The 55,216-nt window shown below is 70.9% G+C and carries 54 protein-coding genes, 2 tRNA genes and 1 other RNA gene (2 of these 57 running past the window's edge); 27 read left to right on the top strand and 30 right to left on the bottom strand.

Going from position 1 to position 55,216, the window contains the following annotated elements:
* On the bottom strand, positions 1-817 hold the 5' portion of the coding sequence (locus HNR13_RS14210; protein ID WP_179606768.1) for a nicotinate phosphoribosyltransferase. The gene continues 488 nt to the left of window position 1, outside the view; 817 of the gene's 1,305 nt are visible here — the first part of the coding sequence; the start codon lies at positions 815-817; the stop codon falls past the left edge of the window.
* A gap of 44 nt (positions 818-861) precedes the next feature.
* On the opposite strand from HNR13_RS14210, the gene murI reads away from it, so the two are divergent.
* The 4 genes from murI (at position 862) to HNR13_RS14190 (ending at position 4,065) form a co-directional block, all read left to right on the top strand.
* Positions 862-1,680 (top strand): glutamate racemase, encoded by an 819-nt coding sequence (gene murI / locus HNR13_RS14205; protein ID WP_179606766.1) that lies wholly within the window; start codon positions 862-864, stop codon positions 1,678-1,680.
* 50 nt (positions 1,681-1,730) lie between these two features.
* A complete protein-coding gene (gene rph, locus HNR13_RS14200; RefSeq protein ID WP_179606764.1) occupies positions 1,731-2,486 on the top strand; it encodes a ribonuclease PH in 756 nt (251 codons plus the stop codon).
* On the top strand, positions 2,486-3,085 hold the full coding sequence (gene rdgB, locus HNR13_RS14195; protein ID WP_179606762.1) for an RdgB/HAM1 family non-canonical purine NTP pyrophosphatase: 600 nt from the start codon (positions 2,486-2,488) through the stop codon (positions 3,083-3,085). The genes rph and rdgB overlap by 1 nt, the downstream gene beginning before the upstream one ends.
* A 77-nt stretch (positions 3,086-3,162) precedes the next feature.
* Entirely contained in the window at positions 3,163-4,065 is a 903-nt protein-coding gene (locus HNR13_RS14190; RefSeq protein ID WP_179606760.1) for a cation diffusion facilitator family transporter, read from the top strand.
* A 16-nt stretch (positions 4,066-4,081) separates the two neighbouring features.
* Here HNR13_RS14190 and HNR13_RS14185 read toward each other — a convergent pair whose 3' ends face one another.
* From HNR13_RS14185 to HNR13_RS14170, 4 genes are all read right to left on the bottom strand, one after another.
* On the bottom strand, positions 4,082-4,810 hold the full coding sequence (locus tag HNR13_RS14185) for a VTT domain-containing protein (RefSeq protein WP_179606758.1): 729 nt from the start codon (positions 4,808-4,810) through the stop codon (positions 4,082-4,084).
* A gap of 160 nt (positions 4,811-4,970) precedes the next feature.
* A tRNA-Leu gene (locus tag HNR13_RS14180) sits at positions 4,971-5,052 on the bottom strand.
* Positions 5,053-5,070: 18 nt separating this feature from the next.
* Positions 5,071-6,108, bottom strand: a complete 1,038-nt coding sequence (locus HNR13_RS14175; protein ID WP_179606756.1) for an LLM class flavin-dependent oxidoreductase — start codon at positions 6,106-6,108, stop codon at positions 5,071-5,073.
* 73 nt (positions 6,109-6,181) lie between these two features.
* Positions 6,182-7,468 (bottom strand): MFS transporter, encoded by a 1,287-nt coding sequence (locus tag HNR13_RS14170; RefSeq protein WP_179606754.1) that lies wholly within the window; start codon positions 7,466-7,468, stop codon positions 6,182-6,184.
* A gap of 70 nt (positions 7,469-7,538) precedes the next feature.
* On the opposite strand from HNR13_RS14170, the gene prfB reads away from it, so the two are divergent.
* The 6 genes from prfB (at position 7,539) to HNR13_RS14140 (ending at position 13,034) form a co-directional block, all read left to right on the top strand.
* Entirely contained in the window at positions 7,539-8,651 is a 1,113-nt protein-coding gene (prfB, locus tag HNR13_RS14165; RefSeq protein WP_179606752.1) for a peptide chain release factor 2, read from the top strand.
* Positions 8,652-8,772: 121 nt separating this feature from the next.
* Positions 8,773-9,897, top strand: coding sequence for a cell division ATP-binding protein FtsE (gene ftsE, locus HNR13_RS14160; protein ID WP_179606750.1), 1,125 nt, complete (start codon positions 8,773-8,775; stop codon positions 9,895-9,897).
* A complete protein-coding gene (ftsX, locus tag HNR13_RS14155) occupies positions 9,894-10,799 on the top strand; it encodes a permease-like cell division protein FtsX (protein WP_179606748.1) in 906 nt (301 codons plus the stop codon). Before ftsE ends, ftsX begins: the two co-directional genes overlap by 4 nt.
* An 84-nt stretch (positions 10,800-10,883) precedes the next feature.
* Positions 10,884-11,360: an SsrA-binding protein SmpB gene (gene smpB, locus HNR13_RS14150; protein WP_179606746.1), complete on the top strand. Its 477-nt coding sequence runs from the start codon at positions 10,884-10,886 to the stop codon at positions 11,358-11,360.
* A gap of 47 nt (positions 11,361-11,407) precedes the next feature.
* Entirely contained in the window at positions 11,408-12,184 is a 777-nt protein-coding gene (locus HNR13_RS14145) for a tyrosine-protein phosphatase (RefSeq protein WP_179606744.1), read from the top strand.
* 88 nt (positions 12,185-12,272) lie between these two features.
* On the top strand, positions 12,273-13,034 hold the full coding sequence (locus tag HNR13_RS14140; RefSeq protein WP_179606742.1) for a hypothetical protein: 762 nt from the start codon (positions 12,273-12,275) through the stop codon (positions 13,032-13,034).
* A 19-nt stretch (positions 13,035-13,053) separates the two neighbouring features.
* Here the strand turns inward: HNR13_RS14140 and HNR13_RS14135 are convergent, their stop codons facing one another.
* Positions 13,054-13,722, bottom strand: coding sequence for an SIMPL domain-containing protein (locus HNR13_RS14135; protein ID WP_179606740.1), 669 nt, complete (start codon positions 13,720-13,722; stop codon positions 13,054-13,056).
* A gap of 125 nt (positions 13,723-13,847) precedes the next feature.
* Here HNR13_RS14135 and ssrA point away from each other — a divergent pair.
* The 6 genes from ssrA to HNR13_RS14105 all read left to right on the top strand — a co-directional run bounded on the left by ssrA (position 13,848) and on the right by HNR13_RS14105 (position 20,087).
* Positions 13,848-14,243, top strand: a transfer-messenger RNA (tmRNA) gene (gene ssrA / locus HNR13_RS14130).
* Positions 14,244-14,501: 258 nt separating this feature from the next.
* On the top strand, positions 14,502-16,871 hold the full coding sequence (locus tag HNR13_RS14125; protein WP_179606738.1) for an arylsulfatase: 2,370 nt from the start codon (positions 14,502-14,504) through the stop codon (positions 16,869-16,871).
* Positions 16,872-17,015: 144 nt separating this feature from the next.
* On the top strand, positions 17,016-17,432 hold the full coding sequence (locus HNR13_RS14120) for a hypothetical protein (RefSeq protein WP_179606736.1): 417 nt from the start codon (positions 17,016-17,018) through the stop codon (positions 17,430-17,432).
* A gap of 51 nt (positions 17,433-17,483) precedes the next feature.
* On the top strand, positions 17,484-18,413 hold the full coding sequence (locus HNR13_RS21645; protein WP_179606734.1) for a heavy metal-binding domain-containing protein: 930 nt from the start codon (positions 17,484-17,486) through the stop codon (positions 18,411-18,413).
* Positions 18,414-18,441: 28 nt separating this feature from the next.
* Positions 18,442-19,266, top strand: a complete 825-nt coding sequence (locus HNR13_RS14110) for a heavy metal-binding domain-containing protein (RefSeq protein WP_179606732.1) — start codon at positions 18,442-18,444, stop codon at positions 19,264-19,266.
* Positions 19,263-20,087 carry a hypothetical protein gene (locus HNR13_RS14105; protein WP_179606731.1) on the top strand — a complete coding sequence of 275 codons (825 nt, stop codon included), beginning with the start codon at positions 19,263-19,265 and terminating at the stop codon, positions 20,085-20,087. Before HNR13_RS14110 ends, HNR13_RS14105 begins: the two co-directional genes overlap by 4 nt.
* A 14-nt stretch (positions 20,088-20,101) precedes the next feature.
* Here HNR13_RS14105 and HNR13_RS14100 read toward each other — a convergent pair whose 3' ends face one another.
* From HNR13_RS14100 to HNR13_RS14085, 4 genes are all read right to left on the bottom strand, one after another.
* On the bottom strand, positions 20,102-21,313 hold the full coding sequence (locus tag HNR13_RS14100; RefSeq protein WP_179606729.1) for a toxic anion resistance protein: 1,212 nt from the start codon (positions 21,311-21,313) through the stop codon (positions 20,102-20,104).
* Positions 21,314-21,451: 138 nt separating this feature from the next.
* Positions 21,452-22,867, bottom strand: a complete 1,416-nt coding sequence (locus tag HNR13_RS14095; RefSeq protein WP_179606727.1) for an APC family permease — start codon at positions 22,865-22,867, stop codon at positions 21,452-21,454.
* Positions 22,868-23,006: 139 nt separating this feature from the next.
* Positions 23,007-23,882 carry an alpha/beta fold hydrolase gene (locus HNR13_RS14090; RefSeq protein WP_343063560.1) on the bottom strand — a complete coding sequence of 292 codons (876 nt, stop codon included), beginning with the start codon at positions 23,880-23,882 and terminating at the stop codon, positions 23,007-23,009.
* Positions 23,870-24,883 (bottom strand): adenosine deaminase, encoded by a 1,014-nt coding sequence (locus tag HNR13_RS14085; RefSeq protein WP_179606725.1) that lies wholly within the window; start codon positions 24,881-24,883, stop codon positions 23,870-23,872. The genes HNR13_RS14090 and HNR13_RS14085 overlap by 13 nt, the downstream gene beginning before the upstream one ends.
* A gap of 82 nt (positions 24,884-24,965) precedes the next feature.
* Between HNR13_RS14085 and HNR13_RS14080 the strand changes: the two genes are divergently transcribed.
* Positions 24,966-25,439, top strand: coding sequence for a ribosomal maturation YjgA family protein (locus HNR13_RS14080; RefSeq protein WP_179606723.1), 474 nt, complete (start codon positions 24,966-24,968; stop codon positions 25,437-25,439).
* Here the strand turns inward: HNR13_RS14080 and HNR13_RS14075 are convergent.
* The 4 genes from HNR13_RS14075 to HNR13_RS14060 form a co-directional block, all read right to left on the bottom strand.
* Positions 25,342-26,328, bottom strand: a complete 987-nt coding sequence (locus tag HNR13_RS14075; protein ID WP_179606721.1) for an NAD(P)H-quinone oxidoreductase — start codon at positions 26,326-26,328, stop codon at positions 25,342-25,344. The genes HNR13_RS14080 and HNR13_RS14075 overlap by 98 nt on opposite strands.
* Positions 26,328-27,656: an ABC transporter permease gene (locus HNR13_RS14070; protein ID WP_179606719.1), complete on the bottom strand. Its 1,329-nt coding sequence runs from the start codon at positions 27,654-27,656 to the stop codon at positions 26,328-26,330. Before HNR13_RS14070 ends, HNR13_RS14075 begins: the two co-directional genes overlap by 1 nt.
* 2 nt (positions 27,657-27,658) lie before the next feature.
* A complete protein-coding gene (locus HNR13_RS14065) occupies positions 27,659-28,531 on the bottom strand; it encodes an ABC transporter ATP-binding protein (RefSeq protein WP_179609493.1) in 873 nt (290 codons plus the stop codon).
* 139 nt (positions 28,532-28,670) lie between these two features.
* Positions 28,671-29,474 (bottom strand): inositol monophosphatase family protein, encoded by an 804-nt coding sequence (locus HNR13_RS14060; RefSeq protein WP_179606717.1) that lies wholly within the window; start codon positions 29,472-29,474, stop codon positions 28,671-28,673.
* A 122-nt stretch (positions 29,475-29,596) separates the two neighbouring features.
* On the opposite strand from HNR13_RS14060, the gene HNR13_RS14055 reads away from it, so the two are divergent.
* Together HNR13_RS14055 and HNR13_RS14050 are read left to right on the top strand one after the other, a co-directional pair.
* Positions 29,597-29,669, top strand: a tRNA-Lys gene (locus HNR13_RS14055).
* A gap of 390 nt (positions 29,670-30,059) precedes the next feature.
* On the top strand, positions 30,060-30,620 hold the full coding sequence (locus HNR13_RS14050; protein ID WP_218881678.1) for a GNAT family N-acetyltransferase: 561 nt from the start codon (positions 30,060-30,062) through the stop codon (positions 30,618-30,620).
* Between the two features lie 302 nt (positions 30,621-30,922).
* Here the strand turns inward: HNR13_RS14050 and HNR13_RS14045 are convergent, their stop codons facing one another.
* Complete coding sequence (locus tag HNR13_RS14045) at positions 30,923-31,750, bottom strand: LysM peptidoglycan-binding domain-containing protein (RefSeq protein WP_246312776.1); 828 nt, start codon at positions 31,748-31,750, stop codon at positions 30,923-30,925.
* An 826-nt stretch (positions 31,751-32,576) separates the two neighbouring features.
* Positions 32,577-33,077 carry an AAA family ATPase gene (locus HNR13_RS14040; RefSeq protein ID WP_179606713.1) on the bottom strand — a complete coding sequence of 167 codons (501 nt, stop codon included), beginning with the start codon at positions 33,075-33,077 and terminating at the stop codon, positions 32,577-32,579.
* 194 nt (positions 33,078-33,271) lie between these two features.
* On the opposite strand from HNR13_RS14040, the gene HNR13_RS14035 reads away from it, so the two are divergent.
* Positions 33,272-34,486 carry a sensor histidine kinase gene (locus tag HNR13_RS14035; protein ID WP_179606711.1) on the top strand — a complete coding sequence of 405 codons (1,215 nt, stop codon included), beginning with the start codon at positions 33,272-33,274 and terminating at the stop codon, positions 34,484-34,486.
* Complete coding sequence (locus HNR13_RS14030) at positions 34,483-35,118, top strand: response regulator (protein WP_179606709.1); 636 nt, start codon at positions 34,483-34,485, stop codon at positions 35,116-35,118. The genes HNR13_RS14035 and HNR13_RS14030 overlap by 4 nt, the downstream gene beginning before the upstream one ends.
* A 76-nt stretch (positions 35,119-35,194) precedes the next feature.
* Here HNR13_RS14030 and HNR13_RS14025 read toward each other — a convergent pair whose 3' ends face one another.
* The gene (locus tag HNR13_RS14025; RefSeq protein ID WP_179606707.1) at positions 35,195-36,046 is read right to left on the bottom strand and encodes a hypothetical protein; all 852 of its coding nucleotides are present in this window, start codon (positions 36,044-36,046) and stop codon (positions 35,195-35,197) included.
* A gap of 141 nt (positions 36,047-36,187) precedes the next feature.
* Between HNR13_RS14025 and HNR13_RS14020 the strand changes: the two genes are divergently transcribed.
* Both HNR13_RS14020 and HNR13_RS14015 read left to right on the top strand, forming a co-directional pair.
* Entirely contained in the window at positions 36,188-36,655 is a 468-nt protein-coding gene (locus tag HNR13_RS14020; protein WP_179606705.1) for an SRPBCC family protein, read from the top strand.
* Complete coding sequence (locus HNR13_RS14015) at positions 36,652-37,347, top strand: methyltransferase domain-containing protein (protein ID WP_179606703.1); 696 nt, start codon at positions 36,652-36,654, stop codon at positions 37,345-37,347. The genes HNR13_RS14020 and HNR13_RS14015 overlap by 4 nt, the downstream gene beginning before the upstream one ends.
* A 34-nt stretch (positions 37,348-37,381) precedes the next feature.
* On the opposite strand, the gene HNR13_RS14010 is transcribed toward HNR13_RS14015, so the two are convergent.
* Positions 37,382-37,720 carry a metalloregulator ArsR/SmtB family transcription factor gene (locus HNR13_RS14010; RefSeq protein ID WP_179606701.1) on the bottom strand — a complete coding sequence of 113 codons (339 nt, stop codon included), beginning with the start codon at positions 37,718-37,720 and terminating at the stop codon, positions 37,382-37,384.
* 75 nt (positions 37,721-37,795) lie between these two features.
* Here HNR13_RS14010 and HNR13_RS14005 point away from each other — a divergent pair, with 75 nt between their 5' ends.
* Entirely contained in the window at positions 37,796-38,701 is a 906-nt protein-coding gene (locus HNR13_RS14005) for an NAD-dependent epimerase/dehydratase family protein (RefSeq protein WP_179606699.1), read from the top strand.
* 130 nt (positions 38,702-38,831) lie between these two features.
* Entirely contained in the window at positions 38,832-40,907 is a 2,076-nt protein-coding gene (locus HNR13_RS14000) for a cell wall-binding repeat-containing protein (protein WP_179606697.1), read from the top strand.
* A 195-nt stretch (positions 40,908-41,102) separates the two neighbouring features.
* Here the strand turns inward: HNR13_RS14000 and HNR13_RS13995 are convergent, their stop codons facing one another.
* Both HNR13_RS13995 and HNR13_RS13990 read right to left on the bottom strand, forming a co-directional pair.
* Positions 41,103-41,585, bottom strand: coding sequence for a hypothetical protein (locus HNR13_RS13995; RefSeq protein ID WP_179606695.1), 483 nt, complete (start codon positions 41,583-41,585; stop codon positions 41,103-41,105).
* Between the two features lie 56 nt (positions 41,586-41,641).
* Complete coding sequence (locus HNR13_RS13990; RefSeq protein WP_179606693.1) at positions 41,642-42,403, bottom strand: SDR family NAD(P)-dependent oxidoreductase; 762 nt, start codon at positions 42,401-42,403, stop codon at positions 41,642-41,644.
* 255 nt (positions 42,404-42,658) lie between these two features.
* Here HNR13_RS13990 and HNR13_RS13985 point away from each other — a divergent pair, with 255 nt between their 5' ends.
* The gene (locus HNR13_RS13985; RefSeq protein ID WP_179606692.1) at positions 42,659-43,810 is read left to right on the top strand and encodes an acyltransferase family protein; all 1,152 of its coding nucleotides are present in this window, start codon (positions 42,659-42,661) and stop codon (positions 43,808-43,810) included.
* Here the strand turns inward: HNR13_RS13985 and HNR13_RS13980 are convergent.
* The 10 genes from HNR13_RS13980 to HNR13_RS13935 all read right to left on the bottom strand — a co-directional run bounded on the left by HNR13_RS13980 (position 43,807) and on the right by HNR13_RS13935 (position 54,885).
* Positions 43,807-44,931 carry an AI-2E family transporter gene (locus tag HNR13_RS13980; protein ID WP_246312774.1) on the bottom strand — a complete coding sequence of 375 codons (1,125 nt, stop codon included), beginning with the start codon at positions 44,929-44,931 and terminating at the stop codon, positions 43,807-43,809. The two genes, HNR13_RS13985 and HNR13_RS13980, sit on opposite strands and share 4 nt — an antisense overlap.
* Before the next feature lie 85 nt (positions 44,932-45,016).
* A complete protein-coding gene (locus HNR13_RS13975) occupies positions 45,017-45,859 on the bottom strand; it encodes an NAD(P)-dependent oxidoreductase (RefSeq protein ID WP_179606690.1) in 843 nt (280 codons plus the stop codon).
* 132 nt (positions 45,860-45,991) lie between these two features.
* A complete protein-coding gene (locus HNR13_RS13970; RefSeq protein ID WP_179606688.1) occupies positions 45,992-46,330 on the bottom strand; it encodes a YciI family protein in 339 nt (112 codons plus the stop codon).
* 139 nt (positions 46,331-46,469) lie between these two features.
* Positions 46,470-47,486, bottom strand: coding sequence for a glycoside hydrolase family 130 protein (locus HNR13_RS13965; RefSeq protein ID WP_179609487.1), 1,017 nt, complete (start codon positions 47,484-47,486; stop codon positions 46,470-46,472).
* A gap of 41 nt (positions 47,487-47,527) precedes the next feature.
* Positions 47,528-48,538 (bottom strand): glycoside hydrolase family 130 protein, encoded by a 1,011-nt coding sequence (locus tag HNR13_RS13960; protein WP_179606686.1) that lies wholly within the window; start codon positions 48,536-48,538, stop codon positions 47,528-47,530.
* A gap of 40 nt (positions 48,539-48,578) precedes the next feature.
* Positions 48,579-49,508 (bottom strand): carbohydrate ABC transporter permease, encoded by a 930-nt coding sequence (locus HNR13_RS13955; RefSeq protein WP_179606684.1) that lies wholly within the window; start codon positions 49,506-49,508, stop codon positions 48,579-48,581.
* Positions 49,508-50,464, bottom strand: a complete 957-nt coding sequence (locus HNR13_RS13950) for a carbohydrate ABC transporter permease (protein WP_179606682.1) — start codon at positions 50,462-50,464, stop codon at positions 49,508-49,510. The genes HNR13_RS13955 and HNR13_RS13950 overlap by 1 nt, the downstream gene beginning before the upstream one ends.
* A gap of 2 nt (positions 50,465-50,466) precedes the next feature.
* Entirely contained in the window at positions 50,467-51,777 is a 1,311-nt protein-coding gene (locus HNR13_RS13945) for an ABC transporter substrate-binding protein (protein WP_179606680.1), read from the bottom strand.
* A gap of 22 nt (positions 51,778-51,799) precedes the next feature.
* On the bottom strand, positions 51,800-52,822 hold the full coding sequence (locus HNR13_RS13940) for a LacI family DNA-binding transcriptional regulator (RefSeq protein ID WP_179606678.1): 1,023 nt from the start codon (positions 52,820-52,822) through the stop codon (positions 51,800-51,802).
* Complete coding sequence (locus tag HNR13_RS13935; protein ID WP_179606676.1) at positions 52,819-54,885, bottom strand: hypothetical protein; 2,067 nt, start codon at positions 54,883-54,885, stop codon at positions 52,819-52,821. The genes HNR13_RS13940 and HNR13_RS13935 overlap by 4 nt, the downstream gene beginning before the upstream one ends.
* Before the next feature lie 214 nt (positions 54,886-55,099).
* Here HNR13_RS13935 and HNR13_RS13930 point away from each other — a divergent pair, with 214 nt between their 5' ends.
* A protein-coding gene (locus HNR13_RS13930) for a baeRF8 domain-containing protein (RefSeq protein WP_179606674.1) crosses the window boundary here: on the top strand, positions 55,100-55,216 show its beginning. It continues 1,005 nt past the right edge of the window; 117 of the gene's 1,122 nt are visible here — the first part of the coding sequence; it begins with the start codon at positions 55,100-55,102; its stop codon lies off the right edge, out of view.

Raw genomic sequence — 55,216 nt, 5'->3', positions numbered from 1 at the left:
CGCCGAGCCGGTCGAGCTGGGCGCGCACCTGCCGCACGAGCGTGGGGAGGTCTCCCGAGTCGAGCCGGACGGCGCCGAGCCCGGGCCCCGCCACGCGGACGGCCGTCTCGATCGCCCGCTCCACGTCGAAGGTGTCGACCAGCAGCGTCGTGCCGGGCCCCATCGCCGCGACCTGCGCGCGGAAGGCGTCCTCCTCGCTGTCGTGCAGGAGGGTGAACGCGTGGGCCGCCGTGCCCATCGTCGGCACGCCCCAGGTGCGGCCGGCCTCCAGGTTGGAGGTGGCGTCGAACCCGGCGATGTACGCCGCCCGTGCCGCCGCGACGGCGCTGCGCTCGTTGGCGCGGCGCGAGCCCATCTCGGCGAGCGGGCGGCCGGCGGCGGCGGCCACCATCCGCGCGGCGGCGGAGGCGACAGCGGAGTCGTAGTTGAAGACGCTGAGGATGAGCGTCTCCAGGACCACTCCCTCGGCGAACGGCGCGTCCACGATCAGGAACGGCGAGCCGGGGAAGTACACCTCGCCCTCCCGGTAGCCGCGGATGGTGCCGGAGAACCGGAAGTCCGCGAGCCAGTCGAGCGTCTCCGCACGCACCACGGCGTTGTCGCGGAGGTAGTCGAGCTCGGCGTCCCCGAACCGGAAGTCCTCGATGAGCTCCAGGAGCCGGCCGGTGCCGGCGATCACCCCGTACCGGCGCCCGGCGGGCAGGTGCCGGGTGAACGCCTCGAACACGCTCTCGCGATCGTGCGTGCCCTTCAACAGTGCGGCGTCGATCATCGTGAGCTCGTAGCGGTCGGTGAGCAGCGCGGAGGACTCGGTCACGGCTCCCACCTTAGCGACGGCGTGGACGGGTAGGCTGGACTGCTGTGACGGATGCGCCGATTGGGATCTTCGACTCCGGGGTCGGCGGGCTCACCGTGGCCCGCGCCATCCGCGACCAGCTCCCGAACGAGTCGCTGCTCTACGTGGGCGACACCGCGCACTCGCCGTACGGGCCGAAGTCGATCGCGGACGTGCGCCGCTACTCGCTGGAGGTCCTCGACTTCCTGGTCGAGCAGGGCGTGAAGCTCCTGGTGATCGCCTGCAACACGGCGTCGTCCGCGATGCTGCGCGACGCGCGCGAGCGCTACTCGGTGCCGGTGATCGAGGTCATCCAGCCCGCCGTGCGCCGGGCGGTCTCCGCGACCAGGACCGGGCGCGTCGGCGTCATCGGCACGGCCGGCACGATCTCCTCCCGCGCCTACGAGGACGCGTTCGCGGCCGCGCCGTCGCTGCAGCTGTTCACGCAGGCCTGCCCGCGGTTCGTGGAGTTCGTCGAGTCCGGCGTCACCAGCGGCGACGAAGTCCTCCGGGTGACCGCCGAGTACCTCCAGCCGCTGCGCGACGCCGACGTCGACACGCTCGTGCTCGGTTGCACCCACTACCCGTTCCTGAAGGGCGCGATCTCCTACGTCATGGGCGAGGGGGTCTCGCTGGTCTCCAGCGACACCGAGACCGCGAAGGACGTGTACCGCACGCTCGTGAGCGGCGGCCTGGAGCGCCGCGAGCCGACGCCGCCGACGATCCGCTACGAGGCGACGGGCCTCGACGCCGACTACTTCCTGCGCCTCGCCCACCGGTTCATCGGCCCGGAGATCAACCGGGTCGACCTGGTGCAGACCGGCGTCATCGACCTCCCGCTCTGAGCCCCGGCCCCCGCGCCTCCACCGTCCCCACCCCAACCGAGGAGAGAACCGTGACCGACATCACCCGTGCGGACGGCCGCACCCCCGACCGGCTGCGGCCCGTCACGATCGAGCGCGGCTGGAGCCGGCAGGCCGAGGGCTCCGCCCTCATCTCGTTCGGCAACACGCGCGTGCTGTGCACCGCGTCGTTCACGAACGGCGTGCCGCGCTGGATGACGGGCAAGGGCAAGGGGTGGGTCACCGCCGAGTACGCCATGCTGCCACGCTCCACGAACGAGCGCATGGACCGCGAGTCCGTGAAGGGCCGCATCGGCGGCCGCACGCACGAGATCAGCCGGCTGATCGGCCGCAGCCTGCGCGCCGTGGTCGACATGAAGGCGCTCGGCGAGAACACCATCGTGATCGACTGCGACGTGCTCCAGGCCGACGGCGGCACCCGCACCGCCGCGATCACCGGCGCCTACGTCGCCCTCGCCGACGCGCTGGAGTGGGGCCGCGACCACCGCTTCATCGGCCAGAAGGCCACCCCGCTGATCGACTCCGTGTCCGCCGTCTCGGTCGGCATCATCGACGGGGCGCCGATGCTCGACCTGGCCTACGTCGAGGACGTCCGCGCCGAGACCGACATGAACGTCGTCGTGACCGGCCGCGGGCTGTTCGTGGAGGTCCAGGGCACCGCGGAGGGCGCGCCGTTCGACCGCGCCGAGCTGAACTCGCTCCTCGATCTGGCGCTCGCCGGCACGACGGATCTCGCCGAGCTCCAGCGCGCGGCGCTCGCGTCGTCCGAGCTCGGCATCGAGGGCTGATGGCCCGCGTCGTCCTCGCCACGCACAACGCGCACAAGGCCAGGGAGTTCCAGCAGATCCTCGGCGACGCGGTCCCCGGGCTGGAGATCGTCGGCTACGACGGTCCGGAGCCGGTGGAGGACGGCGTGACCTTCACCGAGAACGCGCTGATCAAGGCGCGTGCGGCGGCCGCCCACACCGGTCTGCCCGCCCTCGCCGACGACTCCGGCATCTGCGTCGACGCGATGGGCGGCGCCCCCGGCATCTTCTCCGCGCGCTGGGCGGGCCGGCACGGCGACGCGCAGGCCAACCTGCAGCTGCTGCTCGACCAGCTCGCCGAGCTCCCCGACGGCTCGCGGGCGGCGCACTTCACCGCGACGCTGGCGCTCGTGACGCCGGACGGCGCGGAGACGGTGGTCGAGGGTATCTGGCCGGGGCGCATCGCGCACGAGGCGCGCGGCGAGCACGGCCACGGCTACGATCCGATCTTCGTGCCGGACGGCCACGACGCGACGGCGGCCGAGCTCGGACCGGAGGTGAAGAACGCCGAGAGCCACCGCTCCCGGGCGTTCTCGGCCATCGTCCCCGCCCTGCGGGAGCTGGTCGCCGCAGCGCGCTGAGAATGAGAACGGCACTCATTCCTATCTAGCCGGAACGCTGGCGTGGCCGCTCGAGTTCGACATACCGTAGAAGAACTATGAGTCACGACCACGGCCACTCCGCGAACCGCAACCGACTCCTGATCGCCATCGGGATCGTCGCGGTGGTGCTCGTCGTCCAGGTGATCGGCGCCTGGCTGAGCGGGTCGCTGGCGCTCCTCGCGGACGCCGGCCACATGCTGAGCGACCTGACCGGCCTCATCGTGGCTCTCATGGCCACGATCGTGGCTGCGCGCCCGGCCACCGACCGGCAGACGTTCGGCTACCGGCGCGCCGAGGTGTTCGGCGCGCTCATCAACGGGCTCATCCTCGTCGTGGTGGCGGTGTTCGTTACCATCGGTGCGATCGGCCGGCTGGTGACGGGGGAGACCGAGGTGCAGTCCGGGCCGATGCTCGTGGTCGCCGTGATCGGCCTGGTCGCCAACCTCGGCGCCCTCCTGCTGCTGCGCCCGGCCGCCGACCACTCGATCAACATGCGCGGGGCGTACCTGGAGGTGTTCGGCGACCTGATCGGCTCGCTGACGGTCATCGTCGCCGCCGTGGTCATCATGCTGACCGGGTTCGCCCCGGCCGACGCGATCGCGTCGCTGCTGATCGCTGCGTTCATCGTCCCGCGTGCGGTGCTGCTGCTGCGCGACGTGGTGCGGGTGCTCAGCGAGGCGGCCCCGGCGGACACCGACGTCGCCGAGATCCGCGACCACATCCTCGGCACCCCGGGCGTCGTCGCCGTGCACGACGTGCACGTCTGGGCGATCACCTCCGGCGCCCCGGTCTTCACGGCGCACGTCGTTGTCGACGCCGGGGTCTTCCGCTCCGGCGCGACCGGGGAACTGCTGGACGAGCTCTCCGGCTGCCTCGCGAAGCACTTCGACGTCGAGCACTCGACGTTCCAGCTGGAGCCGGCGGAGCACGCCGCCCACGAGGACGAGTTCCACCGCTGAGCGGTGGGCGCCCGCCTCAGATGTCGGGCGTCGGGTGCGGCTTGGGCGCCTCGGTGTCGCTGACGCGATCGGCCTCGGCCGCGGCGGCCTGGCGCTTCCGCTTGGCCTTGCGCAGCGACTGGAAATAGTGGAACAGCGTCGGGACGAGCGTGATGAGTACGGCGCCGATCAGGATCACGTCGATGTAGTTGGAGACGAAGTTCGCCACCGGCGGGATGTAGCCGATGACGTAGCCGAACAGGGTCAGTCCCGCGCCCCAGATCAGCGCGCCGATCGCGTTGTAGAGCGAGTACTTCTTGTAGTTCATGTGGCCGACGCCCGCGGCGACCGGGGCGAAGGTGCGCACGATCGGGACGAACCGCGCGAGGATGACCGCGAGCGCCCCGAACCGGTCGAAGAACGCATTGGTGCGCCGCACGTTCTCCATGCTGAACAGACCGGTCTCCTTGCGTTCGAACACGCGCGGGCCGGCCTTGTGGCCGATCAGGTAGCCGGCCTCGCCGCCGAGGAAGGCCGCGAACGCGATCGCGAGGCACACCCACCAGATGTCGACGCCGAAGACCAGCGAGGTGTGCGTCAGCAGGCCGGAGATGACCAGCAGGGTGTCGCCGGGCAGCAGGAAGCCGACCAGGAGGCCCGTCTCGGCGAACACGATGCCGCACACCACGAGCAGCGCCCAGGGGCCCGCCGCGGTGATGATCGTGTGCGGGTCGAGCCAGGGAATGAGGCCGGCGTGATGGATCACGTGTCTCCAGGGTTTTCGAGAGCGATGCGGGTGGCGGATTCAGGCCCGAGTTTAGTGGGCGCAACCTCCACGAACCGTGCGAATCCGGCAGGACGGCCCAAGATCACCCTGTGGGCCTACTGGGCGCCGTCGGTGATCATCCCGTGGGTGGTCGATGAGGTGCGGGAGAAGGGACTCGAACCCTCACGCCGTGAAGCACAGGAACCTAAATCCTGCGTGTCTGCCAGTTTCACCACTCCCGCGGCTCGCGCTGCGCGCGGCTACGACAATAGCTCATCCACGCGCGGCGCGACCTCGCGGCCGAGCAGGTCGATGGCGCGCAGGATGTGCTCGTGGGCGAGCGTGCCGTTGCTCACCTTGACGTCGAACCGGGTGAGGCCGAGGCCGCGGGCGGCGTACGCGATCTTCCGGGCGACCGTCTCCGGCGAGCCGACGACGAGGGCGCCGTCCTCGGCCGCCTCGTGCTCGAAGCGCGCCCGGGTGGCGGGCGGCCAGCCGCGCTCGCGGCCGATCCGGTTGGTCATCGCCTCCCAGTGCGGCCAGAGCAGGTCCTTGGCCTCCTGGTCGGTCTCGGCGACGAAGCCGGGGGAGTGCACGCCGATCGGGAGGTCGGTGTCCTGGCCGAACTGCTCCAGCGCCTTCCGGTAGAGCTCGGTCAGCGGCTGGAAGCGCATCGGGCCGCCGCCGATGATCGCGACCATGAGCGGGAGGCCGTAGCGCGCGGCGCGGACCACCGACTCCGGGCTGCCGCCGACGCCGATCCAGGTCTTCAGCAGGCCGTGCTCGACCGGGGGATAGACGGACTGCTCGGTCAGCGGGGGCCGCAGCGTGCCGCTCCAGGTCACCGGCTCCTGCTGCCGGATCGCGGCGAACAGGTCGAGCTTCTCGTCGAAGAGCTCCTCGTACTGGGCGAGGTCGAAGCCGAACAGCGGGAACGACTCGATGAAGGAGCCGCGGCCGAGAATGACCTCCGCCCGGCCGTTCGAGACGCCGTCGAGCGTGGCGAAGCGCTGGAAGACGCGCACCGGGTCGTCGGAGCTGAGCACGGTGACCGCCGAGCCCAGGTGGATGCGCTCGGTCTGGCCCGCGATCGCCGCGAGCACGACCTCCGGGGCGGCGACGGAGAAGTCCTTGCGGTGGTGCTCCCCGATGCCGATGAAGTCGAGCCCGGCCTGGTCGGCCGCCACGCCCTCCGCGACGACGTTGCGGAGCACCTGCGCGTGCGGCAGCGGCTTCCCGTCGGCGTCCAGCGTGATGTCGCCGAACGTGTCGATCCCGATCTCCAGCCGTGCGGCCATGTGCGTCCTCCTGCTCCTCGCGCGCACCGTTTCAATGCGTATGCATCGAAACGGAACCGCCGCGCTGCCGAGCCTATTCCGCGAGGCCGGCGGGCGGGGCGGGACGCGGCCGGCGCGGGATGTAGCGCGGGATGAACCGGGCGAGCAGGACGGCGCCGGCCAGCCCGAGCACGCCCATCACCGCGCTGGCGAACGCGATCGAGACCAGCCCGGTCAGCAGCGAGACCATCAGCGGCGCCGCCGCCTGTCCCGCGTCGCCGGTGAACCGCCACGCTCCGAGGAACGCGGCCGGGCTCTCCTTCGGCGCCAGATCGGCCCCGAGCGTCATGATGATGCCCGAGCCGATTCCGTTCGCCAACGCGAGGAACAGCGCGACGCCGATGTACCAGACCACCGCCCCCGGGAGGTCGTGACTGAGCGACAGCACGAGGAAGCCGATCCCCAGCCCGAGCATCGACGGCACGACGCTCCACATCCGGCCGAAGCGGTCCATGAGCTGGCCGCTGGAGTAGAAGAGTGCGAAGTCGACGGCCCCGGCGAGGCCGATGATGAGCGCGGTGTTCGCCTCGCTCAGGCCGATCGACACGGCCCAGAGCGGCAGCAGCACGGTGCGCGCGGAGCGCACGGCCGCGACCAGGGAGATGCCGGAGCCCATCCGGGCGAGCACGCCGCGGAAGGCCCAGATGGTCGCGAAGAGCCCGCGGGTGCGCTCCTCGGCGTCCTCCTCGCCCGCCGTCAGCCGCTCGCCGCCGTGCCCGGCGGTGGTGGGCGCCGGGCCGAACATCCGCTCGGGATCCGGCAGCACCAGCAGCACGACCACCGAGCCCAGGCAGCTCACGATGAAGATCCAGAACACCGACTGCGTCGACCCGGTCGCCGCGATCACCGCCGACGCGATCAGCGGCCCGATGAACCAGCCGGCCCGGAAGATCCCGCCGAGCGTGGACAGCGCCCGGGCCCGGTAGCGGACGGGCACGTAGGTCGTCATGAACGCGTGCCGGGCGAGCGCGAACACCGCTGTCGCGATCCCGACCACGAAGATGCCGACCATCAGCACCCAGTAGTTCGGAGCGACCAGGCAGACGACGACGCCGGCGACCGCGACGGCCGCTGCGCCGATCATGGCGGTGCGCTCGCCGATCCGCGAGACGAGCCAGCCGCTCGGGATGTCGCCCGCCAGCTCGCCGAGCATGAGCATCGACGCGATGAAGCCGGCCATCGCCAGCGTCGCCCCGAGGTTGCCCGCGGCGATCGGGATGATCGGGATGATCGCGCCCTCGCCGGTCGAGAAGAGCAGCGTCGGCAGGAAGGCGGCGAGTGCGACAGCGCGGAAGGAGAACGGGCGCTCGTCGGAAGTCATTTGCTTAACACAGTACAACTGTCAGCCGCACGTCCCGCCGCGAGGGGCAGCCGGTAGGCTGGAGGACGCCATGATCGAACTAGACCTCTCCCCGCAGATCGCGGACCTCCGCTCCACCCTCGCCGACATCGTCGCCGTCGTGAATGTGGACAAGCTCCGCGCCGACATCGCCGACCTCAGCGAGAAGGCCGGGGCGCCCGACCTCTGGGACGACACGGCGAACGCGCAGAAGGTCACCAGCGCGCTCAGCCACCGCCAGGCGGAGCTCGGCCGCATCACCTCGGTCGAGCAGCGCCTCGACGACCTCGAGGTCCTCGTCGAGCTCGCCAACGAAGGCGACGACGAGGAGTCCGCCGCCGAGGCGCGCGCCGAGCTGGAGGCCCTGCAGAAGACCCTCGGCGACCTCGAGGTGCAGACCCTGCTGAGCGGCGAGTACGACGAGCGCTCGGCGATCGTCACCATCCGCTCCGGAGCGGGCGGCGACGACGCCACCGACTTCGCCGAGATGCTCATGCGCATGTACCTGCGCTGGGCGGAGCAGCACAAGTACCCGGTGAAGGTCATGGACACCTCCTACGCGGAGGGCGCGGGCATCAAGTCGGCCACCTTCGAGGTCGAGGCCCCGTACGCGTTCGGCACGCTCTCGGTGGAGGCTGGCACGCACCGCCTCGCCCGGATCAGCCCGTTCGGGTCGGCCGACAAGCGCCAGACGTCCTTCGCCGCGGTGGAGGTCATCCCGCTGATGGAGGAGGCCACGGCGGTCGAGGTCCCCGAGGGTGACATCCGCGTCGACGTCTTCCGTTCCTCCGGCCCCGGCGGCCAGTCGGTCAACACGACCGACTCCGCGGTCCGCATCACCCACCTCCCGACCGGGATCGTGGTGTCGATGCAGAACGAGAAGTCGCAGATCCAGAACCGCGCCGCCGCCATGCGCGTGCTGCAGACCCGCCTGCTCCTTCTCCAGAAGGAGGAGGAGGCCGCCAAGAAGAAGGAGCTCGCCGGCACCATCACCGCGAGCTGGGGCGACCAGATGCGCTCCTACTTCCTCTACGGCCAGCAGCTGGTCAAGGACCTCCGCACCGGCTACGAGTCCGGCAACCCGGCGTCGGTGTTCGACGGCGACCTGGACGGCTTCATCGCCGCGGGCATCCGCTGGCGCGCCGGCGCGAAGGACGAGGACTAGCCTCCGCTCACCGTTCTCCCAACGCTCGCGCACAGCGCGTGTGCCGGGGACTGTCAGGGTTGCGGCGTGCGGGCATGTCGCTACTGTGGAACGCGGAAGTGTTGCTTAGTCTCTAACAGTCATGATCCGGTTCGAACACGTATCCAAGCAGTACGCGGGAACAGCGCGCCCTGCGCTCAACGGCATCAACCTCGAGGTGCTGCGCGGTGAGTTCGTCTTCCTGGTCGGCGCGTCCGGCTCGGGCAAGTCGAGCTGCCTCCGGCTGATCCTCAAGGAGGAGCGGCCCACCAAGGGGGCCATCCACGTCCTCGGCCAGGACCTCGGCACGATCTCGTCGCGCAAGGTCCCGTACTTCCGCCGCAACATCGGCGTGGTCTTCCAGGACTTCCGGCTCCTGCCCAACAAGACGGTCTTCCAGAACGTGGCCTTCACGCTCCAGGTGATCGGCAAGTCGCGCGGCTTCATCCAGGAGGCCGTGCCCGACGTGCTCGCGATGGTGGGCCTCGACGGCAAGGCGCAGCGCCTGCCGCACGAGCTCTCCGGCGGCGAGCAGCAGCGCGTCGCGATCGCGCGCGCCGTGGTCAACAAGCCCCAGATCCTCCTGGCCGACGAGCCGACCGGAAACCTCGACCCGGCCACCAGCGCCGGGATCATGTCGGTGCTCGCGCAGATCAACGCCGGCGGCACCACGGTGCTGATGGCCACGCACGAGGCCGCGATCGTCGACCAGATGAAGCAGCGCGTGATCGAGCTCGTCGGCGGCCAGATCGTCCGCGACGAGCGCCACGGCGGCTACGGTGTGACCTCGGCCATCCCGCTCCCGCGGCCGACCGCGGAGGGGCTCGAGGCGCAGGTCGCGCCCGTCCCGGTGCCCGCCGCAGCGGCGGCCCCGGCTCCGTCCGAGCCGATGACGCGCCCGCACGCGCCGGTCGGCAACCCCACGGGTCCGGTTCCGGTCGGTGCGACCGGTCCGGTGCAGCCGATCCCGGCTCCTGTGCAGCAGGCTCCCGTCTACCAGGCTCCGGTCCCGCCCGCGCCGGTCTATCAGGCTCCGGTCCCGCCCGCGCCCGTGCAGCAGCCCGCGCCGGTGCAGCAGCCCGCGCCGGTGCAGGCCGTCCCGGTGGCCGTGCCCTCCGGCGGCGAGGACCTCCCCGACCACCTGAACTTCACCGCCAACCTCGACCTGAGCGGGCTGCGCGACGCGTCCGACCGCGACGGCGAACAGAATGTGGGGCCCACGAAATGAGATTCGGGCTCATCTGGTCCGAGGTCGGCAACGGCCTGCGCCGCAACCTCTCGATGGTCGTCTCCGTCGTGCTCGTCACCTTCATCTCGCTGACCTTCGTCGGCACCGCCGCGCTGCTGCAGCTGCAGATCGCGCAGATGAAGACCTACTGGTACGACCGCGCCCAGGTCGCCGTCTACATGTGCACCGAGACCGACAACTGCCCGGGCGGCGCGGCCACCGCGCAGTCGGTGGAGGCAGTCAAGAAGCAGCTCGAGTCTCCCGAGATCGCGCCCTACATCCAGAAGTTCTACTTCCAGGACCAGAAGCAGGGCTACGAGCAGTTCAAGCAGCAGTTCAAGGGCAACCAGATCGCGGACTACGTCACGCCGGACATGATCCCGCAGACGTTCTGGGTCAACCTCAAGGACCCGAACCGCTCGGACGTCCTCACCGAGACGCTGTCCAGCTCGCCCGGCGTGCAGAGCGTCGTCGACCAGCGCAGCTACCTCGACCAGATCTTCAACATCCTCAACGCGGCCAGTCTCACGGCCATCGGCATCGCGATCCTCATGCTGGTCGCCGCCGTGCTGCTGATCGCAACGACCATCCGGCTGTCCGCCTTCTCGCGAAGGCGGGAGATCGGCATCATGCGGCTGGTCGGCGCGTCCAACCGATTCATCCAGACGCCGTTCATCATCGAGGGCGTGATCGCCGCGCTGATCGGATCGATCCTGAGCTGCGTGGTGATCTGGCTGCTCGTGCAGTACTTCGTGCGCGGCTTCCTCGGCCCGCGGATCCCGTCGATCAACTTCGTCGGGATGGAGCAGGGCTGGCTGGTGATCCCGCTGCTGATCGTCGTCGGCGTGGTGCTGGCGGCGGCGTCCGCGAACTTCGCGATCAAGCGCTACCTGCGCGTTTGATCCGCTGCGCGGGCCCGGCGCTGTAGACTGATCTGCTGCCCGGCGACGTGCCGGGCAGCACCATCTGCGACGTCAGGAGACGCTGTGCCCAGGGAACGTGGCCAGAAGGTCGTGGCCACCAATCGCCGAGCGCGCCACGACTACACCATCGAGGACACCTACGAGGCGGGCCTCGTGCTCACCGGCACCGAGGTGAAGTCGCTGCGCGAGGGCCGGGCGTCGCTGGTCGACGGCTACGCGTTCGTCGACGGGGGCGAGGCTTGGCTCGACGCCGTGCACATCCCCGAATACCTCGACGGCACCTGGAACAACCATGCGCCGCGGCGCAAGCGCAAGCTCCTGCTGCACAAGGCCCAGATCGTCAAGATCGAGAACAAGGTCAAGCAGGGCGGCTACACGATCGTCCCGCTGCAGATCTACTTCAGCGACGGCCGCGCCAAGGTCGAGATCGCGGTCGCCAAGGGCAAGCGCGAGTACGACAAGCGCCAGGCCCTGCGGGAGCGCCAGGACAATCGCGAAGCCGAACGCGCGATGTCCAGCAGGCGTCATCTCGGGGAGTGACGGCGGCTTCCGGGCGTCCTGTCGGCACCGGGTGGCAGGATGAGCTCATGACCAGCAATGACGAGGCGGCGCGGGGCGGCGGCACGACCGTCATCGCCGAGCGCATCCCGGTGAACGGCACGTACAACTTCCGCGATGTCGGCGGCTACCGGGTGCCGGAGGGCGTCGTCCGCCGGGGCAAGCTGTTCCGCTCGGACGGCCTCGCCCGGCTCGGCGACGAGGGGCGCCAGACGCTGCGCGACCTTGACGTGCGGGTCGTGATCGACCTGCGCGACGACTTCGAGGTCTCGGTGATGCCGGACGACGTGGACGGCCTGGACCTCCAGCGGCTGCACCTGCCGGTGTTCGAGGGCTCCGGGGCGTCGCAGTCCACGATCGGGATCACCCTGGTCGGCCTGTACGAGAAGATCCTTCTGCAGCACGGCGACGTGATCGTGACCGCGCTGCGCGAGGTCGCGGACACCGGCGACGACGCGGTCGTCGTGCACTGCACCGCGGGCAAGGACCGGACCGGCATCGTCGTCGCTCTCGCCCTGCTCGCCGTCGGAGTGGATCGCGAGGTGGTGATCGCCGACTACGCCGCCACCCAGGCGAACCTCCGCGGCCCCTGGCTGGACGGGATGATCGCCCTGGTCCGCAGCCACGGCGTGGAGGTCACGCCCGATCTGCGCATCATCCTCGGCGGGAGCCCGCCCGAGGCGCTGGAGGAAGCCCTGGACGTCGTCGATCGCCGGTTCGGCGGGATCCGGGAGTATCTGCTGGAGACCGGGATGAGCGAGCTCGAGCTGGCCAAGCTGCGCTCCGTGCTGGTCGAGCCGGCGTGAGCGCCCGGGTGGTCGGAGGCCGGAACTCACATCGAAGCCATAACCGGTTTACAGCGGTATCGCGGCTTCATCAGGTGTTCTTGTGAGCATGGACGACAACCGGCCCACCGAGCCGCTGTACCCGCAGCAGCCGCCGCAGGGCGTGCCGCCGCAGGGCGTGCCGCCGCAGGGCGTGCCGCAGCAGCAGGCTCCCGAGCACCCGTACGGACCTCCCGCGGGCCCGTACGGCGGGCCGGCGCGACCGGTGGGGGAGCCGTTCTACAAGCGTCACGGGCTCGCGTTCGCGATCTCGACGCTGGTGCTCGCCGTGGTGCTGCTCTTCGGCATCGCCGGGGCCGGCGCGTTCGCGGTCGGCTCCGTCCTGTTCCACGCGGGCTCGCCGCTGTCGCGGCTCCTGCACGACGGCAACCGCGGACCGGAGCAGGTCTGGCCGGGAGGCCCCGGCCAGAACGGCAACCCGTTCGGCAAGGGCAACGGCTCCGGCCAGAACGGTCCGGGCCAGAACGGTTCCGGCAAGGGCGGTTCCGGCCAGGGCGGCCGTCAGGACCAGGGCCCGATCGCCAAGAGCGTCGTGCGCGGCACGGTCACCAAGATCTCCGGCTCGACCTGGACCGTGCAGACCCAACGCGGCGCCACGCTCACCGTCGTGACCTCCTCGGCCACCGCCTACGGCGCCCCCGGGCAGACGCAGAAGGCGTCCGACTTCGCCGCGGGCGACGAGGTGATCGTGGTGGGCGCCCGCACGGGGACGACCGTGACAGCACTGCGCATCCTCAACGTCGCCGACCTCCCGTTGCTGCCGGGGAAGACCGCCCCGACGCCGACGCCCGTGCCGTCGCCCAGCAGCTGACCAGCCGGGCGGCGTCGCCTCAGGACGCCGCGAAGCGCGCGTGCACCTGCACCGCGACCGTGATGTCCTCCGGCTTCAGCGCCAGCGTCGCACCGCCGAGGTCGGCCGACATCGCCCGCGCGAGCAGCGGCTGGATCGGCTGACCGCCCGCCGGCCCGTCGCCGAGCATCCCCGGGTCGCTGAGCGCGAGCGGACGCACCGCGGCGAGCCCGAGGCTCGTCGCGTACACCGTCGCCTTGGCGACCGCGTTCTCGACCGCCCGCCGCCGCGCCTCCTGGGTGATCGACTGCCGCCGCGCCTCCGTCAGGCTCCAGGTGACCCCCTGGATCGTGACCCCGTCGAGCAGCGAGACGACGCCCACCCAGTCGGAGAGCGCGGTCAGCTCGCTGAACGTGACGTCGACGCCGATCTCCGCGTGGTAGACCGGCGCGAGCCGCCGGCCGTCCGGGCTCCAGGGCCGCTCGCCCCAGACCCGCAGCTGGTCGGACCCCCACGACGTCACCGGGCCGCTCTGCGGGTCGTGCAACTCCCGGAGCTCGGCGGCGAGGGACGCGTGCCGCTGCGTCGTCAAGGCGAGGGTCTCGTCGCGCTGCTCGCCTTCGTAGGAGACGCTCAGCCGGACCGCTCCGCGCTCCGCCGGGTGCTTCAGCTCGTACTCGCCCTGGACGGTGATGATGGTGTCGGCCATTCACCGATCGTGGCATAGAAGTGCGGTCGCTGTTGTTGTAGGATAAGAAGCTCGCCGCCAGGAGCGGTGTGTATCTGGACAACTCAACAGCGCGCGATGACGACCCGGCCTCACGGCCGTCGCATGGGGATGATCGGTTTCGACATTGTCTGCGAGAGTGTGAGAAGCGGGTCGAGGATGCATGGTTATCTCGTAAACGATCCATGCGAAAAAATAAGTGCCAATAACAAGAGCACTGTCTCGGCCAAGGCCGACTTCGCCCTCGCGGCGTAAGTTCCCCTTCGCCATTTGAAGAGACCGTCAGACCGGGAACTGTCTTCTACCCGGATCCTGGCGTCAGCTAGAAGACTTGCTTCTGCGTTGAGCATCAGGGCGCAGAGGGACTCCAACTGATACTGAGCCCGTCGGAGCAGGTGCCAGCGACAAGTTCCGGGGCTGAGAAAGCGACTTCACTGGCTACGCCCGTAGAAGGCACATGACCACAGCAGTGGACGGGGGTTCGATTCCCCCCATCTCCACCAATCGGTCGTCATCGCGCGTTGTTGGGATCCGCGCAGTGGCGCGGGATTCGGGGCCTTTTCCGCTTGCGGGGGAGGCCCCGATTTTTGTCGCGTGCCCACATTTCGCCGACACTTTTGTGAGCAGTGGGCGGAGGAGCCGACTCTGGAGCGTCCCCGGGATCGGGGCTGATGCCGTCGGGCGGTGTGGCTCTGCGGGTACTTCCATCACGTCGAGTCGTGTCGCTAGCTTGAGCGGTACCGCTTTCGGAAAGGACGCTCATGACCGGCGAAGAAGTTCAGCGTTCCACCCTTCCGATCCCTGACCAGCGCTCGACCGTTACGACGACGTTCGACGCAAAGGACCCCGACACCACGTTCCCGCCTATTGCGCCGCTGCGGCCGCCGAAGGGCGCGCCCAACGTCCTGATCGTCATGCTCGACGATGTGGGATACGGCGCATCGAGTGTTTTCGGTGGGCCGGTCGCGATGCCGACGGCCGCGCGCTTGGCGGCGGGCGGCCTGAAATACACACGTTTCCACACGACGGCGATGTGCTCGCCTACCCGCGCGGCCCTCCTGTCCGGTCGCAACCATCAGACGGTCGGCATGGGCGGGATCACCGAGATGGCGACCTCGGCACCGGGCACGACGTCGATCCGGCCGAACACCTGCGCGCCGCTCGCAGAGATCCTGAAACTCAACGGCTTCTCCACGGCGCAGTTCGGCAAGTGTCACGAAGTGCCGGTGTGGGAGACGGGTCCGACCGGTCCATACGACCATTGGCCGAGCCCGGGCGGCGGGTTCGAGCACTTCTTCGGGTTCCTCGGCGCCGAGACGAACCAGTACTACCCCGCCCTCTACGAGGGCACGACGCCTGTCGAGCCCGACCGCACGCCCGAAGAGGGCTACCACTTCATGGAGGACATGACCGAACGGGCCATCGGCTGGATCCAGTCCGAGCAGGCCATGACACCCGACAAGCCCTTCTTCGTCTACTTCGCCCCGGGAGCGACCCATGCGCCGCATCAAGTCCCGAAGGAGTGGGCCGACAAGTACAAGGGGGCGTTCGACGACGGCTGGGACGCGCTCCGCGAACGAACGTTTGCGCAGCAGAAGGCGCTCGGCATCGTCCCGCCCCTGACCGACCTCACTGCGCGCGACGCGGTCATGCCAGCCTGGGACGACATGCCAGAGGAGCTCCTGCCGGTGCTGCGGCGGCAGGCGGAGGTGTATGCGGGCTTCCTGGAGTACGCGGACCACTACGTCGGGAAGCTCATCGACGCGATCGACCAGCTCGGGGCGCTCGAGAACACGCTCGTCTACTACATCATCGGCGACAACGGCGCCTCACCCGAGGGCACCCTCCAGGGGACATTCAGCGAGCTGATCTCGATCAACTACCGCGGCGACATCGAGACGCCCGAGTTCCTCGCCTCGAAGATCGACGACCTCGGCGGACCAGAGGCGTACAACCACTACGCGCTCGGGTGGGCGCACGCGTTCTGCACGCCCCTGCAATGGACGAAGCAGATCGCCTCGCACTGGGGCGGAACCCGCAACGGGACTATCGTGCACTGGCCGGCGCGCATCACCGATGGAGGCGGTATCCGCGAGCAGTTCACCCATGTGATCGACGTGGCGAAGACGGTACTCGAGGCGACCGGGATTCCTGAGCCGTCCACCGTCAACGGGGTGACCCAGGAGCCGCTTCACGGCACCTCCATGTCTTACACGTTCGACGACCCCGGCGCCGAGGAGAAGCACGACACGCAGTACTTCGAGCTTCTGGGCAACCGTGGGATCTACCACAAAGGCTGGTCGGCGGTGACGATCCACCGCTACCCGGGGCTGCCGGGCATCACGCAGATGACCCAGAACTTCGATGACGACCGGTGGGAGCTCTACGACGGATCGACCGACTGGTCGCAAGCGCACGATATCGCCGCCGAGCATCCCGGAAAGCTCGCCGAACTGCAGCGGCTGTTCCTGCTGCAAGCCGACCGGTACAACGTGTTCCCGCTCGACGACCGGAAGGCGGAGCGGCTGAACGCGTCGATCGCAGGCCGCCCCGAACTGATCACGGGAACCTCCCAGACGCTGTTCCCGGCGATGCGGCGGCTCCCCGAGAACACGGTGCTGAACATCAAGAACCGCTCGTTCTCGGTCACGGCGGAGGTCACGGTCCCCGACGGCGGCGTCAACGGAACGATCGTCGCGCAAGGCGGACGCTTCGGCGGCTGGTCACTGTACGCGGTCGAGGGTGCGTTGAGCTTCTGCTACAACATGCTCGGCGTCGACTGGTACCGAGTGCGGGCCGATTCCACGATCCCGGCCGGAACCCACCAGGTGCGCTCGGAATTCGCGTACGACGGCGGCGGTCTGGGCAAGGGGGGAACAGTCGCCCTCTATGTCGACGGCGAGGTGGTCGCGACCGGCCGCGTCGAGCAGACGCATCCGTTCATCTTCTCCGGGGACGAGACCACGGATGTCGGCGCCGAGACCGCGACCACGGTGTCCGGCGACTACGACGCGAGCGACTCGAAGTTCACCGGGCGGATCTCCTGGGTGCGCCTCGATGTCGGCGACGACAGTCATGACCACCTGATCGACCCCGAGTACGCCTACCACGTCGCCATGCGGCGGCAATAGCGCCCGTTCCACGTGCCGCAAGAAGATGCGCTGCGTCCGCGGCTCCGGCATTCGAGCAGATATCGAGAAGCGCCCCATCCACCGCGACCGTAGATTGAGTTCAGAGCCGATCGGCGGCTCGCGAACGACGAAGGGGACACGACAATGGCAGACACCACGTTCACCAAAGAGGAGAAGGCCGCCATCAAGGCCGCCGTCGCCGAGAAGAAGGCCATGCAGGCCGGCGCCGACGCCGCGGCCGCGTGCGAGGAGGCGATCGCCGCGATGACCGGGACCGACAAGGAGCTGGCGGAGGCCTTCCACCGGCTGGTGAAGGAGAACACGTCTCTCGCCGCCAAGACCTGGTACGGGATGCCGGCCTACGCCGACGCCGACGGCAGGACGGTCGTCGCGTTCAAGCCGGGCTCCAAGTTCAAGATCCGCTACGCGACCCTGGAGTTCCAGCAGGCAGCGACCCTCGACGACGGCAACCTCTGGCCGGTCGGCTACGCGCTGACGAAGCTCGACGCCCAGGACGAGGAGCGCGTCGCGCAGCTGCTGCGGGCGGCCGTCGGGAGCTGAGCGCTCGCACCACTCCGCGTGTCGCCGCGCAGGACGTGGTTGGATGAGCGCGTGACCCCGACACCCGACGGCCTCCCGGCCGCTGCACGCTCCCGCGTGGAGCGGCAGGCCGCCAGCGGGGTCAGGTCGTCGCTCTTCTCCGCTCCCGCGGCCGCCGCGGCGCGGAGTGCCGCCCTGCTCCCGGTCGGCGAGGTCTTCGGTGGCATCGTCGTCAACCTCGGCTGGACCGGCACGGGCTGCGCCTGGTGGACCATGACGGGTCCGGCGGTGGGACGTTCCACCGCGTTCAACCGGAACGCCTGGCGGTCGCCCGTTACCACCTCCGGCGGAACCACCTATGTCGGCTTCGCCCCGTACGTGAAGGCGTTCGAATCCGCCTGGTACGGGGCCGTCCGGCGGATGCTCGCCGAAGCGGGGGCTCTGGGTGCGCACGGCGTCGTCGGCGTCACGGTCGAGCGCACGCGTCTGGACGGTTCGGCGTGGGAGTTCACCGCGCTCGGCACGGCCGTGCGCTCGGACGATCCGCTGCTCGTCCCGTACCCGAAGAACCGCGGCGACGTGTGGTGCACGAACCTGACGGTCGAGGACACCGCTGCCGCCATCCTCAGCGGCTATACGCCGGGCGAACTGCTCCTCGGCATCTCGGTCTCCACCAAGCACGAGGACTACGAGCTGCGCACCCAGCGCTCGAGCTGGGTCAACGGTGAGGTGACCGGAATGACCGAGCTGATCCAGGCGGCGCGCTCCGAATCCCTGCACCGGCTCGGGAAGAGGGCGTCCGCGATCCCGGGCGCCCAGCTGGTCGTGACCGACCTCGATCTGTTCGAGTTCGACACTCCGTGCGGCGAGGAGAAGGATCTCCACGCCGAGGCGACAGTGATCGGGACCACGCTGGTCCCCGTCCCACGCTACAGCCGCCGCGCCGAACTGTCCGCCGTCACGACCGTGATCCCGCTCAGCGACCTGCGCCCCCGCGCCTGAATCCGACCGCCATCCGAGAGGAACCACCGTGTCCGACCCGTTCTCCAGCGTCACACTCCCGAGCGACGCACGGGCCCGCCTGGCCGACGGCCGTGCGCGGCTGTTCACCAGCGACCTGTCGGTGAACGAGTTCCTCCTCGTCCGGCAGGCCGGATTCCGGCCCGTCGGCCTCGTCCTCGGCTCCAGCGTCTACCATGTGGGCATCCAGGCTCGTAAGTGGGGCAAGAACATGGAATTGGAGAAGCTGAGCGAGGCGATGTACCACGCGCGCGAGCTCGCGATGACCCGGATGGAGGCGGAGGCCGACGCGCTGGGCGCGGACGGCATCGTCGGGGTGCGGCTCGAGATCGAGTTCAAGGAGTACGGCAACGACCTCGCCGAATTCGTGGCCGTCGGCACGGCCGTCGTCGCCGAGGAGAAGCCCCCGACCGGCACCTGGCGGAACAACAAACGGATGCCGTTCACGTCCGACCTGTCCGGCCAGGACTTCTGGACGCTCATCCAGTCCGGCTACGTGCCGCAGGGCCTCGTGATGGGAACGTGCGTCTACCACATCGCCCACCAAGGGATGCTGGCGACGATGAACAATCTCGGCGCGAACGTGGAGATCACCGCGTTCACCGAGGCGCTCTACGACGCCCGTGAGCTCGCGATGGGCCGGATGCAGGCCGAGGCGGAGGCTCTCGATGCGGAGGGCGTGGTCGGCATGCAGCTGCTCTCGCTTCCGCACCGCTGGGGCGGCCACACCACCGAGTTCTTCGCGATCGGCACCGCGGTCCGACCGCTTCGCGACGACCACGTCATCGCGACGCCGAGCCTGGTCCTCCCGCTCACCGACGGCGGACGTGGATGACCGAGCCCGCTGAGGCGGAGGCCGACCCGCAGACATTCTTGACCGAACTGGTCGAGAGCGTCGGACGCGCGCTGCCGCCGGCGCTCGCCGCGCGGGTCCTGGTCATCGAACGCAAGCGGACGCTTGCCGACCGTCTGTTCGGCCGGGCGGGAGCGATCGCGCGCGTCAGCCTGATCGGTCCAGAGGAGACGCTCACCCTCGGGTACGAGCCCGGGCCGCACTGGCGCGGCGAGGTCGATCGTGTGTACGGCGGGGTCACCATCGCCCGCCGCCCCCTCGGCCTCGGCGACTGGCTCACCGCCTTCGCGGGCCGGGTCGCCGCGCTCGCCGCGCAGGCCGCGGGCGACGCGGCCAACTCCTCCCGCGCGCTGCAGACGCTCGGCCTGGAGCCGGTCGGGTCGGAGGTCCAGGTGCGGGACGCCACGATCGAGGCGGACCTGCGGACGCTGCCGGCGCGGCTCGGGCGGCGGGTGCCGGACGAGGCGGTCGCGCTGGTCGGGCGCATCGGCGACCTCCTCATCGACGCGCTGCCGCGGGTGGCCGGTCAGGGCGAGCAGGAGGTCGTGGTGCGGCGGACGGCGACGGTCTACCTCCCCGACACCCTGCGGGCGTACCTGTCGCTCCCGGCGGACTGGACGGCCGACCACGTCCTCCCGGACGGGACGAAGGCCTCGGAGGCGCTGATCGCGCAGCTCGGGGAGCTGGAGCGCGCGGCCAAGCGGCTGCGGGACGCCGCCGTGGAGCACGACGCGTCCGCCCTGCTGGTCAACGGCCGCTTCCTCGCGGAGCGATTCGGGGTGTCGCGGCTCGATCTGCCCTGAACCGTCCGCCGGCCTCAGTTGCTCGTTCCCGAGTGCGACCGGTCCACGTAGCTCTTCGACCGCGAGATCTGCTGCTCCAGCGCGTCGACCGTCGCCGCCATGCTCTCCACCGCCTTCACCCGGTAGGTGTCGATGGAGTCCATCGTCGCGAACACGTTGTCGAACGCGTGTTGCAGGGTCTCGAGGCTGACGCCGGTGGAGATGGCCTCCTCGTGGACGCGTGCGGTCTGCTGGCGCAGCAGCTCGCCGGTGCGGTCGATCATCGAGTTCGTCGCGTCGTTCAGTGCGCTGATCTGGTCCAGGACCAGCTCCTGGTTGCCCAGCGCCTGCGCGACGATGATGGCGGTGCGCAGCGCGGCGACCGTCGTCGTGCGGGCGCGCTCGACGCCCTTGATCAGCTCGACGTTGTTCTTCCGGATGGCGTCGAGGGCGAGGTAGCCCTGGACGGACACCGCGATCTGGGTGGTCAGGTCCTGCCTGCGCTGCCGGATCGGGAACAGCGCGTCCGCGATCAGCGAGTCGGCGCGGCGCGGGTCGGTCGCGCGGAGCTGGGCGGCGCGCGCCTCGATGGACTCGTCCAGAGCCTTCGCGAGCGTGGCGTACTCGCCGAGCTTGCCCATCGTCGCCCACAGGTTGGCGCGCTCCAGGTCGATCGCCGCGTTGTCCTTGAGCAGGGCGTCCTGCCCCGAGATGAGGGCGGTGATGATCGCGTCCAGCTGCTTCTGCGCGGGCTGGTACCGCTCGAAGTAGCGCTTCAGCGACTTGCCGCCGGGGAGCCGCGCGAGCAGCCCCTTCGCCCCGGCCAGGTCGGCGTGGCCCGGGTCGAGCTCGGTGATCGTCGTCCGCAGCTGCTGCAGCGTCTGCGCCACCTGGGTCTGCGGATCCGACGGGCCGCCGCGCCCCCGCGCGGCCGCGAGCGACGACTCCGGCCGCTGCAGCATCCGGTTGGACACCTCGGAGGACGAGCGGATCTCCTGCACGCCCATCCGCGCGATCTCGTCCACCCGCCGGGTGAACTCCGGGCTGCCGGGCTCCACGCCGGCGAGGCCGGCGACGAACTCGTCCGCCTTGGCCGCGAGCGCCGCCCGCTTGTCCGGCGGGACCGCCACCATCCCGACGGCCTGCTCGCCGCCGACCTCCGGGACGGAGGCGGGAGGCGTGAGCGTCACCCCGGCCGGCGGCTCATCCGGCGGGGTCAACGGCTGGTTGAGGTCGAGCTCGGACATCGGTACTCCTCCCCGGTCAAGCACGGGATCGGTCCGGGCCTGACGTCAAGACGCTTGTGCCAACACTAGAACGAACAGTGCGGCCCGGGCGCGGGGTTCGGGCTACTCGCAGGTGCCGCGCTCCTCGCAGGTGCCGCGCTACGGGGTGGGCTCCCTGTCGCGCCCGACGGCGCTGGTGAACCCCGTGACCGGTTGGTTCTCATCGAATGCCGCCGCGCGTCGGCGGAAGCCCCGGGTGAGGATCAGCAGGTAGGCGAAGCCGATCGCCGTCCAGATCAGGCCGCCGATCAGCGCGTCCGCGTGCAGGTTCGCCCACAGGATGCCGGTCAGCACCATGCCGATGCCGGGCAGGACGATGAACGTCACGATGTCGCGGAAGCTCTTGCGGCGGCCCTGGCGGATGGCGAACCAGGCGATCACCGAGATGTTCACGAAGGTGAAGGCGATCAGCGCGCCGAAGTTGATGAAGGCGGAGATCAGTTCGAGCGAGAACGACATCGCCAGCAGGCAGATCGCGCCGACCAGCACGATGTTCAGCGTCGGCGTGTGCGTCTTCGGATCGATGTAACCGAAGAAGCGGCGGGGGAGGACGTTGTTGCGGCCCATCACCAGCAGCATCCGGGACACCGACGCGTGCGACGCCAGGCCGGAGGCGAGCGTGGCCGCGAACCCGGCGGAGACGAAGATCGCCTGGAAGACCGGACCGCCCACGATCAGGCCGATCTGGGGGAGCGGGTCGTCGGTGAACTCGCCGAACGGCGCGTTGGTCGGGAAGCGGAGCTGGGTGAAGAAGCCGGCGATGAGGAAGATCGCGCCGCCGATGACCACAGTCAGGAGGATCGCCCGCGGCATGATCTTCGGCGTCTTGGCCTCCTCGGCGTACATCGTCACCGCGTCGAAGCCGATGAACGAGAAGCAGACCACGGTGGCGCCGGTGAGGACGGCCGACAGGGTGACGCCGTCGTGGAAGAACGGCTTGAACGAGGCGACCGTCCCGTCGCCCGCACCGTTGGCGAGCTGCGCGATCACCATCACGACGAACACGGTCATGACGACGATGGCGAACACCAGCAGGATCATGTTGACGTTCGACGTGCCGCGCATCGTGAAGTAGATGAGCGCGGTGACCACCGCGCAGTAGATGACGACCCAGATCCAGCCGGGCACGTCCGGGAACACCTGCTCCAGGTAGAGCCGGATGATCAGGCAGTTCACCATCGGCAGCAGCACGTAGTCGATCAGGGAGGTCCAGCCGACCATGAAGCCGAGGTTCGGGTGGATGGACTCCCGCACGTAGGTGTACGCCGACCCGGCGCTCGGGATCGCGCCCGCCATCTTGCCGTAGCTGACGGCGGTGAACATCATCACGACGAGCGCCACCAGGTAGGCGGCGGGCACGGCGCCGCTGGTCTCGTCCGACACGATCCCGAACGTGTCGAACACGACGGTCGGCGTCATGTAGCCGAGGCCGAGGCCCACGATGGCCCACAGGCCGAGGTTGCGGCGGAGGGTGCCGGAGCGGGCGGGCGCGGGCGCAGTGGACGTCGTCGTCATGGGCTCTCCTTCGGGAAACGAGAACGGCGCGCTGAGCTCGCCAGCGGGGGTGGCAAAGGCGCAGCCGGTCGACTTCCCGCGACCTTAGCAGGAGAACGGGGGTTTTCTGAAAGAGTCCACAGAAACGCGGTGTGTATCGTCAGCGGGCGGAGGTCGCGACTACCCAGTCGAGCGCGACGCCGAGCGCGGTCAGGACTGAGACGTGGCCTTCGCGCGGTCGCAGCCAGAGCTCGCCGCGCCGCAGGCGCTCCAGCATCCAGCCGGCGTGCGTGGCCGGGATGACGCGGTCCCGTCCGCCCTGGACGAGCAGGGTGGGCGCGGCGACCGCGGCGGGCTCGACGCCCCACGGCGAGACGAACGCACGGTCGTCGTCCACTTCGCCGGCCGGCCCGGCGGCGCCGCCGGCTCCGGCGTCCGCGCCGAGCGCGGCCCACGCGCCCTCCAGCGTGCGGTAGTCGCGCTCGGTGAACGACTCCGGCTCGAACTGCGCGGTCTCCGCGTAGGCGAGGCGGGCCTCGCGGCCGGAGAGGGCGGCGCGCAGCCCACCCGGGTCGGCCATGCCTGCGAACCAGTCGACGTCGCCCCAGTACGGGGCGATCCCGGCGAACGACACCACCGCGTCCACCCGGTTCGGCGCGAGCGCGGCGCAGGCGAGCGCGTGCGGCCCGCCTCCGGAGGCGCCCAGGGTGGCGAAGCGGTCGACGCCGAGCCCGTCCAGCACGGCGAGCACGTCGGCGGCGGCGTCGGCGACCGTCCGGCCGGGGAGCGGGTCGGAGCCGGGGTATCCCGGGCGCGCGACCGACACGACGCGGAGGCCGCGAGTGGCGGCCGCCTCCGCGACCGGCGCGATGACGGCCCCGGTCTGCGGGGTGCCGTGGTGCCAGACGATGACGGGGGCGTCGGCCGCGGCGGCCGTGTCGCCGCCGGTGTCGGCTCCGCCGGTGTCGAAGAACCGGACCGCCCGACCGCCGGGGCGGGTGATCGTCCCGGGACGGCCTCCGGTCAGCTCCGCCACGCGTCCACCGCCGCCTGCAGCTCGGCCTTCCGCGCGGTCGGCGCGAACGACGCGTCGATCGAGGTGCGCGCGAACCGCTCGGCCTGCTCGGCCGTGACGCCGAGGGCGTCCCGGATGGCGAGGTAGTTGTCGCCGACGTAGCCGCCGAAGTAGGCCGGGTCGTCCGAGTTCACGGTCACGCGGACCCCGGCCGCGTCCAGCCGCAGCAGCGGGTGGGCGCTCAGGTCGGGGACCGTGCGCAGCCGGACGTTGGACAGCGGGCAGACCGTGAGCGGGATCCCGTCGGCGGCCAGTCGTGCCATCAGCTCCGGGTCCTCCGCCGCCCGGATGCCGTGGTCGACGCGCTCCACCCCCAGCAGGTCCAGCGCCTGCACGATGTAAGAGGGCGGCCCCTCCTCGCCGGCGTGCGCGACCGCGTGCAGCCCGGCGTCCTTCGCCCGTGCGAACACGCCCGCGAACAGCTCGGGCGGATAGCCGACCTCGGCGGAGTCGAGCCCGACGCCGAGCAGGCGCTCGGGCCGGGTGAGCGCGGCGGTCAGGACGGCGTCCGCGGACTCCACCGGCTGGTCGCGCAGGAAGCACAGGATGAGCCCGCCGGACACTCCGAGGTCGCGCTCGGCCTCCGCCAGCGCCCCGCCGATTCCGTCGATGACGGCCTCGATCGGGACGCCGCGCGCCACGTGCGCCTGCGGGTCGAAGAACAGCTCGGCGTGGCGGACGCCCTGCGCGGCCGCGGTCCGCAGGTAGCGCCGGGTGAGCTCGGCGAAGTCGTCCTCGGTGCGCAGCACGGCCATGGTCGCGTAGTACAGGTCGAGGAACGACTGCAGGTCGGAGAAGTCGTACTGCGCCGCCAGCTCCTCGACGGAGGCGTACGGGAGCTCGACCCCGTTCCGCCCGGCGAGCTCGAACGCCAGATCGGGCTCGAGGGTCCCCTCGATGTGCAAGTGCAGCTCGGCTTTCGGCAGGGCGAGAAGGGTGTCGTCGGAGGGCGGCGTGGTCATGCTTCGATCCTCCCACCGAATGAGACGGGATCGGGCATCGGGCGGATGCGGACCCCGACGCGGCGCCATTACCGTCGACGCCATGCCGTTCCTCGCCCGCCGCCGCGCCCTTCTGCTCGTGCTGGCGGCGGCCACCGTCGTCGTCGGCCTCACCGTCCACGAGACCCTGCAGAGCGCTGCGGGCGCCTTCGCCGGGGACGCGCTCTACGCCGTGCTCCTGTTCCTGCTGGTCGCGCTCGTCGTGCCGCGGGCGCCGGTCCTCGTCGTCGGCGGGGTCGCCTTCGCGGTGTGCGCCGCCGTGGAGGTACTCCAGCTCACCGGCGTGCCCGCTCGGCTGTCGGCGGCGATCCCCGGCGTCGAGCTGGTGCTCGGGTCGACGTTCCAGTGGGTCGATCTGGTCGCGTACGCGGTCGGCGCAAGCCTGGCCACGGCGGTCTCCGCCGGCGTGGAGCGGTGGCTCAGGAGACGCGCAGCAGGATCTTCCCGCGGTGCGCCGACGACTCCATCCGCCGGTGCGCCTGGGCGGCGTCCTCCAGCGGGAACACGGAGTCGATGACCGGGCGGACGGCGCCCGACTCCAGCAGCGGCCAGACGTGCTCGCGCACGGCGGCGATGATCGCGACGCGCTCGGCGAGCGGGCGGGCGCGCATCGTGGTGCCCTGGATGCGGGCGCGCTTGCTCATCAGGAGGCCCATGTCCACCGCGGCCGGGGTGCGGTCGCGGATCGCGATCGACATGATGCGGCCTCCGGTGGCGAGGGCGTCCAGGTCGCGGGCGATGTACGCGCCGCCCACGATGTCGAGCACGACGTCGGCGCCGCGGCCGTCGGTGAAGGCGCGCACGGCCTCCACGAAGTCGTCGGTGCGGTAGTCGACGGCCGCGTCCGCGCCGAGCCCGCGGCAGAAGGCGGCCTTCTCCGGGCTTCCCGCGGTCGCGATGACAGGGGAGCCGAGTGCGTGGGCGAGCTGGATGGCCATGCTGCCGATCCCGCTGGAGCCGCCGTGGACGAGCAGCGTCTCGCCGGGTGCGAGGGCGCCGAGGTCGAAGACGTTCGACCAGACGGTCGCGGCGACCTCGGGAAGGCCGGCGGCCTCCACCGGGTCCACGCCGGGTGGGATCGGGAGGACGAGGCCGGCGTCGACCGTCACGTACTCGGCGTAGCCGCCGCCGGGGAGCAGCGCGCAGACCGCGTCGCCCGCGCTCCAGCGGCCGGGCTCGACCTCCGCGCCGACCGCGTCGATGACGCCAGACACCTCGAGGCCTGGCCACTCCGGCGCGCCGGGCGGCGGCGGGTAGAAGCCACGTCGCTGGCTCAGGTCGGCCCCATTGAGGCCGGCCGCGATCACCCGGATGCGGACCTCGCGGGGCCCGGGCTGGGGATCGGGGACCTCGGCGAGGGTCAGGACCTCCGCCTCGCCCGGCTGCGGCACGATCACGGCGCGCATCAGCGGACCGCCGTCCCTGTGCTCGCCGGCTCCGCGGCGCGGGCGCCGGCGCCAGGACCGCCCCCCGCCCCGCCGTCGCCGGACCGGCCACCGCTTCCGCCGCCCGGCCCGGACCGGCGTCCCAGCACGTCGCGGATGCGCACCTTGCTGGAGTACTCGATCGACCCGTAGCGGAACAGTCGCACGGCCAGCCGGAGCACCACGAAGGAGAGGGCGAACAGCTCGACGATGATGATGATCGCCTGCCAGAGCGGCAGCGACCCGAACGCGTTGAGGATCAGCGCGGTGATCGGCGCGGTGTACGGGAAGTAGGCCAGGATCTGCACGATCGGCGCGTTCGGCGTGCTGATCGCGTAGCTGGAGGCGTAGATCGGGATGACCACCGCGAAGACGACCACCGAGAAGAACGGGGCCGCGTCCTTCGCGGTCGGCATCACCGCGCCGACGGCCACCAGCGTCCCGGTGAACAGCGCGAACCCGCCGATCGTGATGAGCGCGCCGACGATCATCTTCTGCGGGTCGAACACCAGCGTGCTCAGGTCGAGGTTGGGGATGGCGAGTTGGTCGCGGAAGAACAGGTACCCGACCACGACCGGCAGCGCGAAGACCGCGATCTGGATGATCCCCACCGCGAACAGCGACACCACCTTCCCGACCAGGAGGTTGGTCGGGTTGATCGTCGTCAGGATCATCTCGGTGACCCGGTTCTCCTTCTCCTCCAGGGTGGAGTTCAGCATCTGGTTGCCGAGGAAGACGATCACGATGAAGAACGCGGCCAGGAAGATCAGGGCGGGCAGGATCGCCTCGAAGCCGGGAGCGACCGCGCCGTCCTTGAACGTCGTCGTGGCGGTGTTGGTCTCGCCGCGGAGGATCGCGACGTCCACCGGGCTGTTCAGCTTCTCCTCCACGCTCGCCGCCAGCAGCGACTGGGCGACGGCGGAGTACTTGCTGTTCTGGAAGACGCCGGCGTCGGCGCCGTAGACCCGGATCGTCTGCTTGGACGGGTCGGCGGGGTAATCGAAGAACGCCGGGGTCCCGCCGATCTGCACCTCCTCGACGCCCTCGGCGCTGCTGGCGACCTCCTTTCCGCCGTAGCTGTGCGCGACGGAGGGGTCGACCAGGCCGGAGGCGTCGGTGTAGAGGAAGTCGAAGCGCGCGTTCTTCTGCTGGTCGGCGGTGTTGGCGCTGGAGACGTTCGCCGAGATGACGAGCGCGCCCAGCCCGAACACCAGGATCGGCAGGATGAGCGTCACCGCCCAGAAGCTGCGCTTCTTGATCGTGCGCGTGAACTCGAAGCCGATGACGGTGCTGAGGTTGTGGCGGGCCATCGTCAGTCCTCCTGGCTCTCGGCGCCGTACACCTCGACGAAGATGTCGTCGAGCGATTTCCGGGTGGGGGCGAAACGGGTGACGTGGAGGCCGGCCTCCACGAGGGAGCGCAGGATCGCCGCGGTGTCGGCGTCGTTCGCGACCTCCAGCTCGGCGTGGCCGTGCTCGTCGGACGCGACCCGGTAGGCGGGGGAGGGCGGGATCGCGCCGTCGTGGTCGACGTGGACGACCGTGCCGCCGAACTGCTCCTGCACCTCCGAGACGGTGCCGTAGGCGCGGGAGACCCCGTCCTTCAGGAGGATGACGCGGTCGCAGAGCCGCTCCACCTCCTCCATCTGGTGGGTGACCATCATGACCGTGGAACCGGCGCGCTTCTGGTCGTCGATGATGTCCATGAGGAGCCGCCGGTTGACCGGGTCGAAGCCCTTCGTCGGCTCGTCGAGGATGAGGAGCTCGGGCTGGTTCATGATCGTGACGCCGAGCTGGACCTTCTGCTGCTGGCCGCCGGAGAGCTTGTCGAGCCGGACCTTCTCCTTGTCGCCGATGCCGACCCGCTCGAGGTAGTCGCGCGACCAGCGCCGGGCCTGCTCCGCGCCGAGGCCTTTCAGCCGGCCGAAGTAGACCATGACGTCGATGACGGATTCCTTCTTGTAGAGCCCGCGCTCCTCCGGCAGGTAGCCGAGGCGCTCGCCGGCCTCGGGCGAGAAGTCCTTCCCGTCGATGTGGAGGACTCCGGCGGTCGGCTGGTAGATGCCGAGCAGCGCGCGGATGGTCGTGGTCTTGCCGGAGCCGTTGCTGCCGAGGAACCCGAATGTCTCGCCGCGGACGATGTCGAAGGAGAGGTCGCGGATGACGGTGGTCCGGCCGAAGTCCATGCGGAAGCCGGCGATGTGCACGAGCGGCTCGTCGGTGTGCGTGTTCACAGGGTCGAGCCTATTGGGTGGCGGGGCGTGCGGGCCGGGGCTGCGGCGCGAGGCGCGGGCTATGAAAGTGTTGTCGGGCGTCGAAGCCGTGTCACGCGAGCGCGTCGAGCAGGGCGGCGTGCAGCAGGCCGTTGGAGGCCAGCGAGGAGCCGTGCGACGGACCCGGCTCGCCCGTCACCGAGGTGAAGGCTCCGCCGGCCTCCTCCACGATCGGGATGAGCGCCGCCAGGTCGTAGGTCTTCACGTCGAACTCGCCGACCGCGTCCAGCAGCCCCTCCGCCAGCAGCATGTAGGACCACATGTCGCCGTAGGCGCGGTCCCGCCACACCCGCCGGGTGAGCGCGACGAGCCGGTCGAGGTAGCCGGCCTGGTCCCACTGCGCGATGCTCTGGAAGCTGATCGACGCGTTCGCGAGGTCGTCGACGCCCGACACCCGGATGGGCCGCGGCTCCGCGCCGGGGGCGTCCGTCGTCCACGCACCGCCGCCGGTCACCGCCCACCAGCGCTTGCCGAGCGCGGGGGAGCTGACCACGCCGACGCTCGGAGTCCCGTTCTCCGCGAGTGCGATGAGCGTCCCCCACACCGGGACGCCGCGCAGGTAGTTGGAGGTCCCGTCGATCGGGTCGAGGATCCACTGCCGCGCGGCGCTGCCCTCGGTGCCGTACTCCTCACCGAGGATGCCGTCCCCGGGCCGTTCGGCGGCGATGGCCTCGCGGATGGCCCGCTCGACGGCCAGATCGGCCTCGGTGACGAAGGTCCGGTCCGGCTTGGTGTCGATGTGGAGGCCGCGCTCGCGGAAGTGCGCGGACGAGATCGAGTCGGCGAGGTCAGCGAGCCGGAGCGCGAACGCCAGGTCGTCGGAGCGGAGCGGGGCGGTGTCGCGTGCGTCGGTCACGCCAGGAGCCTAGCGGCCACGCGCGGGGACACGCCCGGGCGTCCCGCCCGGCCGCCCCCGATTGGCGTCCCGCCCGAATCGGATGCTAATGTTGAGCCTCGGTCCGGGAAACCGGAACGAATGCGCCTCTAGCTCAATCGGCAGAGCAATTGACTCTTAATCAATGGGTTCAGGGTTCAAGTCCCTGGGGGCGCACCCAACACCGCAGGTGGCGAGAAGCCCCCGATCCCTTGGAAACACTGGGATCGGGGGCTTCTTCGTTTTCGTGGGTGGGTGTGTGATGAGGCTGTTTGCCGACATTTTGTCCACATCTCAATTCGCCGCGCATCGCGACCGGTCTGCTCGAGTTGAAGCCGTCGCGGCGACGCGGATGTAGTTAGAAGGGACGCATCGTGGTAACCGCCCGTCCGACCGCGAAGCAGGGCGTTCCTACTACGTCGGGTTGGCGCTGACGAGTTCGAGTGAACTTCCCGCAGCACAAGGGTTGGCGTCACGCTAAGAGCGCCTGCGGCCTGTGACGCGGTCGTTCCGAGTTTGCGAGCCCCTGTCCGATGATTGGGCTATGAGTGATCGGCATTCGGCGTGATGGTCCGGGTGGAGCCGGCGACGGTCGAGCGTTGGATGGATATCGCGAAGGTCTTCGGCCCGCTAGGCCGCAGAGCCGACTCGTGCTGGTGTCAGCGCTTCCGTGAAGGCGCCGCTCCCGACAACCGGGCCGCGCTGCACGCAGAAGTCGCTCACGCCGGCGTTCCCGTCGGCCTCATCGCCTACGACGGTGATCAGGCGGTGGGGTGGACGCGCGTTGTGCCACGGTCGACGCTACCGGGGATCGCTCGGAACCGGGCGCTCGCCCGAATCCTGGACGACGATCCGGCCGCCTGGTGGGTGGCCTGCTTCGTGGTGCGGCGGGACCATCGCCAGGCCGGAATCGGAGTGCAGCTGTTGGGGGCGGCGGTCGAATGGGCCGGGAGCCACGGGGCCAGCGTCTTGGACGGCCATCCCGTCGACACCGACCGGCTCACGGGGAAACCCTCGCCGTCCGCAGTCTTCACCGGAACCCTCAGGATGTTCGAACGGGTCGGCTTCGCTGAGCTCGGCCGCACCTTCCCCAGTCGGCCGGTCATGCGACGCACGCTCACGGCGTAACGGCTGCGCCGGGGTCGCAGACAACCACAGCCGCACACCCAGCGGGGGCGTCCCCGACCGCACGCGAAACGTGTCCGTAGGCGGGTACCTCACCGGTGCGCGTCTTCTCCGCTGCACGTTGAGGTGCGAGCTGGCGGCGGTAGCGCACGTAAGTCCAGCACAGTGAAGTGCGCGGTGGCAGGGCGTGGCCGTAGCCGCGTCCGGGGTCGCTTCTCTGAGTGACCGACTCGACTGCTCAGAAGCGACGTGCCTGAATGCCTGATCGTGCGCGGTGGTCACGGCCCTCGCGCTGTGCGGACCGCTCAGCGCCGCGCCGGGTCCAGGTTCACGCCGATCCCGTACTTCAGATAGGGCTGTGGGGATCCGATCAGCAGCTCAGGGTTGAGCCACACCAGCTGCGTCTCCGTGAGGCCGAAGCGGCGCGAGACCTGGTAGAGCGTGTCGCCCTCGCTCGGCACGTAGTAGGCGAGCGTGCTGCCATCGAGGACTGTGCGGCCGCGCGCGTTCGCCTCCGAGCCGTGGTCCAGCGGGGCGAGGCCTGGGTATGCCGGTGGCAGCGTCCAGTCGAGAGTCGCGACGGCGAACACCCGCGCGTCGCCGTCCGGTGATTCCTCTAGCGAGTGCAGGAAGGTGGGGTCGCCGGCGGCGGGGGAGTCGAGCGGCGCCCGCATGACGAGCTCACCGTCGGTGCTCGTCGTGGCGGTCACGACGCCGTAGTAGTTCTGGTCCTGGATGTTCTCCGGCCGGCCGTCATGCCTCTTGCCGGTCAACATCAGCTGGATCCCGGCGAGATTCACCGCCGCGGGGTCGTCCGGCCGGATGTGCACGTCGAGTACGTGGTCCTCACCGACCACGATGCGCACCGCGCCCGTCAGCGGATGGTCGGTGACCGTACCCGGGATCGGGTCGTGCGAGACCAGCTTCAGCTGGCCGGTGCCGATGGTCTGGCCCGCTACCAGGAGGTTGGGGAGCTGCTGCGCGTTCGCCGATGGATCCGCGTCCGGACTCGACGTCGCCGATCTCGTGGCCGGGTGCGCCGGAGCGTCCAGCAGCGTGCATCCCGACACCAGTGCCAGCAGAGTCGCAGCGCAGGCGGCGGCCGAGGCCGCCTTCATCCCCCCGTGGATCATGGGTCGACCCTAGCAAGCGGGGGCCGGACAGTTCCCGAGCATTCGCATCATCCACGATCCCGGCAACAAACTTCCCCTGGCGGTGAACCGCGCGCAAGCTGTCGTGGCACGCTTCAGCTGAGGCGGTCCGGGTCCGGGGCGACTCCGCGGCGCGCGCCATGCTCTTCGTCCTTTGCGCCTTCGCGGCGGTGGTCCCCTGGCTGATGGGCACGCTGATCGGCGTGTGGTCGCGGAAGCGGAGCAGCGAGCTGGAGCTCGCACGCGCGACGAGCGATCTGCGCGCGGCCGAGACCGAGGCGGTCGTCGCCGAGGAGCGTCCCGCCGCGGTGGCGCCGGACTCACCGTCACGATGGAACGCTTCGGGGACGGCGGCGGCCTCACCGCGGCCCGGGAGCTCGCGGTCTAACGCATCGTGCAGGAGGGGCTGACCAACGCCCTCGAAGCTGTCGAATAGTGTCGGTCAGGCGATGGCAGGTGTCGACATTGCCGCGAAGGGGCGTCCGGACATATGGGCCAACAATGGCGGTTGTGGTTGACCAGGGTTGCCCAGTTTCTGAACGCGCTGATGGAGGGCGTCTTGGACAGTTTCCGCCGGTGATCGCCGGCGGATGCGGGGTCCCTCGATCTTTAAGCGATGAGCCGTGTTGACCCCCGTTGGTGGAGACGCGGGTGCAGCTCCAGGGCCAGGTCGACGCGTTGATCCCTCGCGGGCGGGAGCGCCGATTACCCCGTTCAGCGATGCGGCCCACGTAGTGCCGCCGAGCGCCCGCGCGTCGGTGCACGCCCGGAGGTCGCTCTCGCCGAGCCGAGACCCCGCAAGCTCGTTCTACCCCCACGTCCGCTCGGCGACACGAGCCGCGACCACGGAGGGACCCGCGTCGCCGGCCTCGACCGACTCGCCCAGGGCGAGCGTGTCCAGGATCGTCGACAGCTGTCCCGCGCGTTCGAGGTGCCAGGCGAGGCCGGCCGGGTCGTCCGCGTGTCGTGCTCTGAGCCGTTCGGCGATCACCTCGGGAGACGCGACGAGCCGTACCACGCGGAGCCGGCCTCCGACCGCATCCTCGTACCGCGGGAGAAAGTCTCGTCTCTCGATGACGCCGGCGAGGATCAGCCTCTGCGCGCCGGCCTCACGGTAGTTCGCGGCCAATGCGGCCAGGTTCCGCAGCTCGAGGCTGACGTTGAACGGGTCGCCGTCGGGCGCGGGACGGAAGGAGCGGATGGCGTCCAGGTCGAGGACCGCGTGCGGCGACGCCTCGGCCGCACTCATCGCCTCCGCGACGGTGCTCTTGCCCACGCCGACCGTGCCGTTCAGGAACACCGTCTGCATGGGACGACCCTACCGGGGGTCGCGAGTGAGCCTCCCCGCGGCCCGTGCGCTCCCAGGGAGGCTGCCGAGCGTTCGTGCAGGCGTGCCGCCCGGCACGGTGCCGATCCGTCCGCCCGTCATCACCTCTCAGCCCTGGGGCTGAACTCCATGCGGATGTCCGCCGTCCCGTCTCCCGCGCGCCCTAGCGTGTCCGTATGAGTTCGTTCCTGCACCGCGGCCGCTGGCTGTTCGAGCCCGCGCTGGCCGTGGCCTTCTTCGTCTTCTGGGCGATCGATCTCGTCGGCCGGCATCAGCTCGGGCCGGGGATGCTCCGCTCGACGGTGCCGTTCTGGGCCGCGCTCCTCCTGCTGGCGGTGGCGATCGGCGTGTCGCACCTCCAGCCGATCCTGGCGATGGCGCTCGGGACCGCCGTGCTGTTCGGCCAGTTGCTGTTCCCCTCGGCGATCTTCGAGGAGCCGCTGGTCTACCTCGGGTACGCGATCGTGATCGTCGTCGTGGCCGCCCGCGTGCACGGTCGGATGCGGGTGGGGGCGCTGGTCTTCGCCGTCGGGAGCGGCGTGTCGGCGGCCGGGCTGCTCGCGTGGTGGCTGGGCGTCGGCCGGGGCGACGCGGGTGCGCGGGCCATGTTCTTCGTCCTGTGCGCCTTCGCGGCGGTGATCGCCTGGCTGATGGGCACGCTGATCGGCGTGTGGACGCGGAAGCGGAGCAGCGAGCTGGAGCTCGCACGCGCGACGAGCGATCTGCGCGCGGCCGAGACCGAGGCGGTCGTCGCCGAGGAGCGCGAGCGCATCGCCCAGGATGTGCACGACATCATGGCGCACTCGCTGTCGGTGATCCTCGCCCAGGCCGACGGGGCGCGGCTGCTGGCCGAGGAGCGTCCCGCCGCGGTGGCGCCGTCGCTCGCGACCATCGCCTCCACGGCGCGCTCCTCGCTGACGGAGGTCCGCGTCCTCATCGAGACCCTCGTCGGCACGCCGGACGGTCCGGCGCACCCGGGGACGGACGACCTGGACGAGCTCGTCTCGCGGCTCAGCGGCTCCGGACTCACCGTCACGATGGAACGCTTCGGCGACGGCGGCGGCCTCACCGCGGCCCAGGAACTCGCGGTGTACCGCATCGTGCAGGAGGGGCTGACCAACGCCCTCAAGCACGCGGGGCCGGGAGCCGTGGTGCGCGTCGCCCTGGACGGACGCGACGATGGGATGGCGCTCTCCATCGCCTCCCGCCCCGACGCCCCCGCCGGTGCGCCCGCTCCGGCGAACGCGGCCGGACGCGGCCTGATCGGCATGCGCGAGCGGGCGAGGCTCGCGGGCGGCTGGCTCGACGCGGGCGAAGACGACGACGTCCCGGGAGGGTTCCTGGTGACGGCCTACCTCCCCGCCGCCGGCCGGACGGAGGCGACGGCATGATCCGGGTCGCCGTCGCGGACGACCAGCCGCTGTTCTGCGCCGGCCTGCAGATGATGATCGAGTCCCAGAGCGACCTGGCCTTCGTGGGGGCCGCCGCGGACGGTCGGCAGGCGGTCGAGCTGGCGCGCTCGCAGCGTCCGGAGGTGATCCTGATGGACATCCGGATGCCGGTGATGGACGGCATCGCGGCCACGCGCGCCATCCGCGGCGAGTCCCCGTCGGAGTGCCCGCGGATCGTCGTCCTCACGACGTTCGACCGCGACGAGGCGGTGGCCTCCGCACTGCGAGCCGGAGCCGACGGATTCCTGCTCAAGGACGCGACGCCGGACTTCATCCTCGCCGCGATCCGGACGGTCCACGAGGGGAACTCGGTCATCGCGCCGAAGTCGACCAGCGAACTGCTGCGCACCCTCGCACGGCGTCGTCCGGAGGCGATCGAGCCACTGTCCGTCCGCGAGAAGGAGGTGTTCCTGCTCGCGGCGCGCGGTCTGAGCAACGCCGAGATCGGCCGGACGGCGTTCATCTCCGAGGCGACGGTCAAGTCCCACATCCGGAGCATCCTCGCCAAGCTCGGCATCACGTCCCGCGTGCAGCTGGTGGCGTTCGCCTACGAGAACGGGCTTGTGCGCTGAAGCGCTCAGGTCGCCCCGTCTCGGAATCGAACGGCTGAGCCATCGCCGAACCGGGCGCGTCAGAGGACGGAGGCCGTCAGTGGTCCGCCATCCGGCGGTACCGGCGTCGGCGGTCCAGTCGGCGAAGCACTGCGGCGGTCGTGGTGCCGATGACCGCGAGGATCGCGATGATCCCGACTGCCACCCACACACCGAGGGGGAGTGCTGCCGGCGCAGAGGTGTTCGCGAGCGGCTCGCTCGCGACCGGGTCGTCGCTGGGGACCGTCGCGCGCGAGTCGGCTGTCGGAGCGGTGCTCGTCGCCGGCTCCGCGGCAGCGGGCGGCGTCGCCCGGGGTGACGCGGATGCGGCCGGCGCGTGGGAAATGCTCGGTGCCGTGCTCGCAGGCGGGTCGGGGCGCCAGCCGGGCTCGAGTGTGATGACCGAGCCGCCCGTCGTCCCGCCGGCGACGCGGAACACGACCTGGCTGATCAGGACGGCGGTGGTGCCCGCCGTGTCGGTGCGCGGGGTGGAGAACACGATCCTCTGCTCCGAGCCTGCTGCCGCGTCCGGAGCGACCAGGATCGTGTACTCGATGTGGAAGCCGTCGGAGAAGGCGTCGGCCATCCGGATCGTCCCGGGCTCGCTGTAGACGTCCACCGGGCCCACACAGGGGCCCGGGCCGAAGTCCGGGTTGAATCCGATCGTGACCCTGAGGACGTCGCCGGCCGGCACATCGGCGGGCGGACTGCGCGGAGGCACCGGCTCGCCGGTCGTCTGGTCGATGACCTGGGCCCCAGCGCTGCACGAATTGCGGGGCGCCGGGACGAATCCGCGCACGTCGGCCGCCTCCGCCGCGCCCATCGAGGAGAGGGCGAGCACGACGCCGGCGAGGAGCGCGACCGCGCCCGAAACGACGCGACGCCCCCACCCACTGCCTCCGTCGACCACGGGCCGAGCGTGTCGCCTGCGGGTGAACGGAAGTGGGACGGCCGCGCAACGAGCGGTATTCGGATCGAGAAGGGAACGAGCGACCGCGCGAATGAACCTTTCCCCCTCCCACCCCGTGTACCTCTCAGGAGCCTGCCCACCATGACCATCCGCACGGAGAGCCGCATCATCGTCGCCGGCAGCGTCGGCGACGTGTGGGCGTACCTGTGTGACGTCGGCCGGTGGGCGGAGTGGGCGCCGACCGTCCTGGAGTGCCGGGTGCGGGGCGGGGGACCGCTGGCCGCCGGCGGCTGGATCGATCAGAGCGCGCGGGATTTCCGGTTCGGCCACCGGCGCAGCGAGCGCGTGACCGTCGTCGAGCCTCCGCACAGAATGGCCTTCGCCGGGACGATCGGCAGCTCGCCGGCGCGGTGGGGGATGGAGGTGCTGCCGGCCGGCGAGGAGAGCACCGACGCCATCATGTGGGTGGAGGTCGACCTCGCCAACGTCATGCGGCTCGTACCTCCTGGGATTCTCCGGCGCAGGATCCAGCGGACGAGCGACCGCGAGATGGCGGCGATCAAGGCGGCGGTGGAGGCGGACGTGCAGGCGGGGCTGGAGGCGCCGTGAGCCAGGTGGACCGCACCAGGGAGCGCCTGATCGAGACCTACCGGCGCAGGGCCGCGCACTACGACGTGGTCTCCCGGCTGTACCTGACTCCCGGCTACCCGCAGGGGTCGCAGCGGCGGCGTGCCGTGGAGGAGCTGCGCCTTCGCCCCGGAGACACCGTGGTGGAGGTGGCGTGCGGGACCGGCCTGAACTTCCCGCTGCTCGAGGACGCGGTCGGGCCGCGCGGCCGGATCGTCGGGGTCGACCTCACCGACGCGATGCTCGACCGGGCCCGGAGGCGCGTGCGGTCGCACGGCTGGCGGAACGTCGCGCTCGTCCAGGCCGACGCCGTCGACTTCCGCTTCCCGGAGGGAGTCGACGCGATCCTGTCGACCTACGCGCTCACCCAGGTGCCCGAGTGCGGGGCCGTCATCGCGCACGGCGCCGCGGCGCTCGCCGAGGGCGGCCGCTGGGGGGTGCTCGACCTGAAGGCCCCCGACCGGACGCCGGCGTGGCTGACGCGGCTGGGGGTCGCGGCGGTCGGGAGGTCCGCCGCGCTCGACGAGTGGATCGGCCGGCGGCCGTGGGAGGCGATCCGGGCCGCGATGGGGGAGGAGCTGGTGGACGTCTCCTGGAGCGAGCTGTGCTTCGGGTCGGCGTTCCTGGCGGCCGGGACGCGGGGCGGGGGCGAGAGGTTCGGCGCTCGTCGCTGACAGGTGCCCTCCTCCGGCCGCTAGGAGGCGTGAATCACGCCTCCGCGGGCCGCGCCGCCGCCTGGCCGGACCCCCGCCTGCGCACCTCGCGCAGCACGATCTGCTCGGGGCAGACGGTGGAGAGGAAGTCGCCGACGGACAGCGCGAGCCGGTCGCCGACCAGGGAGTAGAGGATCCGGTTGCCGTCCCGGCGCTCCGTGACCAGGCCGGCCTGGCGCAGCACGCTCAGGTGGCGGGAGATGGTCGGGCCTGTGGCGTTGAAGCGGCCGGCGATCTCACCCGCAGCGAGTTCGCCGTCCTTGAGGTCCTGCAGGATCTGGCGCCGGGTCGGGTGCGCGAGGGCGGCGAAGACCTCGGTGGCGCTGTCTGTCATGGTTGCAATATAGCACCATTGCTAGATACAGTTTCGCTCAATAGCTGATTAGCTCATTAGCGAAGGAGTTGGGTCGTGCGCATCGCCATCACCGGGGGAACCGGGTTCGTCGGACGTCACCTCGCAGAACGGCTGGAGCCGGACGACACGGTCGTCGTGTCGCGCCGCACCGGCGTCGCGATCGACGACGTGGACGCGCTCACGGCGGCCTTCACGGGCTGCGAGGCGGTGGCGCACTGCGCGGGGATCAACCGCGAACTGGGCGAGCAGACCTTCCAGCGTGTCCACGTCGAGGGGACCAGGGCCGTCGTGGAGGCGGCGCGCCGCGCCGGCGTGAAGCGGATCGTCATGGTGAGCTTCCTCCGCGCCCGGCCCGACTGCGGGTCGCCGTACCACGAGACCAAGTGGGCGGCCGAGGAGCTGGTGCGGACCTCTGGGATCGAGCACACCATCCTCAAGTGCGGGATGATCTACGGCACCGGCGACCACATGGTCGATCACGTGACCCGCGCGGTCCGGACGCTGCCGATCTTCGCGACCGTCGGCTTCCGCGAGCGAACGGTGCGGCCGGTCCCGGTCGAGGACGCCGTCGACGTGCTGCTCGCGGCGCTGGAGGGGCGCGTCCCGGAGCCGACGGTGGCCGTCATGGGCGCGGACGAGCTCACACTGGGGGAGGCCGTGCGCCGGATCGCCCGCGTCGCCGGACGTCGGCCGGTCTACGTGCCTGCGCCGGTCTGGACCATCCGGGCGCTCGCGCAGCTCACCGAGTGGACGATGGTCGTCCCGCTCGTCGCCAAGGCCCAGGCGCGGATGCTGGACGAGGGGGTCGACGAGCCGGCGCCGTTCGCTCCGGAGCCGCCGGCCGGCCTGCGCCCGTGGCGGTCCTTCGACGACGAGCGGATCCGGGCCGCGCTTCCGGTGGGCAGGTTCGGGCCGGAGGACCTCCGTGCTGTGCGCTGGTGGCGCGCGCGGCGCCGATAGCAACCGAACGGTCGGTTTCCCCAGTTCTGGGGATACGACGGGACGGCTGCGGACCCATAGGCTGAAGGGACCTGGCCTGCGTGCCCGGTGACGACAACCCGGTACCCGCAGTCGAGGACAACGTTTCATTTTGCTTACCCCGCGCTCGAGCGCGCTCAGGACACTGGCGGCGCTGACGATCGGCCTTTCCCTGTCCGGCTTCGCCGGCCTCGCTCCGGCCGCACCCGATCCCTCGACCCCCGCACCGAGTGCGCCGGCGTCCACCGACCCGACGGCGACGCCGGCGCCCACCGAAACACCCGCCCCGACCGGCACCCCGGCGCCGACCGACACTCCGGCGCCGACCGACACTCCGGCGCCGACGGACACCCCGACCCCGTCGCCGACCCCGTCCGGCCCGCCCACCACCGCACCGGCCACCGCCCCGAAGAAGGTGCTCTACGTCGCGATCCCGCATCCCGACGACGAGTTCGAGGCCGCGGCCCAGTACGCGAACACCCCGGCCGACTTCAAGGTGTTCGTGCTCATGACGCGCGGCGAGTCGACCTACCACTGCGAGCCGGCCGGGTACCGGCTGAGCGTCCTGGCCGGAGGGCCGCCCGCACCGGTCACGCCGCTCGGGATGCGCACCGCGTCGTGCGAGCAGGCGCGGCTCGGCTCGTGGGTCGGCTACTTCACCGCGATGTCCGCCGCCGACCCGACGCTCCCCGGTGACTTCGCCGCCCCGGTGACCACGCGGGCGTTCCCGACACGGGGCGCGCAGCTCTCCCGCGAGCCTCGCCAGCCCGAGCGCTCCACGGCGCCGGCGTCGACGAAGCGCTTCACCGACACCACCGCCCAGGTCTGGACGGACCGGCAGGGCAGGGGCGTCCTGATCGACTTCGACCTCGGCGACGGCGAGCTGACGCCGGACAAGGTGAGCTGGGCGATGCGGACCGTGCTCGGCAACCGCGCGGAGTTCGGGATCGACCCCGCCCTCCCGGACGACGGCGTCGTCGGCGCCTACAGCAACCTCGCGGCGCGCGGCTGCTTCATCTACGTCCACCCCGACCACGCCGCGGTCGACGACGCCCTCCGGGACGTCGACTTCGGCCTGCAGCGACAGCAGGTCGCCACCTGCCGCACCGATCCGGGCGCGACGGTCACCCGCACCGTCCCGGCCAACGAGCTGAACGCCGCCTACCCGCCGGACGGGTCGCTCGGGGCGTTCGGCGCCAACTACGGCTGGCTGGAGACGCCGGTCATCTCCCGAACGGACCAGAGCTCGCTGTTCATGGGCGTCCAGAGCTTCGACGTCCGGCACCAGCACAAGACCGACAAGCGGGTCAGCGGGTCCGACCGGTTCTCGACGGCCGTCGCGATCTCCCGGGCGGGCTACCCCGGCACGGTGCCCGTCGTGTACGTGGCGTCGGCACTGAACTACCCCGACGCGCTGTCGGCGGGAGCCGCGGCGGCGAAGCAGGGCGGCCCGCTGCTGCTCACCTCGCCGGGAGGGCTGCCCGGCGTGGTCGCGTCCGAGATCGGACGGCTGAAGCCGGCCACGGTCGTCATCGTCGGCGGCGAGAACGCGGTCGGGCCGGCAGTCGCCGCCCAGCTCGCGGCGCTGGCGCCGACGGTCGTGCGGATCGCGGGCTCGGACCGGTACGACACCAGCCGCCGGGTGGCCGCGTACGCGTTCCCCGCCGGATCGGCGCCGACCGCCTACGTGGCCAGCGGGAACAGCTTCGCCGACGCCCTCTCGGCCACCGGCGTCGCGGGCGGGCAGGGCGCCCCGGTGCTCCTGGTCGGCGGGGACGCCGCCTCCGCCGCCGGCGTCGCGAGCACCCTCGCAGCGCTCCGCCCCGCGTCCATCACGGTCGTGGGAGGCACGAACGTCGTCCCGGCGTCGGCCCAGACCGCGTTCGCCGCGATCGCGCCGGTCCACCGGCTGTCCGGCTCGGACCGCTTCGCGACGAACGCGGCGGTGATCCGCTCGGTGTTCACCTCCGCCGACGACGTGCTGGTCGCGTCCGGCCTGAACTTCCCGGACGCGCTCACGGGCGCCGCCTGGGCCGGCCACGCCGGGATGCCGCTGCTGCTCGCCCGCGGCGGCTGCCTGACCAAGCCGGCGTCGGACACCGTCTACGCGCTGGGCGCGGGATCGCTCACGCTCCTGGGCGGCGCGGACGTCGTCGGCGACGACGTCGCGGCGGGCGTCATCTGCTGAGCGGGCGGCATCGCTGCGTAGGGTTGCCGCTCGCGGTCGTTGCGCAGGTCGCCGCTCGCTGTCGTTGCGGCGGGGGCGGCGCTCTCTTTCGCTGCGCCGGTGTGTCGGGATGCCGCTCGGCGTCGCTGTACCGAGGCGCTGCCCGCCGCTCGCGCCGGGCGCTGCCCCGCCGTCAGAGCGCGGGGACTGCGCCCGTCACTGCGCCGGGACCCCGCTCGCCTGCGAACCCCCGCTGTCGACGACGCGCACCGCGTCCGGGCATCCGGACTGCGCGGCCGCGCGGAGCAGGCCGCCCGCCTGCGCGTCGGACAGCGAATAGCTGGAGCGTTCGACGGCGACCACCTGGGCGTAGAACGCCGGTGACATCTTCGGCGACCGGAGTGTCGAGCAGACCAGGTCGGTGAACTCGCCGACGGTCTCCGGCGTCACGTCGTGAACCGTGGGGAGGCCGGCGACGTAGTCGAGAACCGCCGCGTCACCCGCACTCAACGGAGTCGACGGGCCCGGCGTCGCTCCGCCCGGCGTGCCGGTCGGACGCGGTCCCGCGGCGGCGGGGGAGGAGGCGCGCGGCGCCGGCGACCGGTCGGGTGCGACCGCGGCGAGCGCGGCCGCGCCCGCGACGAGGCCGACGGCGGCCACCGCCACGACCGCGAGCACGATCCGACGTCCGTTCGCCACGCTCACCCCCCCCTGGTGCGAGTCTTCAGCCTACCGGCCGGCCCGGGCCGTCCCGCTCACCAGGGCAGCACGCCGTAGCCGCCGTCGCCCTCCCGCAGCCACAGGTGCCCCCACAGGATCCCGGACGGGCCGTCGTCCGGCAGCGTCGCCAGGTGGACGCTCGGCTCCGCGCCGTCCTCGACCGAGCGGACGCCGCGGTGGTCGTTGAAGTCGGTGTCGGTGAAGCCCGGGTTGGCGGCGTTCACCTTGATCGGGGTGTCCTTCAACTCCTTCGCGTACATCGCGGTGAGCATGTTGACCGCCGCCTTCGACGACGGGTACTGGGCCGAGGCGGGCAGGTCGTGGAGCGGGCTGGCCGGGTCGGACTGCGAGCCGATCGAGCCCACCTCGCTGGAGACGTTGACGATCCGGGCGGCCGCGGCGCGGCGGAGCAGCGGGAGCATCGCGTTGGTGACGGCGACGACGCCGAACACGTTGACCTCGTACACGGCGCGCATGTCGTCCAGGGACGTGGCGCTCGCGAGGGCGCGCTGCCGCGAGACGGTGGCGGTGCCCGCGTTGTTAACCAGGACGTCCAGCCGGCCGAACTCGCGGTCGATCCACGCGGCCGCCTCCTCGATGGAGGCCTGGTCGGTCACGTCGAGCCGGACGAACCGGGCGTCCGCTCCGCCGTCGCGCAGCGCGGCCTCCGCGGCGAGGCCGCGCTGCTCGTCCCGCGCGCCGACGAGCACGGTCATCCCGAGCTCGCCGAGCCGGCGCGCGGTCTCGAGGCCGATTCCCTTGTTTGCCCCGGTGATCAGGGCGATCTTCGTGGTCACGTCGATCCACTGTACGCGCGGACGGGTTCACCGTTCCCGGCGCGTCGGGTAGTCTCGATGACGGAATCGGCGCGGGGAGGCCGCCTCCATCGCCCGCGGTTGCGGCGCAGCTCCCCGCCGCTGCGATCCCCGATCACCTCCGCCTCATCAGGATCAACCGCTGTGCCCTGCCACGGATCGGCCGAAAGGAACACTGTGCGCTCGACGAACACTGTGCGCTCGACGAACACTGTGCGCTCGACCGGAAGCAAACCCGTGCGCTCGACCGAGCTGGACTCCCTGCGCGGAGCCGCGGCGTTCGCCGTCCTGCTGTGGCACACGACCGCGAGCTCTCTGCACGGCTTCCTGGTGGGCTCGCACTTCGCGCCCGTCGCGAGCCCCTGGTACAACCTGATCATGTATTCGCCGCTGCGGATCTTCAGCGCGGGCCCGGAGGCGGTCTGGCTGTTCTTCATCCTCTCCGGCTTCGTGCTCACCCGCTCCGCCGCGTCGCCGCACTACCGCTGGGACGCCTACTACCCGAGCCGGATCATCCGGCTCTACCTGCCGATCATCGCCGCCGTGCTGCTCACCGCACTGACGTTCATTCTGCTTCCACGCCAGGTCACCCCGGCGAACAGCCCGTTCGTCGGCGGTCTCCCGAACGACTACGGTCTCGGCCTGATGGTGCGGGACATGACCCTGCTGACCGGCACCACCTCGGCGAACGTGCCGCTGTGGTCGCTGCAGTGGGAGGTCCTGTTCTCGATCCTGCTGCCGATCTACGTGCTGGCCGCGCGGTCGATGCCGAAGCTGGCGCTGGCCGCCTCGGTCGCGCTCATCGTCGCCAGCGTGTGGACGGACTCGCTGTTCCTGCTCTACATGCCGATGTTCCTCATCGGGTCGGTGCTCGGCTTCCACTGGGAGGCGATCGCCGACCGGCTCCGCGTCGTCGCGGCCGGGGACCTCCGCGGGACGCTCCTCGGCACGGCCGGCGTGCTCGTCGCGGTGTTCCTGATCACGTCGTCGTACACGTTCAACTTCTTCATCATCCAGCAGGCGGGCACGAGGTCGCTGGTCACCAGCAACGCGTTCACCCTGCTCCGCCTCGCCGGGATCGTCCTGCTGCTCTGCCTCGCCCTGACGTTCCCGCCGCTGCGCCGCGTGCTGCGGTGGCGGCCGCTGGTGGCGCTCGGGACCATCTCGTTCAGCCTCTACCTGACGCACGGCCCGCTGACGATCGGGCTCGCGTTCGTGATGGGGCCGGGGATCGGGACGACGATCGTGCAGATCGTGGGCAGCCTCGCCCTGGCGGTCGCGTTCTACTTCGGCGTCGAGAAGTGGGCGCACCGGCTCTCCCGGCACGTGGCGCGGACCATCCGGGAACGGTGGAAACCGGCGCCCGCCCCGGCGGCGGCGGAAGCCTAGGTCCGGTCCTTCCGCGGCATCACGACCTCCTTGATGATGAGGATGATCCCCGCGGAGATCGGGATGGCCACCAGCGCGCCCGGGAGGCCGAACAGCGTCGAGCCGGCGAGCGCCGAGATGAGGACCACGGAGCCGGGCACCGACACCGCCTTGCCCATGACCTTGGGCGTGAGGACGTATGCCTCCACCTGCATGTAGACCAGCATGAAGACGAGCACGACGATCGCGCTCACCGGGGAGTGGATGAGCGCCAGCACCGTCATGATCACCGTGGTCAGCACGGTTCCGATCAGCGGGATCAGCGTGATGAAGAACGCCGCGAGCGCGATCAGGAAGGCGCCGGGCACGCCGGTGACCAGCAGCAGGATGAGGCTGTAGGTCGCGTTGAAGAACGCGAGGATCACCATGCCGCTCAGGTACTTGCCGAAGTTCTGCAGGATCCGCTCGGAGTAGCCCTCGAACCGGTCGCGGTGGGACTTGCGCACCAGGTGGTAGAGGGACGCCTTCGTGGAGTCGTAGGAGGCGATGAAGTAGATGGTCAGGATGGCGATGAAGAACCCGGTGGTGAAGCCGTTCAGCACCGAGAGGCCGAAGCCGACCAGGCCGTTGCCGACGTTCGCCCAGGTCTGCGGGTTCTTCACCTGGTCGGAGATCCAGGTGAGCGCCTGACCCAGGACGCCGTTGCTCGCCGCGTTCGTGGTGTCGTACCAGCCCTCGGCGCGCAGCTTGGCGACCTCGGCGGGAATGGCCGTCGCGAGGTTGGTGATCTGCTGGATGATGAGCGGAACGACCACCCAGATGATCCCGACCAGCACGCCGACGATGAGCAGGATGACCGTGACCAGCGCCCAGCCGCGCTTCATCCCGTGCCGCTGGAACCAGCGGATCAGCGGGTCGAGGCCGACCGTCGCGAACGCTGCGAGGAACACCGAGAAGATGATCGACCGGAGGCCGTACAGCATGTACCCGGTCGCGATCGCGCCGAGGGCGCCGAGGGTGACGACGAAGCCGAACAGCAGCGGGCTGCGCTTGTACAGCGGTCCGCCGTCGCCGTCGGCGGCGCCGCCGCCGTCACCGGCGTGCGCCTGCATGCGCCGCTCCGGCGACTGGATGAAACGCATGGCCCCGCCTCTCGTCGTCGGCGTGTGTCACGCCTTCCGCCGAGCGTAGGGGCGCGGAAGGCGGGGCCACAAGCGCGACGCGCGGTCAGCGGTCGCGCGCGATGACCGAGAAGTCCTTCCCGCCCTGGCCCGCGTCGATCGCACGCTGCAACTCCGCCGCGACCAGCGCGACGGCCGGGAGCGGCACGTCGGCGGTGGCGAGCATGAGGCGCGCGTCCTTGGCGAGCGCGTCGGCCGTGAACTGGGCGTCGTCGAACTCGCCCGCGACGACGACCGGTCCCTTCATCGCCGCGAACGGCGCGATCCCGGTCAGCGACAGCGTCGCCAGCACGTCGTCGTCGGCGAGTCCGGCGGCACGGCCGAACCGGAGGGCCTCGGACAGTGCCTCCATGGAGATCGCGAGAGCGAGGTTCGCCACCAGCTTGGCGGCGGCCGCGGCGGCCGGCGTGTCGAACGTGCGGAGCTTCTCCTGGTCCGCCCACAGCCCGACGATGCGTTTTGCCTCGCGGACCGCGTCGTGGTCGCCGCCGACGAGGACGGCGAGTGCGCCGGCGCGGGCGGGAGCGAGCGAGCCGACGACGGGGGAGGCGACGTACCGGATGCCGAGGGAGGCCGCGCGCCCGGCGAACTCGGATGCGTCGTCCGGCGACACCGTGGTCACGTCGATCCAGAGCGTGCCGGGGCGCCACGGCAGGTCCGCGTCGAGCAGTGTCTCCCGGACGGCGTCGGGTCCGAACAGCACGCTCACGACCGCGTCCGCGCCGGCGACCGCCTCCGCGGCGGAGCCCGCGACACGGGCGCCGCGACGGCCGATCGTTTCGGCGGGGCCGGGTGAGCGGTTCCACACGGTCACGATGTGGCCGGCGTCGATCAGGTGGGGGACGAGCTCGCGGCCCATGCGGCCGAGCCCGAGGAATGCGATGTCCATAGCGCCACTGTCCACCGTCGACGGCTCAGACGGAACCCGGGAGGCGGGGCGGAAGACCTGAAGCGCGCCCGTCCGCCTCCCGGAGCGGCGAGTCGATCCCTCCGGAGCTGACCGCCGCCGCATCCTCGCCGCTCACGCGAACGGCCGCACCTCGATCGGCAGCGTCGTCGCGACGGCGAGCCGTCGGCCCCACTCGAGGGCGGCGTCCCGATTGGGAACATCGACGATGGTGAAGCCGCCGAGGTGCTCCTTGCTCTCCGTGAACGGTCCGTCGGTGGCGAGCACCTCGGAGCCCGACGGCCGCAGCACGGTGGCCGACTCCGGCGGAAGGAGGCCGTTGGAGAACACCCAGGCGCCGGCCGCCCGCATCTCGGTGTTGAGGGCGTCGAGGTTCTCGCCGATCGCGGCGAGGACCTCCGGCTCGGGGACGGGCCCGTCGGGCTGGTAGACGCTGAGCAGGTACTGGGACATGGTCGTGATTCCTTCCTCTCACCTTTCGTACGAACGGGGAGGTGTCATCTCGACATCATGTCCCAGAACGGTCACATTCCTCACGAATGTCGACTCTGACGCGGCGAACGTCGACATTCGTGCGGAATGTCGCCGGGGGTCAGCCCACCCGCTCCAGCTTCGCGACCCCGATCTTGGAGTCCGCCATCCCGTAGAACACCCAATCGGTCTCGCCCACCCGCTCGATCGCGGTGGGGAACACCACGTTCGGCACGATGCCGCTGCGCTCCTCCTCGGTCTCCGCGCTCAGCAGCGGCTCGGCGGTGCGCTGGACGACCTTCCACGGCTCGTCGGCGTCGAGGATCATCGCGCCGGCGGCGTAGTTGACGTGCTTCTGCTGGTCGACGCCGCGCTCCAGGCGGCCGGTGACGCCGTGGTGCAGCAGCAGCCAGCCCTCCGGCACGCGCACCGGCGCGGGTCCGGCGCCGATCTTCAGCTCCTCGAACGGGAACTCCGGGCCGGCCAGGAACCGGTTGTGCCGCCACCGGGCCAGCTCACCGAGGTCGTCGCGCACGGCGGCCAAGGGGATGAACGCGATCCAGATGCTCGGCCGCTTCTCCTCCAGTCCGGTCGGCGGGTGCGCGCCCTCGCCGTCGCGGACCTCGCCGAGGTCCCACACCGGCCGGTGCAGCACCGCGAGGCTCTCCACGCCGTCCGGTCCCGTCACCGGCTCCGGGAAGAACACGGTGTCCTTGTTGTGGAACAGCGCCAGGTCGACGCCGAGCTCGTCGTCGTACTCGAAGCTCACCGGCCCAAGGCGCTGCCAGGACCGGAGGTCGGAGGAGACGGCGACGGCGGTGCGCGGCCCGAGCGGGCCGTAGGCGACGTAGGTCATCACGTGGAGGCCGAGGGCCGGCACGAACGTGGTGCGCGGATCCTCCACCCCGGAGTTGCGCCGGCCGCGCTCGAAGTCGCGGTCCGGCGCCAGCACGACCCCCTCCCGCTCGACGCCGACGGGTACGCCGCCCTCGACGACGACCCGGGCGAGGCCCACACGGGACACGTTGCCGTCGGCGACCAGCCGGGGCAGCAGGTACAGCTCGCCGTCGGCGTCGCGGCCGGACGCGGGGTTCAGCACGCCCTCGGCCTCCAGCGGCTCGCCGGGGTCGGGGGTCATCACCACGCCGGCGCGGGTGAGTGCATACGGGAAGGGGGCAGTCACGTCGTGACCTCCTTGTAGACGTAGAGTTCGCGCTCTCCTCGGGGAGCGTCCCAGCCTTGCGCGAACGACCAGCGGCCGTCCAGCCTCTGCAGGCCGCCCCAGGCGAGGGAGCCGCCGCGGTGGAGGCCGGTCTGCGTGAAGGGGGCGTCGACGGAGTAGTGCGCCTGGGCCGCGGCGAAGTCGCCGTTCTCGTCGGCGTAGAAGAAGTCCAGCACGAGGTCGTCCCCGCGCACCACGGCGCAGGCGACCTCGAACAGGCTGCCGGACAGCGGCGACAGGTCGAGGTAGGGCTGCTCGGCGAAGGTCCAGGACACCAGGTCGTCGGAGTGGCCGATCATCGGCCGGCCGCCGCAGCCCTCGGAGAGGTACATCAGGTACTCGCCGCCGATCCGCACGGCGCGGCCGTGCTCGTCGCGCGGCACGACGGCGCCCTTCGCCCAGTCCTGGGACACCTCGAGCGGCACGACGAGGCCGATCTTCTCCCACGACATCAGGTCGTCGGAGACGGCTCCCATGATGTCGACGGCGATGTCGCCCGCTTCCGTCCGCCGATTGGCGTTGTAGAACAGCACATACCGTCTGTCGGCCTCGTAGACCTTCGGGTCCTCGCAGCCGAGCGGCTCGTTGGGCAGCGTCGGGTAGACGACCGGGTTGGCCGGGTCGTCGTGCCACACCCCGTCCCGGCGGACGGCGTGGCCGATCCGGCTGGCCAGCGACTCCATCCGCGGGGAGGCGCGGTAGAACAGGTGCAGCTCGCCGTCGCGCTCGATCATCGTCGGGTTGAAGATCGCGCTGCTCGTCCAGCCGACGCCGGTGGGGTCGTCCCACTGGCCGTCCAGCCGGAAGGTGAGCGCCGGGTCCCGCTGGAACGGGCCGATCGCCCAGTCCGGCGGGTCGACGTAGTTCGCCGAGAAGTGGTCGGTCGAGATGTGGTCGGTGAGGGCGTTGGAGTGACCCAGCGCCTCCTCGTAGCTGAGGCGGAGGGCGTCGGTGTAGACGGCGTCCACGGTTCTCCTTGCGTTGCGTGACGGGTGGTGGGCGGCCGGCTCAGCCCTTGACGGAGGAGCCGATGTCGGTGGAGGTGAAGTAGCGCTGGAACACGATGAACAGCACCACGACGGGTGCGGCGAGCACCACGGCCCCGGCGAGGATCGCCCCGTACGGGTTCGACGTGGAGGCCGCGACCGTGCTGATGTAGTTCGCCAGCGAGACGGCCAGCGGCTGCAGGCTCGCCTCCTTCGTGATCAGGAACGGCCAGAGGAACTCGTTCCACGGGCCGATGAAGGTCAGCAGCAGCACCGTGACCAGCGCCGGGCGCACCAGCGGCAGCGCCACGCGCCAGAGCAGCGTGAACTCCCCGGCGCCGTCGATCCGCGCCGCGTCGAACAGCTCGCGCGGCAACTGCAGGAAGTACTGCCGGAAGATCAGCACCGCCGCCGAGTTGATCGCGAACGGCAGGATCATCCCCAGGTAGCTGTCGCCGAGCCCGTAGTTGCGCGCGATCAGCACGTAAAGCGGGATCATCAGCAGCTGGAACGGGATGGTCTGCACCAGCAGCGCCAGTGCGAAGGTCACCCCGCGGCCCCGCCACTGCAGGATCGAGAGCGCGTACCCGGCGAGCACCCCGAACACGACCGTGAACAGCAGCACGCCGCCGGTGAAGATGCCCGAGTTGACCAGCCCCTGCCAGAGGTTGATCCGGGAGTCGATCGCCGCGTAGTTGTGCAGAGTCAGGTTGGCGGGGTTCGGGAACGCGCCGGCGACGGTGGTGTCCGGGGACGCCTGCAGCGACCCGACCAGCATGTAGTAGAAGGGGAACAGGAAGGCGATGGCGCCGAGCGTCAGCACGACGCCCTGCAGGATCGCCTGCGGCCGGCTCAGCCGCGTGGAGGCGGCCAGGTCGCGGCGGCGGCGCTGCCGGGGAGCGCGCGGGCTGCGCGCCGCCGGGTCCGCGCCCGTGGTCTTCAGGGTGGTCATCAGTCGCGTCCTCCCGCGAATCGGTTCTGCAGCCAGCCGATGATCAGCACCAGGATCACGAGCACGACGCCGATCGCGGCGGCGTAGCCCGGGTGGCCCTGCTGGATGCCCTGCTGGTAGATCAGGAGCACCGGCGAGGTCGAGTGGCCGTCCGGGCCGCCGCCCCCGGTGAGGAGGTACGGCTCGGTGAAGAGGTTGGCGCCGGTGATCGTGGCCAGCAGCAGCACCAGCACCGTCGCCGGACGCACGCCCGGCACGGTGACGGAGAAGAACTGCCGCACCCGCCCGGCGCCGTCGGTCGCCGCCGACTCGTACAGCTCGCGGGGCACGTTCTGCAGCGCCGCGAGGTACAGCAGGATGTAGAGGCCGAGCTGCTTCCAGGTCACGTAGATCGCGATGGTCGGCATCGCCAGCACCGGGTTGACGAACCACGACGGGTTCGGGGCGAGCGGGCCGAGGATCTGGTTCACCAGTCCCGTGCTGTTGAACAGGAACAGCCAGACGCCGATGATCGCGACGCTCGCCGTGACGTACGGCACGTAGTAGCTCACGCGCAGGAACGTCCGGAATCGCGTGATGCTGTTGAGCCCGTTGGCGAGCACCAGCGACAGCACCACGGTGAGCGGCACGTTGATGATCAGGAAGATCCCGACGTTGATGAACGACTGGATCACGGCCGGGTCGGTGAAGACCTGCACGTAGTTCTGCAGGCCGACGAAGGGCTGCGTGACCTGCGCGCCGGGGGCCGCGAAGAAGTAGTCGAAGAACGAGATGTAGACCGCGTACACCAGCGGGTACGCGAAGATCAGCAGGACGAAGATCAGGTACGGCGCGGCGAACAGCCAGCCGAGCGGGTTGCTGCCGAGGACGCGCCTCACCAGGGGAGGGCGCCGCCGCGGGGCCGTCCCGGCGGCGGGCGCGGTGCCCGCCGCCGGGGGAGCGGAGAGGGTGCTCATGGCTACTTCTGAGCCTGGAGCTGGTCGATCTTCTGGGACGCGGCCTTGAAGGCGTCCTCGACCGAGCCGTTGCCGTTGATCACCGCCTTGGAGTAGGCGTCGCGGAGGGCCTGCAGCTGGGCGATGGTGTTGGTGCCCGTCGGGTCGTCAGCGGTGCGCTCGCTCTGGGCGCCGAACTCCTTGTACGCGGGGTGCGCGTCGAAGTAGCTGGAGTAGACGCTCGCGACGTTGGAGCGGATCGGCATCTGGCCGGTGACGTCCAGCAGCTTGCCGTCCTGGTCCTTCGAGGTGGCGTACTTGATGACGTCCCAGGCCGTGCCCTGGTTCTTGCACGAGGTGTACATCCCGATGTTCTTGGCGTCCGGGAAGGTGTACGTCTCGTCGGCGGACTTCCCGTCCTTGGTCGGGACGGGCACCGAGCCCCACTGGATCTTGTCGCCGTAGTACGCGATGGCCCACGGGCCGACGATGGCCATGGCCGCCTTGCCGTCGGCGAAGGCGTCGCCCTGGTACTGCTCCTTGCCGGCGAGGCCGTCGGCGTAGATGCTCTTCCAGAAGTTCGCCACGTCGAGCGAGTCCTGGCTCGTGAGCGTCGACTTGCCGTTCTCGATGAAGGTCTTGCCGCCGGTCTGCGCGGCCAGCAGGGGCAGATAGTCGAAGTTCGGCTGGAAGAACTCGCTCGTCGGGGCCGGGTAGATCGCGTACGGCGCGGCGCCGGACGACTTGATCTTCTGGGCCGCGGCGAGGAACTTGTCGTAGGTCGACAGGTCGGGCTTGCTCGGGTCCAGGCCGGCCTTCTGGAACAGCGCCTTGTTGTAGAAGATCATCACCGGGTTCTGCTTCCACGGCATCTGGTAGAAGTCGCCGTCAGGGGACTTGTACTGGTCGGCCGCTTTGCCGCTGCGGGACTCGATGTAGGAGGCGCCGTCGGAGAACTTCGACAGGTCGACGAGGCCGCCCTGCTTCTGCCACTGGCCGGTAGCCGCCGGGAGGTTGTTGAACACCAGGCAGGGCGTCGTGCCCGCGGTGATGGCGGCGCCGATGACCTCCTCGGTGCTCTTCCCGGCGGGGACCTCCTGGGCCTTGATCTGCTCCTTGGGGTGCGCGGAGTTCCAGGAGGCCACCATGGCCTTGCCCCACTGCACCTCCTGCGCGTTGTTCGAGTACCAGATGGTGATCGGGCCGTGCGCCTTCATGGCGTCGGTCTGTCCGCCTCCTCCGCTGGAGCCGCAGGCGGCGAGGGTGCCGGCGACGACGCCGGCGCTGATGACGGCGACCGCGAGTCTGCGGAAGCCGGTGATGCGTTTGCGCATGATGTGTGCTCTTTCCGTGATTTCAGTGACGCGATGGCGGCGCCGTGGAGGCGCGCACCACCAGTCGGGCAGGGGGCAGGGCGACGTCGGCAGGCTCGCCGTGCTCCACCAGCCGCAGCAGTGCGGTGGCGGCGGCGATGCCCCAGCCGGCCGGGTCGTTGTCCAGGGTCGTGAGGGTCGGATAGATGTAGGTCCCGATCTGGGAGCCGTCCAGCCCGGTGATGGACAGGTCGTGGGGGAGCCGGAGGCCGCGCTCGTGCGCGACGCCCATGCCGGCGATCGCCATCGGGTCGTTCCCGTAGACGATCGCGGTCGGCGGCTCTGCGGAGTCGAGGAGCGTCTTGGTGGCCTCGGCGCCCTGCTCCGGCGAGAAGTCGGTGGGGACGATCACGGGGTTCAGTCCCGCCGCCCGCATCGCCTGCTCGAAGCGCTCGCGGCGGCGGAGGCCGTGCAGCATCCGCTCGTCGCCGGACACGTGCGCGATGCGCCGGTGGCCCAGGCCGAGCAGGTGCGCCACCAGCTCGTCGATGCCGGCGTCGTAGTCGCGCGTGATGACGGGGAACGGGCTGCCGCCGACGGGCTCGCCGAGCGAGACCGCCTGGGAGCCGAACCGCTGCACCAGCGCGATGCGGTGGTCGTCGGCGAGGAGGTCGGTGAGCAGGAAGCCGTCGACCCGCTTGTCCGCGGCGAGGCGCTCGTAGGCGCGCGCCTCCGCCTCGTGGTCGGGGACCACGGTCAGCACCAGCACCTGGCCGCGCTCGGAGAGCACGGTCTCGACGCCGGCGATGAACGCCGCGAAGAACGGGTCGACCTCGATGGTGCGGGCGGCGCGGCGGAGGATGAGGCCGAGGGCGTAGGCGCGCCGGGTGGTGAGCCCGCGGGCGCTCGGGTTCGGGGTGAACCCGAGCTCCCGCGCGGCGGCGAGGATGCGCTCGCGGGTGTCCAGGGCCACGCCGGGCTTGCCGTTCAGCGCGAGGGACACCAGGCCCTTGCTCACGCCCGCCGCTCGTGCGACGTCGTTGATCGTGATGTCGGCCGGCGTCATCGCGGCACCACCGTGGTGAAGCCGCCCGGCACGACCGTGACCGTGCCGTGGCCGTTCAACGGGATCGGGGCGCCGACCTGGTGGCCGGAGGCGTCGTAGCGGGTGGCGAGCACCGGGCCGGAGGAGCCGAGGTGCTGCGGTACCGTCGCCGAGGTGGCGTTGACGTAGACGTCGAGGCTGCTGGATCCGGTCAGGCCGAGGTGCGAGACCACCGGCTGCACGAGCACCGCGTCCAGGCGGCCCTGGCCGCTCACGCGCGCCGTGATCGTGGTCGCGTCCGCGGGAGCGGAGACCGGCAGGGTCCGGGGCAGCAGGAACACCGGACTGGGCGCGATCCCCTGTGCGCCGGGGCGTACGTTCTGGCTGGTGCCGAGCTGCACGGTGCGGTTGCCCGCGCTCGCCGTCCACGCCGTCGTGCCCGACCCGCTCGTGGCGGTGCCGTCGGGTCCGAGGTCCTCGATCGGGAGGATGCGCGCGGCGGCGTGGCCTGCGGGAAGCGTCATCGTGACCGTCGCGCCTGTGGCGGCGGAGACGTAGGCGCCGCCCGACCAGTTGGCCGAGCCCGTCCACGCGGATGGCGGGGTCACGACCGTGGCCGGACCGGTGAGCGCGCCCTTCTCGGCCTCCACGACCTGGAGGCCGTCGACGGCGGAACGGTGCGTCAGCGCCAGCGCCTCGCGCTTGATCGCCGGGTGGGCGTCCAGCGCGAGCATGCTCAGCTCGGTGTGGATGGCCGACTCGGCGCCGCAGTTGTGGTTGACGCCGCCGTCGCCGCCGATCCCGTCGACGCAGACGCCGGTGGCCGGGTCGTAGACCGGGACACCGGCCGGGTTGGCCCCGAAGTACCAGGCGGCCTGGGCGCCGGCGAGGGTGGCGAGGCCGGTCGAGCCGGTCGCGTCGGAGGCGGCGACCAGGCCTTCCACGCGGGAGTCGACACCGTACGCGATCTGCGACGGGTCGGCCGGGGTCGGGGTCCAGCCGTTGTCCGGGCCGCCGCTGGCGAGGAGCTGCGGGGTGAAGCTCGCGAGGTCGGTGTTCGCGGCGTTCTGGAGGCCGCCGTCGTGGAGCTGCGTGGCGGCCGCGGTCAGCGCCGCCGGCTGCATGCCGCCCCAGGCGTGCCAGAAGGTGGGGGAGTTCGCCTCGGGCAGCAGCGCGCCGAACGGCCACTGGCCGGTGCCGCCGGAGGAGAGCCTGGCGATCCCCTTCGCGTAGCTCTGGAGGTCGGTCCGCGCCGGGGTGTCGCCCGGCGCGGCGGCCGTGTAGGCGCTCAGGCCGAGCACGGCCTCCGCCGTCGGGCTGGCGCTGCCGACGATGAGCCAGCCGGGCACGGTGACGCCGTTCGCCGTCTCGGTGGTGCCGTACTTCGCGAGCGACTGGCGCTCCAGCGAGCGGAGCGCGAGCGACATCCGCTGCTGCAGGAACGACGCGAACGCCGGGTCGGACTTCTGGAAGCCCGCGTAACCCTCGCCGAGCGCCCAGACCGTGCGCGCCAGCCAGTACGACTCGGCCGAGTCGCTCGGGTTCGGCTGGTCGGCCGGGATCGCGGACGGGTTCAGCGTGCCGTCGTGCTGCTGCCAGAGCACGACATTGCCGGCGTTCGGTCCGGAGTCGACCTGCAGATAGGTCAGTTCGCGCAGCAGCTCGTAGGCCGAGGCGCGGCTGGCGGCCGTGCCGTTCTGCCTCCAGTCGCGGAGGTAGACCACGGCCGCGCGGGAGATGTCGTCGGCGTCGAAGGACCCCTGCGCGTACCAGCCCTTCGCGGCGTTCGTGATCGGGCCGCCGCCGACCCGCGTGAAGCTGCCGTCGGCGTTGCGGTTCGCGTAGACCCACGGGGCGCGCGCGGTCGGCTCCTGGCTCTGCCGATACGTGGAGTGACCCGCGACCCCGGGAAGCAACGGCACATCGTCCAGGAGGAAATTCAGATGGGCGAGGTTCGTCAGGGTGGGGGCGGCCGGGGCCGCGGGGGCGGGGGCGGCGTCCGCCGGGGCGGCGAGCGCCGGGACGAGCACGGCGGCGGCGAGGGCGGCGCCCGTCGCTGCGGCGAGGAGTCGATTCCGCTTCATCGCGTTTCCTGTCTCTGCGTTTCGTGTGTGGTCCCGTCCACCCCTGAACGGGTGACGTCTAAACCGGTTTAAAGGACGGTAGCCGCGGTTCTCGGATCTGTCAACGGGGTCACCCGGCGCTTCACCCCACGGGGTCTTGTGCCGTCCTGCACCCGCGACGAGACTGGGGCGACCGGCCGCCGACGTCCGGCCTGGCCCCGACCGAGGAGGAAACGTGGAGTACAAGGACATTCCGACCAAGGCCGACATCGAGAGGATCGCGGCGCATCGCGAACCGGGCTGCGTCAGCATCTACCTGCCGACCGGGACGACGCCGCCGGAGGCGGACCGG

This window comes from Leifsonia shinshuensis, assembly GCF_013410375.1.
Taxonomy (GTDB): Bacteria; Actinomycetota; Actinomycetes; order Actinomycetales; family Microbacteriaceae; genus Leifsonia; species Leifsonia shinshuensis.
The sequence above is the reverse complement of the archived record's forward strand: the minus strand, read 5'-3'. Positions and strand labels throughout refer to the sequence as shown.

What these genes read in the sequence shown, in the direction of transcription:
- HNR13_RS14050 (WP_218881678.1), top strand. Translation starts at nt 30,060, where the DNA reads ATGGTCCGGGTGGAGCCGGCGACGGTCGAGCGTTGGATGGATATCGCG.
- HNR13_RS13980 (WP_246312774.1), bottom strand. Translation starts at nt 44,931, where the DNA reads ATGCGTTTCATCCAGTCGCCGGAGCGGCGCATGCAGGCGCACGCCGGT.
- prfB (WP_179606752.1), top strand. Translation starts at nt 7,539, where the DNA reads ATGATCGAACTAGACCTCTCCCCGCAGATCGCGGACCTCCGCTCCACC.
- HNR13_RS14075 (WP_179606721.1), bottom strand. Translation starts at nt 26,328, where the DNA reads ATGCGCGCCGTGATCGTGCCGCAGCCGGGCGAGGCGGAGGTCCTGACC.
- HNR13_RS14035 (WP_179606711.1), top strand. Translation starts at nt 33,272, where the DNA reads ATGAGTTCGTTCCTGCACCGCGGCCGCTGGCTGTTCGAGCCCGCGCTG.
- HNR13_RS13955 (WP_179606684.1), bottom strand. Translation starts at nt 49,508, where the DNA reads ATGACCACCCTGAAGACCACGGGCGCGGACCCGGCGGCGCGCAGCCCG.
- HNR13_RS14020 (WP_179606705.1), top strand. Translation starts at nt 36,188, where the DNA reads ATGACCATCCGCACGGAGAGCCGCATCATCGTCGCCGGCAGCGTCGGC.
- HNR13_RS14030 (WP_179606709.1), top strand. Translation starts at nt 34,483, where the DNA reads ATGATCCGGGTCGCCGTCGCGGACGACCAGCCGCTGTTCTGCGCCGGC.
- HNR13_RS14070 (WP_179606719.1), bottom strand. Translation starts at nt 27,656, where the DNA reads ATGGCCCGCCACAACCTCAGCACCGTCATCGGCTTCGAGTTCACGCGC.
- HNR13_RS14010 (WP_179606701.1), bottom strand. Translation starts at nt 37,720, where the DNA reads ATGACAGACAGCGCCACCGAGGTCTTCGCCGCCCTCGCGCACCCGACC.
- HNR13_RS14135 (WP_179606740.1), bottom strand. Translation starts at nt 13,722, where the DNA reads ATGGCCGACACCATCATCACCGTCCAGGGCGAGTACGAGCTGAAGCAC.
- HNR13_RS13940 (WP_179606678.1), bottom strand. Translation starts at nt 52,822, where the DNA reads ATGACGCCGGCCGACATCACGATCAACGACGTCGCACGAGCGGCGGGC.
- HNR13_RS14080 (WP_179606723.1), top strand. Translation starts at nt 24,966, where the DNA reads ATGCCGTTCCTCGCCCGCCGCCGCGCCCTTCTGCTCGTGCTGGCGGCG.
- HNR13_RS14140 (WP_179606742.1), top strand. Translation starts at nt 12,273, where the DNA reads ATGGACGACAACCGGCCCACCGAGCCGCTGTACCCGCAGCAGCCGCCG.
- ftsX (WP_179606748.1), top strand. Translation starts at nt 9,894, where the DNA reads ATGAGATTCGGGCTCATCTGGTCCGAGGTCGGCAACGGCCTGCGCCGC.
- HNR13_RS14045 (WP_246312776.1), bottom strand. Translation starts at nt 31,750, where the DNA reads ATGATCCACGGGGGGATGAAGGCGGCCTCGGCCGCCGCCTGCGCTGCG.
- HNR13_RS14100 (WP_179606729.1), bottom strand. Translation starts at nt 21,313, where the DNA reads ATGTCCGAGCTCGACCTCAACCAGCCGTTGACCCCGCCGGATGAGCCG.
- rdgB (WP_179606762.1), top strand. Translation starts at nt 2,486, where the DNA reads ATGGCCCGCGTCGTCCTCGCCACGCACAACGCGCACAAGGCCAGGGAG.
- HNR13_RS14040 (WP_179606713.1), bottom strand. Translation starts at nt 33,077, where the DNA reads ATGCAGACGGTGTTCCTGAACGGCACGGTCGGCGTGGGCAAGAGCACC.
- HNR13_RS14125 (WP_179606738.1), top strand. Translation starts at nt 14,502, where the DNA reads ATGACCGGCGAAGAAGTTCAGCGTTCCACCCTTCCGATCCCTGACCAG.
- HNR13_RS14170 (WP_179606754.1), bottom strand. Translation starts at nt 7,468, where the DNA reads ATGACTTCCGACGAGCGCCCGTTCTCCTTCCGCGCTGTCGCACTCGCC.
- HNR13_RS14105 (WP_179606731.1), top strand. Translation starts at nt 19,263, where the DNA reads ATGACCGAGCCCGCTGAGGCGGAGGCCGACCCGCAGACATTCTTGACC.
- HNR13_RS13950 (WP_179606682.1), bottom strand. Translation starts at nt 50,464, where the DNA reads ATGAGCACCCTCTCCGCTCCCCCGGCGGCGGGCACCGCGCCCGCCGCC.
- HNR13_RS14120 (WP_179606736.1), top strand. Translation starts at nt 17,016, where the DNA reads ATGGCAGACACCACGTTCACCAAAGAGGAGAAGGCCGCCATCAAGGCC.
- HNR13_RS13970 (WP_179606688.1), bottom strand. Translation starts at nt 46,330, where the DNA reads ATGTCCCAGTACCTGCTCAGCGTCTACCAGCCCGACGGGCCCGTCCCC.
- HNR13_RS14095 (WP_179606727.1), bottom strand. Translation starts at nt 22,867, where the DNA reads ATGACGACGACGTCCACTGCGCCCGCGCCCGCCCGCTCCGGCACCCTC.
- HNR13_RS13935 (WP_179606676.1), bottom strand. Translation starts at nt 54,885, where the DNA reads ATGAAGCGGAATCGACTCCTCGCCGCAGCGACGGGCGCCGCCCTCGCC.
- HNR13_RS14190 (WP_179606760.1), top strand. Translation starts at nt 3,163, where the DNA reads ATGAGTCACGACCACGGCCACTCCGCGAACCGCAACCGACTCCTGATC.
- HNR13_RS14175 (WP_179606756.1), bottom strand. Translation starts at nt 6,108, where the DNA reads ATGGCCGCACGGCTGGAGATCGGGATCGACACGTTCGGCGACATCACG.
- HNR13_RS14145 (WP_179606744.1), top strand. Translation starts at nt 11,408, where the DNA reads ATGACCAGCAATGACGAGGCGGCGCGGGGCGGCGGCACGACCGTCATC.
- ftsE (WP_179606750.1), top strand. Translation starts at nt 8,773, where the DNA reads ATGATCCGGTTCGAACACGTATCCAAGCAGTACGCGGGAACAGCGCGC.
- HNR13_RS13945 (WP_179606680.1), bottom strand. Translation starts at nt 51,777, where the DNA reads ATGCGCAAACGCATCACCGGCTTCCGCAGACTCGCGGTCGCCGTCATC.
- HNR13_RS13965 (WP_179609487.1), bottom strand. Translation starts at nt 47,486, where the DNA reads ATGACCCCCGACCCCGGCGAGCCGCTGGAGGCCGAGGGCGTGCTGAAC.
- HNR13_RS13975 (WP_179606690.1), bottom strand. Translation starts at nt 45,859, where the DNA reads ATGGACATCGCATTCCTCGGGCTCGGCCGCATGGGCCGCGAGCTCGTC.
- HNR13_RS14085 (WP_179606725.1), bottom strand. Translation starts at nt 24,883, where the DNA reads ATGACCACGCCGCCCTCCGACGACACCCTTCTCGCCCTGCCGAAAGCC.
- HNR13_RS14065 (WP_179609493.1), bottom strand. Translation starts at nt 28,531, where the DNA reads ATGGACTTCGGCCGGACCACCGTCATCCGCGACCTCTCCTTCGACATC.